General features: G+C 72.1%; 52 protein-coding genes and 1 pseudogene (1 of these 53 cut by a window edge). 15 read left to right on the forward strand and 38 right to left on the reverse strand.

Annotation, left to right across the window (positions count from 1 at the left end; translation table 11 throughout):
* Together AB0I22_RS00005 and purD are read right to left on the reverse strand one after the other, a co-directional pair.
* Positions 1-1713 (reverse strand): hypothetical protein (locus AB0I22_RS00005; RefSeq protein WP_363128278.1); only part of this gene is annotated, 1713 nt, incomplete at its 3' end.
* Positions 1714-2109: 396 nt separating this feature from the next.
* Entirely contained in the window at positions 2110-3378 is a 1269-nt protein-coding gene (gene purD, locus AB0I22_RS00010) for a phosphoribosylamine--glycine ligase (RefSeq protein WP_363128279.1), read from the reverse strand.
* Between the two features lie 201 nt (positions 3379-3579).
* On the opposite strand from purD, the gene AB0I22_RS00015 reads away from it, so the two are divergent.
* Positions 3580-4326 carry an SLATT domain-containing protein gene (locus AB0I22_RS00015; protein ID WP_363128280.1) on the forward strand — a complete coding sequence of 249 codons (747 nt, stop codon included), beginning with the start codon at positions 3580-3582 and terminating at the stop codon, positions 4324-4326.
* A gap of 44 nt (positions 4327-4370) precedes the next feature.
* On the opposite strand, the gene AB0I22_RS00020 is transcribed toward AB0I22_RS00015, so the two are convergent.
* From AB0I22_RS00020 to AB0I22_RS00035, 4 genes are all read right to left on the reverse strand, one after another.
* Positions 4371-5021, reverse strand: a complete 651-nt coding sequence (locus AB0I22_RS00020) for a hypothetical protein (RefSeq protein WP_363128281.1) — start codon at positions 5019-5021, stop codon at positions 4371-4373.
* 266 nt (positions 5022-5287) lie between these two features.
* Entirely contained in the window at positions 5288-6034 is a 747-nt protein-coding gene (locus tag AB0I22_RS00025; protein WP_363128282.1) for a GntR family transcriptional regulator, read from the reverse strand.
* Positions 6035-6246: 212 nt separating this feature from the next.
* Positions 6247-7626, reverse strand: a complete 1380-nt coding sequence (locus tag AB0I22_RS00030; RefSeq protein WP_363128283.1) for an aspartate aminotransferase family protein — start codon at positions 7624-7626, stop codon at positions 6247-6249.
* 298 nt (positions 7627-7924) lie between these two features.
* Positions 7925-8377 carry an SRPBCC family protein gene (locus AB0I22_RS00035; protein ID WP_363128284.1) on the reverse strand — a complete coding sequence of 151 codons (453 nt, stop codon included), beginning with the start codon at positions 8375-8377 and terminating at the stop codon, positions 7925-7927.
* A gap of 213 nt (positions 8378-8590) precedes the next feature.
* On the opposite strand from AB0I22_RS00035, the gene AB0I22_RS00040 reads away from it, so the two are divergent.
* Positions 8591-9442 carry a hypothetical protein gene (locus AB0I22_RS00040; protein ID WP_363128285.1) on the forward strand — a complete coding sequence of 284 codons (852 nt, stop codon included), beginning with the start codon at positions 8591-8593 and terminating at the stop codon, positions 9440-9442.
* A gap of 228 nt (positions 9443-9670) precedes the next feature.
* Here the strand turns inward: AB0I22_RS00040 and AB0I22_RS00045 are convergent, their stop codons facing one another.
* From AB0I22_RS00045 to AB0I22_RS00065, 5 genes are all read right to left on the reverse strand, one after another.
* Positions 9671-9907, reverse strand: a complete 237-nt coding sequence (locus tag AB0I22_RS00045) for a hypothetical protein (RefSeq protein ID WP_363128286.1) — start codon at positions 9905-9907, stop codon at positions 9671-9673.
* A 38-nt stretch (positions 9908-9945) separates the two neighbouring features.
* Complete coding sequence (locus AB0I22_RS00050) at positions 9946-10209, reverse strand: hypothetical protein (protein WP_363128287.1); 264 nt, start codon at positions 10207-10209, stop codon at positions 9946-9948.
* Between the two features lie 188 nt (positions 10210-10397).
* Positions 10398-10589 (reverse strand): DUF397 domain-containing protein, encoded by a 192-nt coding sequence (locus AB0I22_RS00055; protein WP_363128288.1) that lies wholly within the window; start codon positions 10587-10589, stop codon positions 10398-10400.
* A gap of 12 nt (positions 10590-10601) precedes the next feature.
* A complete protein-coding gene (locus AB0I22_RS00060) occupies positions 10602-11456 on the reverse strand; it encodes a Scr1 family TA system antitoxin-like transcriptional regulator (RefSeq protein WP_363128289.1) in 855 nt (284 codons plus the stop codon).
* Positions 11457-12563: 1107 nt separating this feature from the next.
* The gene (locus tag AB0I22_RS00065) at positions 12564-13133 is read right to left on the reverse strand and encodes a helix-turn-helix domain-containing protein (RefSeq protein ID WP_363128290.1); all 570 of its coding nucleotides are present in this window, start codon (positions 13131-13133) and stop codon (positions 12564-12566) included.
* A gap of 83 nt (positions 13134-13216) precedes the next feature.
* On the opposite strand from AB0I22_RS00065, the gene AB0I22_RS00070 reads away from it, so the two are divergent.
* The gene (locus tag AB0I22_RS00070) at positions 13217-14137 is read left to right on the forward strand and encodes an NADP-dependent oxidoreductase (RefSeq protein WP_363128291.1); all 921 of its coding nucleotides are present in this window, start codon (positions 13217-13219) and stop codon (positions 14135-14137) included.
* 49 nt (positions 14138-14186) lie between these two features.
* Here AB0I22_RS00070 and AB0I22_RS00075 read toward each other — a convergent pair whose 3' ends face one another.
* From AB0I22_RS00075 to AB0I22_RS00085, 3 genes are all read right to left on the reverse strand, one after another.
* The gene (locus tag AB0I22_RS00075; protein ID WP_363128292.1) at positions 14187-14921 is read right to left on the reverse strand and encodes an RloB family protein; all 735 of its coding nucleotides are present in this window, start codon (positions 14919-14921) and stop codon (positions 14187-14189) included.
* Positions 14921-16207 (reverse strand): ATP-binding protein, encoded by a 1287-nt coding sequence (locus AB0I22_RS00080; RefSeq protein ID WP_363128293.1) that lies wholly within the window; start codon positions 16205-16207, stop codon positions 14921-14923. The genes AB0I22_RS00075 and AB0I22_RS00080 overlap by 1 nt, the downstream gene beginning before the upstream one ends.
* Before the next feature lie 101 nt (positions 16208-16308).
* Positions 16309-17592: an adenylosuccinate synthase gene (locus tag AB0I22_RS00085; protein ID WP_363128294.1), complete on the reverse strand. Its 1284-nt coding sequence runs from the start codon at positions 17590-17592 to the stop codon at positions 16309-16311.
* A 200-nt stretch (positions 17593-17792) separates the two neighbouring features.
* On the opposite strand from AB0I22_RS00085, the gene AB0I22_RS00090 reads away from it, so the two are divergent.
* On the forward strand, positions 17793-18893 hold the full coding sequence (locus tag AB0I22_RS00090; protein WP_363128688.1) for a hypothetical protein: 1101 nt from the start codon (positions 17793-17795) through the stop codon (positions 18891-18893).
* 177 nt (positions 18894-19070) lie between these two features.
* On the opposite strand, the gene AB0I22_RS00095 is transcribed toward AB0I22_RS00090, so the two are convergent.
* Positions 19071-19655 (reverse strand): MarR family transcriptional regulator, encoded by a 585-nt coding sequence (locus AB0I22_RS00095; RefSeq protein WP_363128295.1) that lies wholly within the window; start codon positions 19653-19655, stop codon positions 19071-19073.
* A gap of 92 nt (positions 19656-19747) precedes the next feature.
* On the opposite strand from AB0I22_RS00095, the gene AB0I22_RS00100 reads away from it, so the two are divergent.
* Complete coding sequence (locus AB0I22_RS00100) at positions 19748-20668, forward strand: ABC transporter ATP-binding protein (RefSeq protein ID WP_363128296.1); 921 nt, start codon at positions 19748-19750, stop codon at positions 20666-20668.
* Positions 20665-22302, forward strand: a complete 1638-nt coding sequence (locus AB0I22_RS00105) for an ABC transporter permease (protein WP_363128297.1) — start codon at positions 20665-20667, stop codon at positions 22300-22302. The genes AB0I22_RS00100 and AB0I22_RS00105 overlap by 4 nt, the downstream gene beginning before the upstream one ends.
* A gap of 108 nt (positions 22303-22410) precedes the next feature.
* Here AB0I22_RS00105 and AB0I22_RS00110 read toward each other — a convergent pair whose 3' ends face one another.
* Positions 22411-23625: a cytochrome P450 gene (locus AB0I22_RS00110; protein WP_363128298.1), complete on the reverse strand. Its 1215-nt coding sequence runs from the start codon at positions 23623-23625 to the stop codon at positions 22411-22413.
* Between the two features lie 398 nt (positions 23626-24023).
* Here AB0I22_RS00110 and AB0I22_RS00115 point away from each other — a divergent pair, with 398 nt between their 5' ends.
* From AB0I22_RS00115 to AB0I22_RS00130, 4 genes are all read left to right on the forward strand, one after another.
* A complete protein-coding gene (locus tag AB0I22_RS00115; protein WP_363128299.1) occupies positions 24024-24770 on the forward strand; it encodes a DUF6082 family protein in 747 nt (248 codons plus the stop codon).
* A gap of 22 nt (positions 24771-24792) precedes the next feature.
* Positions 24793-25035 (forward strand): hypothetical protein, encoded by a 243-nt coding sequence (locus AB0I22_RS00120; protein ID WP_363128300.1) that lies wholly within the window; start codon positions 24793-24795, stop codon positions 25033-25035.
* A gap of 122 nt (positions 25036-25157) precedes the next feature.
* Positions 25158-26627, forward strand: a complete 1470-nt coding sequence (locus tag AB0I22_RS00125; RefSeq protein WP_363128301.1) for an MFS transporter — start codon at positions 25158-25160, stop codon at positions 26625-26627.
* A 131-nt stretch (positions 26628-26758) separates the two neighbouring features.
* Complete coding sequence (locus AB0I22_RS00130) at positions 26759-27118, forward strand: MarR family transcriptional regulator (protein WP_363128302.1); 360 nt, start codon at positions 26759-26761, stop codon at positions 27116-27118.
* 129 nt (positions 27119-27247) lie between these two features.
* Here AB0I22_RS00130 and AB0I22_RS00135 read toward each other — a convergent pair whose 3' ends face one another.
* The 13 genes from AB0I22_RS00135 to AB0I22_RS00195 form a co-directional block, all read right to left on the reverse strand.
* Entirely contained in the window at positions 27248-27952 is a 705-nt protein-coding gene (locus AB0I22_RS00135) for a response regulator transcription factor (RefSeq protein WP_363128689.1), read from the reverse strand.
* 86 nt (positions 27953-28038) lie between these two features.
* Positions 28039-29364 carry a histidine kinase gene (locus AB0I22_RS00140; RefSeq protein ID WP_363128303.1) on the reverse strand — a complete coding sequence of 442 codons (1326 nt, stop codon included), beginning with the start codon at positions 29362-29364 and terminating at the stop codon, positions 28039-28041.
* A gap of 82 nt (positions 29365-29446) precedes the next feature.
* Positions 29447-30412, reverse strand: coding sequence for an alpha/beta hydrolase (locus tag AB0I22_RS00145; protein WP_363128304.1), 966 nt, complete (start codon positions 30410-30412; stop codon positions 29447-29449).
* A 2-nt stretch (positions 30413-30414) separates the two neighbouring features.
* Positions 30415-31695 carry a kynureninase gene (gene kynU / locus AB0I22_RS00150; protein WP_363128305.1) on the reverse strand — a complete coding sequence of 427 codons (1281 nt, stop codon included), beginning with the start codon at positions 31693-31695 and terminating at the stop codon, positions 30415-30417.
* 7 nt (positions 31696-31702) lie between these two features.
* Positions 31703-32581, reverse strand: a complete 879-nt coding sequence (locus tag AB0I22_RS00155; RefSeq protein ID WP_363128306.1) for a tryptophan 2,3-dioxygenase family protein — start codon at positions 32579-32581, stop codon at positions 31703-31705.
* 205 nt (positions 32582-32786) lie between these two features.
* Positions 32787-33200 carry a DUF3151 domain-containing protein gene (locus tag AB0I22_RS00160; protein ID WP_363128307.1) on the reverse strand — a complete coding sequence of 138 codons (414 nt, stop codon included), beginning with the start codon at positions 33198-33200 and terminating at the stop codon, positions 32787-32789.
* 210 nt (positions 33201-33410) lie between these two features.
* Entirely contained in the window at positions 33411-35048 is a 1638-nt protein-coding gene (locus AB0I22_RS00165; RefSeq protein WP_363128308.1) for a DHA2 family efflux MFS transporter permease subunit, read from the reverse strand.
* Positions 35049-35242: 194 nt separating this feature from the next.
* Positions 35243-36265 (reverse strand): class II fructose-bisphosphate aldolase, encoded by a 1023-nt coding sequence (gene fbaA, locus AB0I22_RS00170; RefSeq protein ID WP_363128309.1) that lies wholly within the window; start codon positions 36263-36265, stop codon positions 35243-35245.
* A 211-nt stretch (positions 36266-36476) separates the two neighbouring features.
* On the reverse strand, positions 36477-37016 hold the full coding sequence (gene pyrE, locus AB0I22_RS00175; protein WP_363128310.1) for an orotate phosphoribosyltransferase: 540 nt from the start codon (positions 37014-37016) through the stop codon (positions 36477-36479).
* Positions 37017-37223: 207 nt separating this feature from the next.
* On the reverse strand, positions 37224-38045 hold the full coding sequence (locus AB0I22_RS00180; protein WP_363128311.1) for an aldose 1-epimerase: 822 nt from the start codon (positions 38043-38045) through the stop codon (positions 37224-37226).
* A gap of 590 nt (positions 38046-38635) precedes the next feature.
* Positions 38636-39520 carry an SRPBCC domain-containing protein gene (locus AB0I22_RS00185; protein ID WP_363128312.1) on the reverse strand — a complete coding sequence of 295 codons (885 nt, stop codon included), beginning with the start codon at positions 39518-39520 and terminating at the stop codon, positions 38636-38638.
* 219 nt (positions 39521-39739) lie between these two features.
* Positions 39740-40390 (reverse strand): NAD(P)H-binding protein, encoded by a 651-nt coding sequence (locus AB0I22_RS00190; RefSeq protein ID WP_363128313.1) that lies wholly within the window; start codon positions 40388-40390, stop codon positions 39740-39742.
* Between the two features lie 72 nt (positions 40391-40462).
* Positions 40463-41083, reverse strand: a complete 621-nt coding sequence (locus tag AB0I22_RS00195) for a DsbA family protein (RefSeq protein ID WP_363128314.1) — start codon at positions 41081-41083, stop codon at positions 40463-40465.
* A 99-nt stretch (positions 41084-41182) separates the two neighbouring features.
* On the opposite strand from AB0I22_RS00195, the gene AB0I22_RS00200 reads away from it, so the two are divergent.
* Positions 41183-42211: an AraC family transcriptional regulator gene (locus AB0I22_RS00200; RefSeq protein ID WP_363128315.1), complete on the forward strand. Its 1029-nt coding sequence runs from the start codon at positions 41183-41185 to the stop codon at positions 42209-42211.
* 140 nt (positions 42212-42351) lie between these two features.
* Here the strand turns inward: AB0I22_RS00200 and AB0I22_RS00205 are convergent, their stop codons facing one another.
* From AB0I22_RS00205 to AB0I22_RS00215, 3 genes are all read right to left on the reverse strand, one after another.
* Positions 42352-42609, reverse strand: a complete 258-nt coding sequence (locus tag AB0I22_RS00205) for a chaplin (RefSeq protein ID WP_363128316.1) — start codon at positions 42607-42609, stop codon at positions 42352-42354.
* Between the two features lie 258 nt (positions 42610-42867).
* Complete coding sequence (locus AB0I22_RS00210) at positions 42868-43386, reverse strand: DUF2617 family protein (protein WP_363128317.1); 519 nt, start codon at positions 43384-43386, stop codon at positions 42868-42870.
* Positions 43387-44231: 845 nt separating this feature from the next.
* Complete coding sequence (locus AB0I22_RS00215; protein WP_363128690.1) at positions 44232-45368, reverse strand: aminotransferase class I/II-fold pyridoxal phosphate-dependent enzyme; 1137 nt, start codon at positions 45366-45368, stop codon at positions 44232-44234.
* 594 nt (positions 45369-45962) lie between these two features.
* Between AB0I22_RS00215 and AB0I22_RS00220 the strand changes: the two genes are divergently transcribed.
* Positions 45963-47168 (forward strand): hypothetical protein, encoded by a 1206-nt coding sequence (locus AB0I22_RS00220; RefSeq protein WP_363128318.1) that lies wholly within the window; start codon positions 45963-45965, stop codon positions 47166-47168.
* A 34-nt stretch (positions 47169-47202) separates the two neighbouring features.
* On the opposite strand, the gene AB0I22_RS00225 is transcribed toward AB0I22_RS00220, so the two are convergent.
* Both AB0I22_RS00225 and clpB read right to left on the reverse strand, forming a co-directional pair.
* On the reverse strand, positions 47203-47745 hold the full coding sequence (locus tag AB0I22_RS00225; protein WP_363128319.1) for a YbjN domain-containing protein: 543 nt from the start codon (positions 47743-47745) through the stop codon (positions 47203-47205).
* A 95-nt stretch (positions 47746-47840) separates the two neighbouring features.
* Positions 47841-50486, reverse strand: a complete 2646-nt coding sequence (clpB, locus tag AB0I22_RS00230) for an ATP-dependent chaperone ClpB (protein WP_363128320.1) — start codon at positions 50484-50486, stop codon at positions 47841-47843.
* 203 nt (positions 50487-50689) lie between these two features.
* On the opposite strand from clpB, the pseudogene AB0I22_RS00235 reads away from it, so the two are divergent.
* Positions 50690-51267 (forward strand): annotated as a pseudogene (locus AB0I22_RS00235) (Uma2 family endonuclease).
* Positions 51268-51292: 25 nt separating this feature from the next.
* Complete coding sequence (locus AB0I22_RS00240) at positions 51293-51697, forward strand: TIGR03618 family F420-dependent PPOX class oxidoreductase (RefSeq protein WP_363128321.1); 405 nt, start codon at positions 51293-51295, stop codon at positions 51695-51697.
* 64 nt (positions 51698-51761) lie between these two features.
* On the opposite strand, the gene AB0I22_RS00245 is transcribed toward AB0I22_RS00240, so the two are convergent.
* From AB0I22_RS00245 to dnaK, 4 genes are read right to left on the reverse strand one after another with little or no spacing between them, the layout of a single operon-like run.
* Positions 51762-52229, reverse strand: coding sequence for a helix-turn-helix domain-containing protein (locus AB0I22_RS00245; protein WP_363128322.1), 468 nt, complete (start codon positions 52227-52229; stop codon positions 51762-51764).
* Between the two features lies 1 nt (position 52230).
* Positions 52231-53424: a molecular chaperone DnaJ gene (dnaJ, locus tag AB0I22_RS00250; RefSeq protein WP_363128323.1), complete on the reverse strand. Its 1194-nt coding sequence runs from the start codon at positions 53422-53424 to the stop codon at positions 52231-52233.
* 42 nt (positions 53425-53466) lie between these two features.
* Positions 53467-54129 carry a nucleotide exchange factor GrpE gene (grpE, locus tag AB0I22_RS00255; RefSeq protein ID WP_363128324.1) on the reverse strand — a complete coding sequence of 221 codons (663 nt, stop codon included), beginning with the start codon at positions 54127-54129 and terminating at the stop codon, positions 53467-53469.
* Positions 54126-55994 (reverse strand): molecular chaperone DnaK, encoded by a 1869-nt coding sequence (gene dnaK, locus AB0I22_RS00260; RefSeq protein WP_363128325.1) that lies wholly within the window; start codon positions 55992-55994, stop codon positions 54126-54128. The genes grpE and dnaK overlap by 4 nt, the downstream gene beginning before the upstream one ends.
* A 400-nt stretch (positions 55995-56394) precedes the next feature.
* Here dnaK and AB0I22_RS00265 point away from each other — a divergent pair, with 400 nt between their 5' ends.
* Positions 56395-56500 carry the beginning of a (Fe-S)-binding protein gene (locus tag AB0I22_RS00265; protein ID WP_363128326.1) on the forward strand. 2159 nt of this gene lie beyond the right edge of the window, so the window shows 106 of its 2265 coding nt (coding positions 1-106); its start codon is at positions 56395-56397; its stop codon lies beyond the right edge, outside the window.

A 56500-nucleotide genomic window follows, 5' to 3' on the forward strand; every position in this document is an offset into this window, starting at 1 on the left:
CGTGATTACAGAAGTGGCCTCACCCCAACCCCGCCCCGGACCCCCCCCCCCCCGGCCGCCGCCCCCGGCGGCCTCCTGCTGGGCCGCCTCCTCCCGCTCCTCGCGCGCGACCTCGGCGGTGAGCCAGGTCGCCAGCCCGTCGACGGCGTCCGCACCGCCGTCGGCGGAGGTGAGCCGCGCGATGACGCGGGCCAGCGTCGGCGCCGCCGGGGGCCCGGCGTCGGCCGGTGTCCCCGCGCGGTCCGCACCGCCGCCCGCTCCGTCCGTACGCTCCCCCCGGCCGCCGGCGGCAGCCGCGGGTAGTCCACCCGTACGAGCGCCGATACGAGCGTGTGTACGCGCTTCCGTACGGGCGGCCTCCGGGGCTTCAGCCGCCCTGCCCGCGGCGGCATCCGGAATCGCGGCGCCCGGGGGTGACGAGCCCGTCGGCGGGGTGACGTCGTCCAGCGCGCGGTGGAGGCGGGCGGCCTCCTGGCGCCATTTGCGGTCGACGACCTCCTCCGGATACTGCCCCCAGGCGACCGGGGACCAGTCCGGGCCCGGCTCCGGCGGGCCGCCGTGGAAGAGACGCGCGGCGAGCAGCGACGTGGCCTCGTCGATGAGGCCGGGCTCCTCCAGCAGGTCGCACGCGGGGCGCTCGCCGAGCCGGGTGGTGAACCCGTCGGCGAGGCGGTCGCGGCGCGACAGCTCGGTGAGCGCGGCGACGACGCCCGCGTCCAGCCGGGACGGCCAGCGGCCCATCCGCCACGCGGGCAGCGCCACCCGGGTCAGCAGCCGGTCCCAGCCCGCGTAGGCGAGCCCGACCTGTTCCTGGGCGACGATCCGCAGGCCGTAGTCCACGCCCTGGGCGCGCTCGGAGGCGGCCGCGGCGACGCCCCGCTCCATCTCGGCGGCGTGCACCCGGCACGAGCGCAGCAGCAGCCGGGCGACCCAGCCCACGAAGGCCAGCGCGGGCCGGCGCGCGACGGCGAGCACGGCGGCGGCCGGTCCGGCCGGGCCCGCCGCGGGGCCCCGCCCGTCCGCGGCACGGCCGCCCGAGCCGACCGCGACGGCCGCGTCCAGCCCGCGCACGAAGCGGCGGGCCGCCGCTATGTCCGGGTTGGCGGAGGGCCCGGTGCCCGCGACGACGGGCGCGAGCAGCGCCCGCAGCTCGGCGACGCGCATCCACCACAGGAACGGCGAGCCGACGACCAGCACGGGCGCCGCCGCGCTCCGGCCGCCCTGTCCGTCCTGTCCCGTCTGCCTGTCCTGCCCCGCCTGCCCGGAGCGGCGGCGGGAGCGCCGGCCGCGCGGGCCGTGCGCCGGGTGCGTGCGGTCCTCCAGCCAGCTGTCGCAGTCCGGCGTCAGGGCTATCGCCGAGGGGGCCGGTACGTCGAGCCGGTCGGCGAGGTCGCGCACGAGGCGGTAGAGGTCGGGGGCGGTCTCCTCCGGCACGGGCACCGTGGGACTGCACGCGGGCCGGGCCCGTACGACCACCGCGGCGACGCCCGCCGCCAGCACCAGGACGACGACGGCGACGCCGACCACCGTCCAGCGCACCGCGTCCCAGCTGTCGCCGATCCGGCCCATGGCGCTGCCCGCGAGCAGCACGACGGCGACGGCCGCGGGGAGCAGCGCGACGGCCAGCGCGGCGCTGCGGACGCGCAGTACGGCGAGTGCCCTGCCGCGTGCCGCCTGAGCTCCTGCTTCCGGACCTGCCACGAGACCGATCACCCCCTGCTGCCTGCACTGTCGGTGGGTGTGCGCGGGCGTACGCCGACGGCGACGGCGACGTCCACGTGCCCACTCTGGCACCGGCCACTGACAACGCAATGCCGGTGGGCCAGTTGCCGGATGGCAGCTGGCTTGCGCCGCACCCTAGTTGGGGGTTGGCCGTGCGTCAGCAGGACGGGAGTGCGGTCACTCGATGGAATGGCTTTGGGTAAAGACTCTGTACTTCCGAGTAGGAAAGGGTCAGCGGGGCGGAGCACCGCATTCCGCGGCCGCCCCACGCGGTACGGGCCGCTGCTCAGCCCGTACGCGCCGCTTTCCCACCCCTGCGAGCGCCGCCTCAGCCGACGCGGGCCGCCGAGACGGAAGCAGTCGGCTCAGCCCGCGGAAGCGGTCTTCTCAGCCCGCGGCGGCTTCCGTCTCGGCGGCCCGCGCCGCGATGTCCGTGCGGTGGTGCGAGCCGTCCAGGCGCAGCCGGGAGACCGCCTCGTACGCGCGGGTGCGGGCCTCGCCCAGGTCGGCGCCGGAGGCCGTGACGGACAGGACGCGCCCGCCCGCGCTCACGACCCGGCCGGAGTCGTCCCGCTTGGTGCCCGCGTGCAGCACGTACGCGTGCGGGGCGTCCTGCTCGGCGACGTCGGCCAGGCCCTCGATCGCGTCGCCGGTACGCGGGGTCCCCGGGTAGTTGTGCGAGGCGACGACCACCGTGACGGCCGCGCCCTCGCTCCAGCGCAGCGCGGGGAAGGCGGCCAGCTCGCCGGCGGCGGCGGCGTGCAGCAGCCCGGCCAGCGGCGTCTTGAGGCGGGCGAGGACGACCTGGGTCTCCGGGTCGCCGAAGCGGGCGTTGAACTCGATGACCCGCACGCCCCGCGAGGTGATCGCGAGCCCCGCGTAGAGCAGCCCCGAGAACGGCGTGCCCCGGCGGCGCAGTTCGTCCACGGTGGGCTGGAGGACCGTCTGGAGGACCTCGTCGACGAGCTTCGGGTCGGCCCACGGCAGCGGCGAGTACGCGCCCATGCCGCCCGTGTTGGGCCCCGCGTCCCCGTCGAGCGCGCGCTTGAAGTCCTGGGCGGGCTGGAGCGGCACGACCGTCTCGCCGTCCGTGACGGCGAAGAGCGAGACCTCCGGGCCGTCGAGGAACTCCTCGATGACGACCCGCCCGCAGGCCAGCGCGTGGGCGCGGGCCTCCTCGACGTCGTCGGTGACGACGACGCCCTTGCCGGCGGCCAGACCGTCGTCCTTGACGACGTACGGAGCGCCGAAGGCGTCGAGCGCCGCGTCGATCTCCGCCGGGCCGGTGCAGACGTACGAGCGCGCGGTGGGCACCTCCGCGGCGGCCATCACGTCCTTCGCGAACGCCTTGGAGCCCTCCAGCCGCGCGGCCTCGGCCGAGGGGCCGAAGGCGGGGATGCCGCGCTCGCGCACCGCGTCCGCGACGCCCGCCACCAGCGGCGCTTCGGGGCCCACCACCACGAGGCCGGCCCGGAGCGAGAGGGCGAGCTCCGCGACGGCGGCGCCGTCGAGGGCGTCCACGGGGTGCGTCGTCGCGACTTCGGCGATCCCGGCGTTGCCGGGGGCGCAGTGCAGGGCGGTGACGTCGGGGTCGAGGGAGAGAGAGCGGCACAGGGCGTGTTCGCGGGCGCCGCCGCCGATGACGAGGACCTTCACGGGGTGCAGCCTACGGGAACGCCGTTTCGGTGACCGCGCGCACTCTTTCGGGTGAGGGGAGTCCGCGGCCTATACCCGATGCCCCACCACTTCCGGTGGGAAATTCCTCGATCTTGGGCTCAAGGCCAACCGTTCGGCGGTAGGAATGGGGGCCTGCGCGTCAGTCGCCAGCCGTCACATCGTCACATAGGGAGCGCACGGGTGAGCCAGCCGGAGATGCAACCCGAGGGGCCACCACGGGAGGAGGGCGAACAGCAGGAAGAGCCGCGGCACGGCGACGATCTGCGCGGCCGGCCCTTCCCGCTCGGCGACTGGGGCGAGCCCGCGGACCGGTTGGACGAGCTGTACCGCTGGGTGGAGGACGGCGCGCTGCGCGTCATCTCCTGGTACCTCGCGGACCGGGTGAACAAGCGCCGCTGGGCGCGCGTACTGCGGGCGGGCGCCGCCCTCGGCGCGGTGGCGGGCGCGTCGCTGCCGCTGCTGGAACTGGCGGGCGTGCTGCACGGCGGCGCCGCCTGGGGCTTCGTGGCACTGCTCGCGGCGGTGGCGTGCCTGGGCTGCGACCGGTTCTTCGGACTGTCCTCGGGCTGGATGCGGCACGTGGCCACGGCGCAGGCCGTGCAACGCCGCCTCGGGGTGCTCCAGTTCGACTGGGCGTCGGAGAGCGTGCGCGAGGTGCTGGGCCCGACGGAGGGCACGGCGAGCGAGGCGGCCGAGCGCTGCCTGACCGTACTGCGGCGCTTCTCGGAGGACGTCACGGAGCTCGTACGGTCGGAGACGGCGGACTGGATGGTGGAGTTCGGGTCCGGCACGGGGCCGCTGCTGCTCCAGTCGCTGGTGGCGTGGGGTCCCCGGACCGAGGGCGGGAGCCCCGTCACCCGCTTCCCGCTGCCGCCGGGCACCCGCCCGAACATGCCGCGCCAGCGCCCCCCGGAGCCGCCGCGCTGACCCTTTTGGGCGTCCCACGCGACCGCTCCGGCGGACCGGACCGCCTAGCTGAAGACGATCATCGACCCCTGCCCCAGGCTGCGCGTCACCGCGGCGTGCAGCCCCAGCCACACGTGCCGTTCGCGCGCGAAGGGGCTGTTCTCGTACGGGCCCGGGGCCGCGGGTTCCTCCAGGCCGGTCGGCCGGGCGGGGGGCGCGGGAGGGGCGGGCGGGTTGGCGTGGTCGATGCCCAACACCGGTGCCACCGTCTCCAGTTCCCGGAGCAGCCCGTAGGAGGAGCCCAAGGGTCCGCCGCCTTCGAGGAGTTCGTCGTTGGCGAGCGGGTGGGCGAAGTCGACGGGGACGTACGCGCCCGCGTGGTCGTAGTGCCACACCAGGTGCGACTGCTGGGCCGTGGACTCGAACATCTCCAGCAATTGCTCGTAGTCGCCCCCCAGTTCGTCGACCGGCGTGACGGCGAGCCCGCAGATGTGCAGGAGGTAGGCGCGGCGCAGGAAGTGCAGCGCGTCGTAGTCGAAGCCCGCCACCGGGGCGACATCGCCCGACAGGCCGGGCATGTAGTTGTAGACCGGTATGGGCGGCAGCCCCGCTTCGCCGAGCGCCTTGTCGTAGGCGGCGATCTCCTCCGCGAAGGGGTTGTCAGGGCTGTGGCACAGCACGTCTACGAGGGGGACCAGCCAGAGGTCACAGGCCACGTGAACTCACTCTCGTTCGCGTTGATGCGATGGTCGGGCAAGCGTAGTGCGGGTGGGCGGTCCATCACACAGTGCGTGCGCCGGTGATTACGGCGGGGGACGAGCGGGGCGCGGAGGCCGGAGCGACGGCCCCTCGGGGGCCGGCGGTGCGGCTCGTACGGATGCGGCTCGGAGGCCGGCGGTGCGGCTCGTACGGACGCGGCTCGGCGCTCGGCCCGAGGGCTCGGCCCAGTCGGCTCGGGGTCCGGCCCGGCCCGGCTCGGGGCTCAGCTCTCGGGCACCGGCCCCGGGCCTAAATTCATGTCGGCCCGCCCCGCGCGCCGTCCCGGGAGCCGCGGCGGCGCGTCGACGAGGGCGAGCGAGTGCGCGTTGTACGCCGTGATGATCCGCCCCACCGCTCCGGAGTCCCGCCCCACCACGGCCTCGACCAGTTCGATGTGGCCGTGCCACAGCCGCCCGCGCAGCTCCGGCAGGCGCCGCAGCCGCGGCACGGTGAAGATCCAGCTCTGTATCCGCACCCGGTCCAGAAAGTCCATGATGTACGGGTTCCCGATGAGGCCCGCGAGTTCGCGCCAGAACCGCAGGTCGTACCCGATGAGGATGTCGAGGTCGCCCGTACGCGCCGCGCGGCTCGCCTCCTCGGCCCGGCGGCGGACAGAGGCCACCGCGGTCGGCGTGGAGGTCCGTACCGCGAACTCGGCGGAGCAGCGGAATATCCCCTCGACTATCAGGGTGCGCGCCTCGACCATGTCGCGGAAGTCCTCGCAGGAGAACTCGTGGACCCGGAAACCGCGGTGCTGCTCGACGTCGAGGAGCCCCTGCGCGGAGAGGTCCAGCAGCGCCTCGCGGACCGGGGTGGCGGAGACCCCGTACTGCTCGGCGATCTCCTTGACCGTGAAGTGGCGTCCGGGCGGCAGCCGTCCCGCGAGCACTTCGTCGCGGAGCGCGTCGGCGATCTGCGCGCGCAGCGTGGTGCGCAGTACCGCGTTGGCCTTTGCTGAGTTCCCAGACATCTGCGCCTCTCGTCGTCCGCACACGATATGCGAGGCGCGTTGCGGAGGCTGCTTCGCTGCCGCGCATGACGCAGGCCGCGCCGTCGGGGGCGGAGGCTGCTTCACTGCCGGGCATGACGCAGGCCGCGCCGTCGGGGGGAGACGGGCGCGGCCTGCGGGAGAGGGGGCGAGCGGGAGAGGGGGCGAGGGAGCGAGCGGGGCCGGAGCGATCCTCAGACGGTGAACCCGTCCGCCACCGTCAGAGCGGCGTCGAGCAGGGCGAGCCCCTCCTTCGCCTCGGACTCGGAGATGGTGCAGGGGGGGCAGACGTGGGTGCGGTTCATGTTCACGAAGGGCCACAGCCCGGACTTCTTGCAGGCGGCCGCGAAGGCGGCCATCGCCGCGTTCGCCTCGCCCGAAGCGTTGTACGGCACCAGCGGCTCGCGGGTCTCCCGGTCCCGTACGAGCTCCAGCGCCCAGAAGGCGCCGACGCCGCGCAGCTCGCCCACCGAGGGGTGCCGCTCGGCGATCTCGCGCAGCCCCGGCTCCAGGACCCGCGCGCCGAGGTCGGCCGCCCTGCCGACGATGCCCTCCTCCTCCATCACGTTGATCGTCGCGACGGCGGCGGCGCAGGCCAGGGGGTGGCCGGAGTAGGTGAGGCCGCCGGGGTAGGGGCGGGTCTCGAAGGTGGCGGCGATCTCCGCCGAGATGGCGACGCCGCCGAGCGGTACGTAGCCGGAGTTGACGCCCTTGGCGAAGGTCAGCAGGTCCGGGACGACGTCGAAGAGGTCGGCGGCGAACCACTCGCCGGTACGGCCGAACCCCGCCATCACCTCGTCGAGGATGAAGACGATGCCGTACCGGTCGCAGATCTCGCGGACCCCGGCGAGGTAACCGGGCGGCGGGATCATGATGCCCGCCGTGCCGGGGATCGTCTCCAGGATGATCGCGGCGATGGAGCCGGGCCCCTCGAAGGCGATGGTGTCCTCAAGGTGCTGGAGCGCGCGGTCGCGCTCCTCCGCCTCGTTCCGCGCGTGGAAGGGCGAGCGGTAGAGGAAGGGCGCCCAGAAGTGCACGACGCCCGCCGAGGCGGTGTCGGACGGCCAGCGGCGCGGGTCGCCGGTGAGGTTGATCGCGGCGGCGGTCGCACCGTGGTACGAGCGGTAGGCGGAGAGCACCTTCGCGCGGCCCGTGTGCAGCCGGGCCATCCGCACGGCGTTCTCGACGGCCTCCGCGCCGCCGTTGGTGAAGAAGATCTTGTCGAGGTCGCCGGGGGTGCGCTCGGCGATCAGGCGGGCGGCCTCGGAGCGCGACTCCACGGCGAAGGCGGGCGCGAAGGTGGCGAGCCTGCCCGCCTGCTCCTGGATCGCGGCGACGACCTTCGGGTGCTGGTAGCCGATGTTGGTGAAGACGAGGCCGCTGGAGAAGTCGAGGTAGCGGTTGCCGTCGTAGTCCCAGAAGTACGAGCCCTCGGCGCCCGCGACCGCCAGCGGGTCGATGAGCCCCTGCGCGGACCAGGAGTGGAAGACGTGCGCGCGGTCGGCGGCCTTCACGGCGGCGCCGGCGGCGGGGTCGGGCTGCGCGGTGGCCTGCTGCTGAGGCTGCGTGCTCACAGTCGGTACCTCGGATCGATTAGGGGCGCTCCGGCCCACCGGACGTCGGGCCCGCCGGGACGGGAGGCGGACACGGCCAGGGTAGAGACCGGGGGGTAGGGCCGGTACCGGCAGTGTGTATGGCAGTGGTCCCGGAGGTGGACATACTGCCGACCCGCACGGGGGGGGTGCGGGTGGGGGCCGTGGGGCCGGGCCGGGCCGTTTGGGGCCGAGCTGGGGACTCGGCCAGGGGCTCAGCCAGGGACTCGGACTCGGCCAGGGGCTCAGCCAGGAGGAGCGCGGGAGGGGCACGAGCGGGCTACGGCATCGTCCACGGCTCCTGCGGCAGCGGGCGCCCGGTCTCGATGAACGTCTTGAGGTTGGAGAGCACCGCCGCCCACCCCCCGCCGGTGGCGTCGCGCTCGGCCTCGTCGGCCAGGTCCACGTGGGTCACGGTGAGCCGGACGATCTCGCCGTACGGCTCGATGTCGAACGTCACGCGGGACGGCTCGGCCTCTCGCCCTCCGCCAGGCTCCGCCCAGGTCGTCACCAGCCGCGTGGGCTCCGCGTTCACCACGACCCTGCCGACGACGTCGGCGGTGCCCGTGCCGTCCGTACGCTGGTGCTCCCACGCGGAGCCGACCTGCCAGTCCGAGACATTGCTGTGGCCCCAGTAGACGGCGGTCTGCTCGGGGTCGGTGAGCGCCTTCCAGAGCTTTTCCGGAGTGCTCTGGATATAGGTGACGTAGACGAATTCCAGCTTGCCGGCCATGACTTTCTCCGTGTCCTCGCTTGTCATTTCCCACTGCCGGCGGCCCGCGCCGCGGCACAGCTCTCCCAGTGTCCGCCCGCCGCGCCCACGCAGCCTGCCGAGGCCCTATATCCACATATCCGCCGGCCTCGCGCCGCCCGACTCGCACGACCGGCCGGAGGCCGTCTACCCTCTCCCCGCACATGATCAACGGGGGAGAGGAAACGCGCCACCATGCGCGGAACAGGCGGAAAAACCACGTCAGCCAGGGGCGCAGCGCTGACCGTCCTGGCAGCCCTGGTCACCCTGACGCTGGCGACCACGACGGCCTGCGGCACGACCGGCTCCGCCAGACGGGCCAAGGGCCCGGTCCCCCACACCTTCCGGGGCGCCTGGGAAGGCAAGGTCGTGGAAAAGGGCCGCGAGACGGGCCGCATTCTGCGGATCGATATCGGGCGTACGAAGCACACCCGATCGGTAAAGGTCCGGACGACCGGCCCGCGAGCCTACTGCCAGGCCAGTGGCACCTTCACCAGGGTTTCCAAATACCGCCTGGCATACCGGGCCCGTTCCACCGACTCCCTTCCCCGCAAGGGCTCTTGCGAGGAAAAGCGGAAACAGTCGCTGCGCCGCGGCGACAACGGCACCGTGTCCTGGAAAGCCGACGGCGCGACCGCCGTCCTGCACCGCGCTCCCGACGGGAATTCAACCGTCGACTCCCAGTACCGCGGCACCTGGAAGTCCGCTGACGCGGGCCTGACGATCACGGTGAAGCAGGGCGCCATAGGCACCGAGGCCGCCAAGATCACCCGCGACTCCCCCGGCCACCACTGCACGGCCCCGGCCTACCTGGCCTCGGCGTCGCGGGGCTCCGGGGGCCTCGTCCTCAGCCCCATGAAGCTCTCCGACACCGAGCACCCCGCCTGCCCCGGCAGCGACACCTCTCTCACCCTCAACGCCAGCCCCTCGGCCCCGTACGACCGCAACAGCCTGGCGGCGGCGCGACTGGGCGGCGACGCGGCGCATGGGACGACGCTTACGCGCGTAAAGGCGGGTTCGGATATCGATACCCAGCGAGGGCGGTAGGCGACGTGATGCCGTATCCGCCATCACCGGAACCACGTGTGGGATTGCCGCATTACCGCTGACCAGGGAGCCGGACGTGCTGAAGCGTCCCCCGTGAGCGACCGCCGGCCCTACGACCAAACCGGAAGCCACCGCAGGACTCGCCCGGCCCCACAGGAGGAGGGCAGGGCCGGGCGGGCCGGCGGGGTGGAGTGGCGGAGTGGGGCGGGCCTTGGGATGGATCAGCCGCTACGGACGGCGACCGCCCTGCACCTTCTTGCGGCAGTCCGGCAACTTCTCGCCGACGGCCGCCGGTTCCACGATGGGCCAGTCATCGAGGGAGTAGCAGAGCTGCGCGTGCAGGAGTTCGGCGTCGGCGGGCGTGAGCCGGAGCGTGACGTCACCGCCGAACTCACCGTCGCACTGCAACCACAGGTGAATCGCGATTCGCCCGTCCTCCTCCCGCCGCACCGGCTTGCTCGGCACCCGGCTGATACGGAGCGGCGCAGCCGCACGCGCCCCCATCACCGGGCCACCCCAGCCTTCTCGATCCGCCCCGCGACGGGCGTGAGCCGCACCCGCATCCCGCTGGGCCCGATGTCGATCCCACTGAACGCGAACACGGGCGCGACGTACGGCAGCGGCAAGTCGTCCGCCGGTCCTGTCGCCTGGCGGCCGAGCGGCCTGGTGACCGGGGCGTCGGGAGAACTCCCCTCTGTGGTGGCGGTGAACAAGGATGTGACGCGAGCGAGTGTTCGCCGCAGGGCGGATTGGATACGGTGGGCCATGTTGACGCTCCTACTTGGCGTTGGCCGCGCCCCGGGGTGCTGCGAACACCGCCGGGGCACCTTGTCGCCTGCCGTAACTCCATGGCTACAGCGTGCAGTTGCGACGGTAGCCCCAACATGAAGCCGCACACAACATGTTGTGCAAAGCCGCACCCGTTTGGCGTATTTGGCGTACGCCGATACGACGGCTACGCCGCGCCGTCGAACTCTCCCGCCTTCGCACCGGCCAGGAACGCACGGAGCTTCGCGGATGTGGTCTTGACGACCACACTGGGGTCGTCGCTCTCACGCATCAGAATGTCCCCCTCGCAGGAGGCGAGTTCGAGGCAGTTCCCCTCGGGCTGGTCCGAGAACGATGACTTAAGCCACTGAACGTCCACTCGTGTACACCTTCACAGTTGCCGTGCTACCTCACGGATGAAGTCACGGGATCGCCCCTGGTCGAGGGAGCGCTCCTCCAACCGGTCTATCACAGCACGGTAGTTCGCAAGGTGGGTCTCCGCGTGCTGGAACAGCGAACCGGCCGGAGTATCCATCTGCACGGTATCGAGCTGCGCGACCGGCCCGCACGCCAAGAGGGTCGAGCTCACCGCGCCAGGGAAACCGCCGGCTTCAAGGGGCAGAATACGGACCTCCACTTGCTCCCGTTCGGACTGCTCCAGAAGGTGATTCAGTTGTGCCTTGAGCACTCGACTGCCACCGAACAGCAGGCGCAGCGCCATCTCATGGATGACGAACGTGCACGCCGGCGGCGACGGCGAGCGGTCGAGTACGCCACTGCGCCGGAGCCGGAAGGAAAGCTTGCGCTCGAAGTCATCGGACGCCATTGGCGGCACCGCCTCCGCGAACACGGCACGCACGTAGTCCTCGTGCTGGAGCAGTCCCGGCATGTGCGTGATCTGTACGGACCGCAGAGCCACCGCGTGGTGTTCCAGTTCCGCGAGGTCGAGCGCACTGGCACCGACGAAATCCCGATACTCGTCCCACCAGTACGCCCCACGCTCACGTGCCATCTCCGCGAGCGCGTCGATGTACTCAGCGTCGGGGCACGAGTAGTTGGCGGCCCACACACGCACCCGGTCGCTGCTGACACCGGACCGGGCCGACTCCGTATTGCTGACAGTGGTCCGGTCCGTACGGTGCATCGCGGCGGCCTCACCGATGTTCAGCCCCACGTGCTCGCGCATCTTGCGCAACTCGGCGCCCAACCTGCGCTGCCGTTCGGTCGAAGGCTTACGTACCGGCATCGGCTCCCCTTCCCCTGGAGCACATAGCGTAGCCAGGCCGTCACATGCGCACCCACTCCGCTCCCAGGCGCTCATCCCGGGCCGCTGAACCCGCCGGCCCGTCTTCGGACCCACTGACAACCCCGGAGCAGCGCCGGGGTGGACTGCGGGGAAGTGTGCAGTTCGGTACTGCCGCGTGGGGCGGCATTGCGTTCGGCCGGCTGCGGCTCTCGTCTCGGACCCTCCGGGTCCAGAGCGCCGGCAGCGGGAGGGGAGGGAGCGGGGCTGGTCCCGGCTCGCTGCCTGTCGACGGGTTCGCGGGCTGGGGTCAGAGAAGCTCGCTGCGCTTCGCGGCTGGCTGCTGCCGCGAAGTGGCCGTGGCGAGGGCGTCGGATGCAGGCGGGTGGCAGCTCGCGCCTGTGATCCAAAGCAATGGGCAGCGGAGGTAAGGCGCGCTGCGCTGCGCCTTGGGCACGGTTGGCGTGCGGGGGCGGTTTCCACACGCACGGCAGGGGGCTGAGGGTGCGGAAACCCACTTCTGACGACCAGCGCGCCCGATATGCCCGACCTGTCAGGTTGAATAGACAACAGGGTGGGGTTTCCATCCGATTTCGCGTCCGGTATGGCGCTTATGTCTGACGGTAACTCCGCCCTACTTGCGAGTAGGGCCCAGGAGCCTTCGACGACGCCCCGGCCCTCGCCTCATCGCGGCAACAGTCGGCGGCGGAGCGCAGCGGAGCCTTTCTGACCTCAACTCAGGCCGGGCGACGGGCAGCGAACCGGCCCCAGGTCACCCCTCCCCGACACTGTTGGATCCTCGGGCCGCAGCCCACAATGCACCCGCACCCGCAGACCCCCCATGACCACTTCGCGGCAGCAACCAGCCGTGAAGCGCAGCGAGCTTCTCTGACCTCGGCCCACGAACTCGTCGGCAGGCAGCGAGCCGGGACCAGCCCCGCCCCCTCCCCTCCCGCTGCTGGCGCTCTGGACCCGGAGGGTCCGAGACGAGAGCCGCACTCGACCGGACGCAATGCCGCCCCACGCGGCAGCACGCGGTCTGCGGCATGCGGTCACGGCACGTGCGCCGGCCACGGTGCACTCCTGTGACCAGCGCTTTCGCGCCGGACCCTAGTGCGCGACTCCGGCCGCGCGTACGTCGGTGAGTGCCTGCCGTGCCAGCGGGCCGAAGCCCTCGCTGTTGTCGGTGTCGATCCACTGGTCGTAGGCGATCTCCCAGGCGAGCGCGCCCAGTTGCGCGGCTACGCGCGCGGTCAGGCTCGGGACTTCGCGGCGGTTGAGGGCCTCGATCATCGAGGCGGTGAGGTCGATCCTTTTCAGGGCTTCGCGTTCGCGCAGTTCCGTATTGGCGTTCAGTACGGCCTGGCGTCGGCCGCTGAACTCGCGGCGGTCGGCGGTGAAGAACGTCCGGCCGAGCGCATCGAGGGCCTCCGCCACCGCGTCGAGCGGGCTGGCCGACGGCGGCGCCGAGGCGATCCCTTCGACGAGCAGACCGGTCACCGTGCCCCCGTCGAAGAGCACCTCGCGCTTGTCCGGGAAGTGCCGGAAGAACGTGCTCTTGGTGAGCCCCGCGCGCTCCGCGATCTCGATCACGGTCGTGTTCTCGTAGCCGTGCTCCTCGAAGAGGTCGAGGGCGGCGGCGGCGAGTCGTCCTGGTGCGTCGGGTTGCCAGCGAGCCATGGGAACAGTGTACGGGACTTGGTCCCATCACTGGTGTACGGTCGATAAGACCAAGTCCCATCACTGGCCAGGAGAGGTCCCCGATGAGTAGAGCTGTCCGTTACACGCGATTCGGCGGTCCCGAAGTGCTCGAAGTACAGGAGATACCCGAGCCGCACGCCGCACCGGACGAGGTGCGCGTCCGGGTCACCGCCGCCGGGCTGAATCCGATGGATTGGCAGATCACCACCCAGCCCGACATGGCGGCGCGGTTCGGCCTCACGCTGCCGGCCGGGTTCGGCAGCGACTTCGCCGGAGTGGTGGACGAGGTGGGCGCCGAAGCCACCGGATTCGCGACCGGCGACCGGGTGTTCGGGGCGGCGATCGGCCGGTCCGTCGCCGATTACGTGCTGGTCAAGACCCCTGCCGCGGGCCTGTGGCCCACCCCGGATGGCATCGGCGATGAGGTGGCGGGCACGCTTCCGGTGTCCGGTCTGACGGCCTCCGCCGCGCTCGCCGCGGTCGGGCTCCGCGCCGGGGACACCGTTTTGATCGGTGGGGCGGCGGGTGGCGTGGGCATCTTCGCCGTGCAGCTGGCGAAGCTCGCGGGCGCCCGGGTGATCGGCACCGCATCCGAGGGCACGTTCGGATTCCTGCGCGGCCTCGGCGCCGAACCCGTGGCGTACGGCCCTGGCCTGGCGGACCGGGTGCGGGCCCTGGCGCCCGAGGGGATCACCGCCGCAACCGACCTGTTCGGAAGGGAGGCGGCCGAGACCGCGCTCAAGCTCGGCGTGGCACCCGAGCGGATCTCCGTCGTGGCCGACGGCCCCGCTCCGCCGCCCGGTGTGCGCAAGGCGGGCGCCCTCGATGCAGGTCCGGGCGCCATGGAACGGATCGCCGAGTCGATCCATGCCGGCGAGATCACGGTTCCGATCGCGGCGACCTTCCCGGTCGAGCAGATCCGCGAAGCCGTGACGACGCAGGCCGAAAGGCACGTTCACGGTAAGATCGTGATCGCCCTGTGAACCGGCACGAGGTGGACTCGGCGACCAGGATCCACTTTCACAACAAGCCTTAGTAGCCGCTGAGCAGCAGGCCGTCCTCCACGAAGGTCCACACGTCGGTGTAGGGGTCCCAGTGGTTCGGATTCTCGCCGTCGCGCTTCTCGTTGATCTTCTTGGCGTGCTTCCTGGCGATTTCGTACTTGCCGTTGCCCAGGATCTGTTCCGGCTGCAGGTGCTTCGACTGCTGCTCGGAGACCGCTCGCACGTTCTTGCCGTACGTCTGCGCGAAGCCGGGCTGCCGGCGTAGTCGGGCATTGGTATCGCGGCACACCCCGCCGAACGTGCTGGTGTAGTCCTGGTAGTGCAGGAGGCGCCACAGTTCGAAGCAAGGGTGGGAGTAGGCGATCCGCACCCCGTGCTCACGGGCCAGCTTCATCGCCTCGGGGATGCCCTCGTGGGCGTCGCGGTCGAAGAGGACCCATACCTGGGGCCAGTTCCAGTCCTTCTCCTTGCCGAGTCCGGCGGCCTCGGCCTCGCGCTCGACCCTTTGCAGAACGCTGATGGCGTTCCGCACCATGGGAAGGGGCTTGCGGTGCTTGCCGGCGGCGGTGGCGTTCTCGATGTGGAAGTCGATGCCTCGCCGGGGGTCTGCCCGCCGGCCGTGCTTGGCGATGAGGCTGATGTACTCCCTCTCGGTCACCTCGCCCTCGATGAAGGCGTAGACCTGACGCGAGCGGTTCTGGCGGCCCTTCGCCCCGCTCTTGTTCCGCTGGAGCCGGTCGCCTCCCTTGTCGGCTCTCGCCATCAGCTCTCTTCCGCCTCCGGCTCCGGCTCCGCCGCCATCGTCTCGTACGCCGTCTCGTCCGTCCGCAGCAAGTGCAGTCCGACCTGGCCCTCGGGCACCTTCGGCACTCCCCCGAAGGAGCCCGCCAGGTAGGACGTCATCAGGTCCTCTTCCTCCGTCGGCTCCCAGTCGGAGATCGGGTACAGCTCTGTGGCGCCGGTCGCGTCCTTCTCCGTCAGCCAGAGCTGTCCCGGTTCCAGGAGGCGCGTACCGCCGGGAACCCTCAGCAAGGAGGGGTCGTGGGCGGTGAAGATCAGTTGGGCGCCTTTGGGGTTGACCCACGGCGCCTGGAAGAGGCGTACGACCTCGGCCGCGAAGCGGGAGTGAAGGCTGGCGTCCAATTCGTCGATCAGCAGCACCGACCCCGTGTCGAGGGCGAGGAGCAGGGGGCCGATGAGAGCGAACCAGGAGCGGGTGCCCAGGGATTCCGCGCTCCAGTCCAGGGTGGTTTCCTCGCCGCTGCCCGAGTGGATCAGCCGGACCCTCGGGCGACCGGCGGAGTCGCGCTCCACCTCGGCTCCCGCGATCCCCAGGTCGGCGACGCGCAGCAGTTCCTCGACCCGCCGCCGCGAGTCCGCGTTTTCGAGCAGTCGCTGGGCGGTGTACGCCTCGCGCCGCGGTCGGTCGGCTTCCGGAGTGACGTCGTACAGGTTCTGCTTGAACCAGTCGTAGACGGGGGTGAGGTCCGGGTGTCCGTCGTTGGCCGCGCGGCTCAGGAGGAGGGCGTCGCTCCGGGTCGTACGGGCCAGCCGGGCGCGGTCCTTCACCCGGTCGCCGGGGAAGTGGAATTCCTTCTGCCGCGAGGCGTCCCGGTCGAACCAGACCTGCCGCCGCCCCTTGGGGTAGGCGAACAGCCACTCCGACTCGACCCGGCGCTTCCCCAGCTCGAAGCCGTATGTCCAGCGGACGCCGTCCTCCAGGACGACATCCGCTTCGTAGAAGACGGGATCGTCCGCGGCCCCGGGATCGAGCGCGAACACGTCGCGCGGAATGCCGTCGTACGAGGTCCAGGCCGCGTACGAACTGAGAACGGCCTCCCGCATCTGCTTCAGGGCGGCGATGACGTTCGACTTGCCCGACGCGTTCGCGCCAAAGACGCCCAGCACCGGATAGACGGGGAGCCGCTTGCCGTCGGAGAGCGGGAGCGGACGTGCGGCCGCGCTGTCCTCGTCTTCGGGGGCGACGAGCGACAGCTCCTGCGCCGCGCGCAGGGACCGCACGTTGGCCACCCGAAACCTCAGCAGCATTCCATCTCCTCCATGGCGCACAGAGTAGCCACGGAGACCCGTGCCCGCCCGCCTTCGACCAGGCGGGCGGGCACGTAGGAGCGCGGTGTCCCGGCAGTGGGCTACAGGAAGGAGTTGATCTCGATCGTCTCCGTGCGGCCCGGGCCCACGCCGATGGCGGAGATCGGGGCGCCGGACATGTCCTCCAGCGCCTTGACGTACGCCTGCGCGTTCTTCGGCAGGTCGGAGAACGTCTTGGCCTTGGTGATGTCCTCGGACCAGCCCGGCAGGTTCTCGTAGATCGGCTTCGCGTGGTGGAAGTCGGTCTGGCTGTACGGGAGCTCCTCGACGCGCTTGCCGTCGATCTCGTACGCGACGCAGACGGGGATCTGCTCCCAGCCGGTGAGCACGTCCAGCTTCGTGAGGAAGAAGTCCGTGAGGCCGTTGACGCGCGTCGCGTAGCGGGCGATGACCGCGTCGAACCAGCCGCAGCGGCGGTCGCGGCCGGTGGTCACGCCGCGCTCGCCGCCGATGTCGCGCAGCGCCTCGCCGTCGGCGTCGAGCAGTTCGGTCGGGAACGGGCCCGAGCCGACGCGGGTGGTGTACGCCTTGAGGATGCCGATGACCCGGTTGATCTTCGTCGGGCCGACGCCCGAGCCCGTGCAGGCGCCGCCCGCGGTCGGGTTCGAGGAGGTGACGAAGGGGTACGTGCCGTGGTCGACGTCGAGCAGCGTGCCCTGGCCGCCCTCGAAGAGGACGACCTTGCCGGCGTCGATGGCGTCGTTGAGGACGAGCGTCGTGTCGGCGACGTAGTCCTTGAGCTGCGGGGCGTAGCCCAGCAGCTCCTCGACGACCTGTTCGGCGACGATCGCGCGCCGGTTGTAGAGCTTGGCGAGGATCTGGTTCTTGAAGTCGAGGGACGCCTCGACCTTCTGGAGCAGGATCGACTCGTCGAAGAGGTCCTGGACGCGGATGCCGACGCGGTTGATCTTGTCCGCGTAGGTCGGGCCGATGCCGCGGCCGGTGGTCCCGATCTTCCGCTTGCCGAGGAACCGTTCCGTCACCTTGTCGACGGTCGTGTGATACGGCGTGATCAGATGGGCGTTACCGCTGATCATGAGCTTGGACGTGTCGACGCCACGCTCGTTCAGTCCGCTCAGCTCGGAGAGCAGGACCGCCGGGTCGACGACGACTCCGTTACCGATCACCGGGGTGCACCCCGGCGAGAGGATGCCGGAGGGGAGAAGGTGCAGTGCGTACTTCTGGTCGCCTACGACAACCGTGTGGCCGGCGTTGTTGCCGCCCTGGTAACGCACCACGTAGTCCACTGAGCCGCCGAGCAGGTCGGTGGCCTTCCCCTTGCCCTCGTCACCCCACTGAGCACCGAGCAGCACAAGTGCGGGCACAGGCGTACACCCCTTCCGGGCGGGGCATGTCCAACGTGCGCGATGGTTTCTGCCATCGCTAGAGCCGTCGAACCGGTGCCCCGGAATAGACGAAGCCCCTGGCGCAATAGCGCAAGGGGCTCTTGCACCGAGATGCTACCTGAGGAAGGACCGAGGTGTCGGCTCCAGAGCCCCACACGAGTGGCGCGCACCCGTTGCTCGTGGTCATCGACCCCGTCGCCCGCCGCGTGGACGGCGAATCCGTGCGGATCGCGAAAGACGTGCTGTGCGCGGGCGCCACGACCAAGATCTGCCTGCCCGAAGGGCCGGAGGAGGTCGAGCGGGCGCTGGCCCGCCGGGGCCGTCGCCGGATCGTCGTGATCGGCGACGATCTCGCCCTGCTGCGGGTGGTGGGGCTGCTGCACCGGCAGCGCGACCTGCCGGGGGCGTCCCTGGCCGTGGTCCCCGTGGGCCCTTCCGCCGCCGTCTCGCTGGTCCGCGCGCTCGGCGTGCCCACGGGCGCGGTGGCGGCGGCCCGCGCGGTGCTCGACGGCTCCGAGCGGCGGCTCGACCTCCTGGTCGATGACAGCGGTGGCGTGGTCCTGGGCGGGCTGCGCATCCCGTCGGGCGGTGGCTGGGGCGGCGCGTTCGGCCCGTACGAGGCGGAGGACGCCTCCCCCGCAGACGACGGCCACCCGCACCACCTGCCGTACGTGCCCGAGGCCGCCCCCTCCGGCGACTCGCGCACAAGCGGGCCAGACGCGTCGGATACATCGGATATATCGGTTATGGGTGGCGGGGCGGGTACGGGCGGCGAGTCGGCTGCGGGCCGACCGGGTACGGACGGCTCGCGGGCGAATGGCGACAGGGGCGACAGGCACGACAGGCGTGACGGGCCGGGGGCCGCCCCCGCCCCCAGCGACGGGCGGCATCAGCCCTGGTGGACGCCGGCCGCCCGGACCGCCCGTACGGCCCTGACCACCCTGCTCACCGCCCCCACGGCCGCCCGCCGCCGCCCGGCCCCTCCCCCGCCCCAGCGGCTGCGGGTCGAGGCCGACGGCGTGCTGCTGGCCGATCTGGACCGGCCGGTGGAGCGGGTGACGGTGTCCGCCTCGGCGGCGGACGGGCTGGCCGACGTCGTGGTACACCACAGGCTCGCCGACGACGGGATACGGGCCCGCGCCCGCGCCGTCACGGTCTCCGGGCCGGACTTCCACTACCGCGCCGACGCGGTGGTCGGCGGGCCCGTGCGCACCCGCACCTGGACCGTCCTCCCGGACGCCTTCCGGCTGACGCTGCCCCGACAGCAGGAGCAGGACTGAGCGGGGCCGACAGGGGTTGGCAGGGGTGGCAGGGGCCGCCAAGGGGTTGAAGAGGGGCGGAGGGGGTGCGGAACGATCGCGCGACCCCGGCCCCGCGCCCGTACGCCCGTACGCCCGTACGCCCACCAGTGCGCCCGTACGCCCCGCCCGTCCCCACGTCCGTAAGCGAGGGCCGTTCTACACCTGCGGCCCGAACCTCGCGTCCCGATGCTCTCGCCAGCGGTCCAGCATGCCCAGCAGTTCGCCGTGCATGAACTGGAAGAACTCCACCGTCTCCGTCACCCGCTCCCCCGCCGGCGTGTCCGGCCCCAGCGCCTGCGCCCCCTCGCTGAGCAGCTTGCCCCAGCGGGTGATGAGCTGGTCGCGGCGGGCGAAGGTCTCGTACCAGAGCCCTTCGTGCAGCCGGTAGCGGTCGCGGCGGGAGCCCGGTTCGCGCTCGCGGCTGATCATTCCGGCGTTCGTGAGGTAGCGGACCGCGCCGGAGACCGCCGCCGGGCTGATCTTCAGCTGCTCGGCGAGTTCGGCGGAGGTGAGCGCGGCCGTGTCGGAGGCGAGGAGCGCGGCGAAGACGCGGGCGGCCATGCGCTGCGTACCGGCCTCGGCCAGCTCGCCCGCGAAGCGTTCGACGAACCGCGAGACGGCCTCCGGGTCCCGCCGCTGGCGGTCGGGGCCGTCCGGGCCGCCGGGGCCGTCCGAGCCGCCTTGGGCGGCGGCGGCGGCCTCCGCCGCCGGTTCCGTCCCCGTCATGTCGCGCTCGCTCACGTCCGCATCATCTCCCCTGGCCAGGCCGCTGCCCCAAGTTTATACGCTTCCTTAACTTCACAAATTTGTGAAACTACCTTAATTTCAGAAGCATGACGACGGCAATCACCGTGTCCGGCCTCCACAAGTCATTCGGCCGGACGCACGCGCTCGACGGCCTCGACCTCTCCGTCGCAACCGGCGAGGTACACGGCTTCCTCGGCCCCAACGGAGCCGGGAAGTCCACCACCATCCGCGTCCTGCTCGGCCTGCTCCGCGCCGACCGGGGCGCCGCCCAACTGCTCGGCCGGGACCCCTGGCACGACGCGGTCGAGCTGCACCGGCGCCTCGCCTACGTGCCCGGCGACGTCACGCTGTGGCGCAACCTCTCCGGCGGCGAGGTCATCGACCTGTACGGGCGGCTGCGCGGCGGGCTCGACGCGGCCCGGCGCGCGGAACTGCTGGAGCGCTTCGAACTCGACCCCACCAAGAAGGGCCGGGCCTACTCCAAGGGCAACCGCCAGAAAGTCGCCCTCGTCGCCGCCTTCGCCTCCGACGTCGATCTGCTGATCCTGGACGAGCCCACCTCCGGCCTCGACCCGCTCATGGAGGAGGTCTTCCAGGGCTGCGTCGCCGAGGCCCGCGAGCGCGGCCGGACCGTGCTGCTCTCCAGCCATGTGCTGAGCGAGGTCGAGGCGCTCTGCGACCGCGTCAGCATCATCCGCACCGGCCGCACCGTCGAGAGCGGCTCCCTCGCCGACCTGCGCCACCTGACCCGTACGAGCGTCAGCGCGGAACTGGCGGCGCCGCCGAACGGGCTGTCCCGCCTGCCCGGCGTCCATGACCTGTCCGTACAGGGCAAACGGGTCCGGCTGCACGTCGACACCGACAAGCTCGACGCGGTCCTGCGGCAGCTCACCGAGTCCGGCGTGCGGTCGCTGACCAGCACCCCGCCCACGCTTGAGGAACTGTTCCTGCGCCACTACCAGGCCGACTCCCCGGCCGCGTCACGGAACGAGGCGGCGGCCCGATGAGCACCCTCGCCGGCACCAGGCCGAAAAACTCGCATCTCACCGGCACCGGGCCCCTCACCCGTCTCGCGCTGCGCCGCGACAGGATCATGCTGCCCGTCTGGGTCTACGCGCTGTCCGTCGCCGTCGTCTCGACGGGGCTGTCTCTCAAAAAGCTCTACGGAACGGCCGCCGAACGCGCCGACTTCGCCCACTCCATGTCGGCGAACAGCTCCCTGCGCGCGCTGTACGGGCCGGTGCTGGGGGACTCCATCGGCGCGCTCACCGCGTGGCGGATGATGAGCTTCGGCGCGGCCCTGACCGGCGTCATGAGCCTGCTCATCGTGGTGCGCCACACCCGCGAGGAGGAGGAGAGCGGCCGCCAGGAGCTGCTGTCCTCGGCCGGGGTCGGCCGCCGCGCGCCGCTCACCGCGGCCCTCTCCACCGCGCTGGCCGCCAACACGCTCGTCGCCGCCCTGATCGCCGCCGGCCTCCCGGCCATCGGCCAGGGCGCGGCGGGCGCGCTCGCCCTCGGCCTCGCCGTCGGCGCCACCGGCATGGTCTTCGCGGGCGTCGCCGCCGTCGCCGCGCAGCTCACGGAGAGCGCGCGGCTCGCGAAGGGGATCACGGCGGCGGTGATCGGCGTGGCCTTCACGGTACGGGCGGCGGGCGACGCGTCCGCCGTGCGGGGGCGGTCGCCGCTGGTGTGGCTCTCGCCCCTCGGCTGGCCCGAGCAGGTCCGCCCGTACGCGGGCGACCGCTGGTGGGTGCTGCTGCTGCCGCTCGCCCTGACCGCCGCGACCGTGCTCGGCGCGTACGCCCTCACCGCCCGCCGCGACCTCGGCGCCGGGCTGCTGGCCACCCGGCCCGGACCGGCCGGCGCGGGAACCGCGCTCCGGGGCCCGTACGGCCTGGCCTGGCGGCTCCAGCGCGGCACGCTCCTCGGCTGGGCGACCGGTCTCGTCTTCGCCGGGGCCGTCTTCGGGGCCGTCGCGCACGGCGCGGCCGACATCGTCGGCGACAACAAGGGGACGCTGGAACTCTTCGAGCGGCTGGGCGGCGGCCACGGGAAAGCGGGCATCACGGACGCGTTCCTCGCCACCATCACCGGCATGCTCGGCCTGACCGCCGCCCTCTACGCGACGGGCTCGGTGCTGCGGCTGACCGGCGAGGAGACCGGCGGACGCGCCGAACCGCTGCTGGCGTGCGCCGTCGGCCGGCTGCGGTGGGCGGCCGGCCACCTGGTGATCGCGTTCGCGGGCGCGGTCGCCGTCCTCGCGGCGGGCGGCCTGGCCATGGGCCTCTCGTACGGGGCCACGGCCCACGACATCGGCGGGCAGCTCCCGCGCGTACTGGCCGCCGCCCTCGCCCAGACCCCGGCGGTATGGGCGCTGACGGGCGTAACGGTCCTGCTCGCGGGCGCGCTCCCGCGGCTCGCCGCCGCCGCGTGGGGCCTGGTCGGGGCGGCCCTCGCCATCGGCTGGCTCGGCCCGATGGTCGACGCCCCGCAGTGGGTCATGGACCTCTCGCCCTTCGGCCATCTGCCCAAGCTGCCGGGGCCGGTGGGCTCCGCGGGCCCGTTCCTCTGGCTCACCGCGCTGGCGGCGGTGCTCACGGCGGCGGGGCTGTACGGGCTGCGGCGGCGGGACGTCGGCTGACGTTCCCCTCTGCGGGTGTGGCGGCGGACGTCGGCTGAGGTCCCCCTCCGCACGTGCGGCGCCGGACCTGTAGCGGAGTCTGGCGCCGCACTCGCACGTCCTCGCTGGTCAACCCGCTTCCACCAGTAGCTCCTTCAGCCCCCGGATCACGAAGCCCGGTTTCCGCACCGGCTCCGATACGAGCCGCAGGCCCGGCGCGCGGCGCAGCAACGCGCCGAAGACCGCCGCCAGTTCGAGGCGGGCCAGCGGGGCGCCGAGGCAGTAGTGGATGCCCGCGCCGAGGCTGAGGTGCGGGATGTCGGGGCGGGTGAGGTCGAGGGCGTCCGGGCGGTCGAACCGCGCGGGGTCGCGGTTGGCGGAGCCGAGGAGGAGCGCCACCTCGCTGCCGCGCGGCAGGTGCACGCCGCCGACCTCGATGTCGTCGAGCACCCAGCGCTCGAACAGGTGCAGCGGCGTGTCGAAGCGCATCAGCTCCTCCACCGCGCCCGGCAGCAGTCCGTGGTCCGCGCGGAGCGCCGCGAGCTGCTCGGGGTGACGGAAGAGCGCGAGCCAGCCGTTGCCCGTCGTGTTGACCGTGGCCTCGTGCCCGGCGTTCAGGAGCAGGGCGCAGGTGGAGACCATCTCCTGCTCGCTGAGCCGGTCGCCCTCCTCGTACGCCGCGATCAGCGCGCTGATCAGGTCCTCGCCGGGGTCGGCGCGCCGGGCGGCGATGAGTTCGCGCAGATACGCCGAGAACTCGGCCGAGGCCCGTACCGCCGCGCGGGCGGTGTGCTCGCCCGGATTGAGTTCGTACATCCCGCAGATGGCGGCCGACCACGGCCGCAGCAGCCCGCGGTCGGCGGCGGGCACCCCCAGCATCTCGGCGATCACGGCGACGGGGAACGGTTCGGCGACCGCCGCGACCAGGTCGCCGCCGCCGTCGGCGAGCAGCCCCGAGACCAGCTCGTCGGCGATCCGGTGGACGTACGGGGCGAGCCGCTCGACCATGCGCGGCGTGAACGCCTTGGAGACGAGGCGGCGCAGCCGCGTGTGATCGGGCGCCTCCAGATCGAGCAGCCCGTTGTCGTTCAAGGTGTGAAAGGGCTCGTGCCAGTCGGGCGGCGCGCTGCGGCCGAACTCCTCGTGGCCGAAGCGGTGGAGGTACGTACGTCCGAGCCGCCGGTCCCGCAGCAGGGCGCGTACGTCGTCGTGGCGAGGCACCAGCCACTGCCGGGAGGGCGCGAACCAGTGGACACGCCCCCGCTCGCGCAGCTCGGCGTAGCCGGGATACGGGTCCGCCGCGAACTCAGGCGACCAGGGGGCGAACGCGAGGGCTTCGCTCATGCTCCGGAAGCGTAACCGGCGAACTCAGGCACCGGGAGTGGTGAATTCCCCTCGATCTCCCGCGGGCCGCCCTCGAATCTCCCGTGGATCTCCCACGGATCTCCCACGGATCTTCCGCGGACCTCGCCGGGTCCGCCCTTTGATCGGGACTGATTTCACGGCGAATACGCGGGATTGCGCGCCGCACGCACCGGGCAGAAGGCCACCAGCGATCCAGGGGACGGCCCACGCACCCGCCCCATCGCGGGGAGACACCTTTACCGATCGGCGAGCGGAACACCGTCTCGGACGGCCGGTATCCGGCACGGAGGTATCTCGTGGATCGACTGGATTCTCGCGGAGCGCGACGCGCTCTGAGGGTTCTGGGGTCGGTGCTGGCGGCCGGCGCGGTGTGCGCCTTGCTCAGCATCGCCATGACGCTCGTACCCGGGCTGCGCACCACCGGCAGCGGCAACGCGGGCCAGGCATACGGCGCCGCCGCGTCGTCCAGCGCGGTGCTCGTCCTTTTCTATATGGCGAAGACGCTCCGGCTCCAGCGGGACGAGACGACGCTCCAGCGCGAGGAGTTGGCGTTGCAGCGACAGGAAATGCAGCTCCAGCGGGCCGAATTGGAGTTGCAGCGTGAGGAGATGCGGCGTTCGGCCGGTGAATTGCACCGCAGCGCGGAGGCCGACCTGCGCCGACTGCATATGGATCTGCTCAAAATGAGCATCGAGAATCCGGATCTGGCGAAGGCGTGGCCGGCGTACGCACCCGGGCTGTCGGTGAAACGGAACCGGCAATACACCTACGCCAATCTCATGTACTGCCACTTCATGCTGGCGCACCAGCTGGGCATGGTGACGGACCGCGAAGTCCTGGGGCACCTCCGCTACATCACCGCTACCGATATCTTCCGGGGCTACTGGGAGGCGGCCCGCAGGATGCGGGCGGAGATGGACCCGGAGTCGCAGGAGGCCCGCTTCGCCGCGCTCGTGGACGAGGCGATCCTCCAGGCCGGCGCTCAATCGGGGGCGGGGTCGGGGTCGGGGGCGACTGCGGCAACACGGTCCGCGTCGGCGGTCACGGTGTCGCCGGATGTCTCCGCGCCGCCGACCGCGGCGCCGACCGCGACGCCGACCGCGGCACCGACCGTGACGCCCTAGAGCGGCGGTCGTTGAACGTGCGATGAATACCTGGATCGCACGGCGCCTGGGCGCGACCCCCGCCGAACGCGGCAGCCTCGGCAACGCCAGCTGCCCGGACCTCTTCGAGCTCAACGACGGCCGCTTCGCCGTCATCGGCACGGACATGACGGCGGAGCTCGACGACGCCCTGCCCTCCGACGCGAGCCGCGCCGATTACGAGCGGATCGTGGTCATCACGCGGGAGACGCTGCTGCGCGCCAAGGGCGACATCGCGGGCCTCTGAGCCCGCGCCCCAGTCGTACAGCGGTACGGCCGGACTCAGTGGAGTACCTCACTCACCACCCCCGCATCCATTTAGTTGTGTCACTATAATAATGTTACTGACACAACTAAATGGAGGCCGCCATGCCAGACGCCGCCCCGCGACGACCATGGCTCGTGCTCGCCATCTGCTGCATGAGCATGCTGATCGTCAGCCTCGACAACACCATCCTCAACGTCGCCCTGCCCACCATCCAGCGTGACCTGCACACCTCCGTGTCCGGGCTGCAATGGACGGTCGACGGCTACACGCTGGTACTGGCCAGCCTGCTGATGCTCTCCGGCTCGACCGCCGACCGCGTGGGCCGCCGCCGCGTCTTCCAGGCCGGGCTGGTGATCTTCTCCGCGGCGTCCCTGCTGTGCAGCCTCGCCCCCGGGCTCGGCTGGCTCGTCGCCGCGCGGATGCTCCAGGCGGTCGGCGGATCGATGCTGAACCCCGTCGCCATGTCGATCATCAGCAACACCTTCACCGAACCCCGGCAACGCGCCCGTGCCATCGGGGTGTGGGGCGGCGTCGTGGGCATCACCATGGCGGCCGGGCCGATCACGGGCGGCGCGCTGATCGAGTCGGCCGGCTGGCGGTCCATCTTCTGGATCAACGTGCCGATCGGCGTGGCCGCCCTGTTCCTGGCCCGCAAGTACATACCGGAGTCGCGGGCGCCGCGGGCCCGCCGGGCGGACCCGGTCGGCCAGGCGCTCATCGTCGTCCTGCTCGTCACCCTCACGTACGCGATCATCGAATCGCCGGAGCTCGGCTGGACCTCGCCCCTCGTCCTCGGCTCCGCCGCCGCGGCGCTCTGCGCGCTGCTGGGACTGCTCTGGTACGAGCCCAGGCGCACCGACCCCCTCATCGACCTGCGGTTCTTCCGTTCCGCGCCGTTCACGGGCGCCACCGTGAACGCGATCGCCGCGTTCGCCGCGCTGGGCGGCTTCCTGTTCGTCAGCTCCCTGTACCTGCAGAACGTACGGCGGCTCGACCCGCTGGACGCCGGGCTGTTCATGCTGCCCATGGCGGTCATGGCGCTGCTGATGGCACCGCTGTCCGGCCGCGTGGTGGCCTCGCGCGGCCCGCGCCTCCCCCTGCTGCTCGCCGGGGCGGCGCTGTGCGCGAGCGCCGTGCTCCAGGCGCTCACCTACTCCGACCGCCTGCCGACGGCCGTACTGGTCGTCGCGTACCTGCTCTTCGGTACCGGCTTCGGCCTGGTCAACGCGCCCATCACCAACACCGCCATCACGGGGATGCCCCGCGCGCAGGCCGGCGTCGCGGCGGCGGTGGCCTCCACCAGCCGGCAGGTCGGCCAGTCCCTCGGCGTGGCCGTCGTCGGCGCCCTCATGGCCGGCGAGGCGTACGCGGACCCGGCGGCCCTCACCGGCGCGGGCCGCACGGCGTGGTGGATCATCGCCGGCTGCGGCGCCGTCGTCGTGGTCATAGGTACGCTCGCTTCCGGCCGCTGGGCCCAGGCGACGGCACAGCGCACAGCGGAGCGGCTCGCTGCCGAGGAGACTCCGGAGGCCGCGGGGATCAAGGGGACCAAGGAGACGGTGAACACCTGATGGAGCTGGAGCGTCGTGATGCCGACGGACCCCAGGGGGGCGGCCCCGGGGAGGAGGGCAGTCCCCAGGAGGGGGGCGACGCCACTGCCCGGGCAGCAGTCCGGGCCTGGCAGGGGATGAACACGCTCCTGATGGAGCGCCACAACCGCCGCAAGACCGTCGCCGACGCCCTCGGCATGAGCTTCAGCCGCGTCAGGGCGCTGCGCCGGCTCGGCGCCGGGCCGATCCCCCTGCGGGAACTGGCCGAGCGGATGGGCAGCGACCCGCCCTACACCACCGTCATCGTCGACGACCTCGTGCGGCGCGGCCTCGCCGAACGCATCGCCAACCCCGCCGACCGCCGGTCCAAACTGGTCCGTCTCACCGAGGAGGGCCGGGCGGCGGCCGCCCGCGCCACCGACATCATGTCCGTCCCGCCCGACGCCCTGCTCGGCCTGCCCCCGGAGGACATCGAGGCGCTCGACCGCATCATGGCGAAGCTCTTGGAGTGAGTCGCGGCTCTTTGAGTGAGTCGCGCCGCCGGATTCGCGGGGATACGGGCGTACGGGGTACGGGCGTACGCGTTCACGGGCGGTACGGGCGCGGATTCGCGAGCCCCGCCGCCTCAGCCGCCCGCCGCCTCAGCCGCCCGGCGTCACCAGCCCCGCCTCGTACGCGAAGACCGCCGCCTGGGTGCGGTCGCGGAGCCCCAGCTTCACCAAGATGCGGCTGACGTGCGTCTTCACCGTCGATTCTGCGACGACGAGGCGCGCGGCGATCTCGGAGTTGGAGCGCCCCTGGGCGACCAGCACCAGGACCTCCGTCTCGCGCTCGGTGAGGTCGGCGACGCGGTCCTGGGTGGGGGTGCGCGGGGTGCCGAGGCGGGAGAACTCCTGGATGAGGCGCTTCGTGACGGTCGGCGCGAGCAGCGCCTCCCCGGCCGCCACCACCCGCACGCCGTCGGCGAGTTGGCGCGCGGAGGCGTCCTTCAGCAGGAAGCCGCTGGCCCCGGCCCGTAGCGCTTGGTAGACGTACTCGTCGAGGTCGAAGGTGGTCAGTACCAGCACCTTGGCGTCCGCGTCGGCGGCGACGATCTCGCGGGTGGCCTCCAGCCCGTTGAGCTCGGGCATCCGGATGTCCATCAGGACGATGTCCGGGTTGAGGGCCGCGACCTGCCGCACCGCCTCGCGGCCGTCCACCGCCTCGCCGATGACCTGGATGTCCGGCTGGGCGTTCAGCAGCACGGAGAACCCCTCACGGACCATCATCTGGTCGTCGACGATCAGCACCCGAATGATGCCACTGGTACCGCTGGTACTGCTGGTGCCGCTGTCTCCGCCGGCCATGCCGCCTCCCCCGTTCGCGCTGTTCGTGCCGTTCACACCGCTCGCACCGCTCGCACCGCTCATGCCGTTCAGCCCATTCAGCCCGTTCACGCCGATTCCTCCACGGCCTCAACGGGGATGAACGCCACGACCTCGAACCCGCCGTCCTTCGTCGCCCCCGCCGTCATCTCGCCGCTGAGCATCGTCACGCGCTCCCGCATCCCGAGCATCCCGTGGCCCGAGCCCGGCGACGGCTTGGCCAGCCGGTTCGCCGGGCCGTTGACGATGCGCAGCCCGAGCCCGCTCATCACGTACGAGACCTCGACTCGCGCCTCGGCGCCCGGCGCGTGCCGCAGCGTGTTGCTCAGCGCCTCCTGCACGATGCGGTACGCGGACAGCTCCACGCCCTGCGGCATGGTGCGCACCACGCCCGTCGTGACGTGCTCGACCGTCAGCCCCGCCGCCCGCACATTGTCGACCAGCACGCCGAGGGCGGCGAGCGTCGGCTGCGGCGCCTCGGGGTCGGCCTCGCCGAACGCGTCCGGGTTCTCCGACCGTACGACGCCGAGGACGCGGCGCAGCTCGGTGAGGGCCGAGACGGCGTTCTCGCGGATGGTGGCGAACGCGGCGGCCAGCTCGGGCGGGGTCTCCTCGACCCGGTAGGGCGCGGCCTCCGCCTGGATGGCGACCACCGACATGTGGTGCGCGACCACGTCGTGCAGCTCGCGGGCGATGGTGGTCCGCTCCTCCAGCACCGTGCGGCGCGACCGCTCCACCTCGGTGACGGCGGCCTGCACGGCGACCTGCTGCTTGGACTCGCGTACCCCGCGCAGGCCCAGCATGACCAGGAGCAGGACGCCGAAGACGATCAGGAGGGCCAGGGTGTCGCGGGTCCAGACGTGGCCGCGGAACGGTATCCCGAGCACGACGACGAGCCCGACGGTGATCGCCCACATCTCGGCGGACGCCCGCGGCCGGAGGCGGAACGCGGCGATCAGCATCACCGCCCCGTAGGAGACGACGCCGGTCGGGGTCCACGGCCAGAAGGACTGGAAGCCCGACAACAGCGCCATGGGCGCGGCCGCGGCGACCGCCAGCCACCACGCGCCGACCGGCCGGAGGAGCACGACGGCGAGCGGCACTCCGGTCGCGAACATGCCGAGCATCCCCGAGAGCCCGGCTTCGAAGGACATGAAGGGCATGAACGTCAGCAGGAAGGCCGCTGCCAGGAACAGGGCGTGCGGGAGCCAGCGCGCGTAGACGACAGCCTTTCGCGGCACGAACCGCAGCAACGGATGGTCATCGGCGAGCGGCGGTGCCGGGCGGAACGCGAACGCGTCCGTGATCAGGTCTTCGCGGATCGTCTGGAACACGCCCCGCGCCACCCGGATCTCACTGTTCGCGCCGTTCGGCCGCTGATAGGTGTCGTTCACATCAACCAAGGTAAGCAGCGGAGGCGGCCGTCGTCGTCCCCGCTGGTGAGGATCTGTACGGGTCCGCCTCAAGTACTACGTGCTACGCCCCGGCGTCCCGGAGAGCGGCCAGGAACAGCGCGAAGGCGTCCGTGCCGGGCGTGACGGGCGCGTAGTGACCGGTGCCGGGCAGCTCGTGGAGGACGATGTCGCCGCCCGCCGCCGCGGCCTCGGCCGCGTAGCGGCGGGAGACGTCCGCGGGCACGTCCGGGTCGGCCGTGCCGTGCAGGACGACGACGGGGGCGCGGGGCGGGAGCAGCCGCGCTGGATCGGCCTCGGCGCTGCGGGCCTCCGCCCCTTGCAGCAGTTCGGCCACCGCGTCGTCGCTGAGCCGCAGCTCGCGCGCGTACGCCAGGTCCGCTACGGGCGACAGTGCGACGACCCGGTCGATGCGCGGGGCGTGGGCGTCCGCCTCCCGCCAGCGGCTGCCGGCCGGGAGGCGGTGGCGGGAGGCGGCCCAGAGGGCGAGATGGCCGCCCGCCGAGTGCCCGGCCACCACGTGGCGCACTCCGCGGCTCCGGTCCGCGCTTCGGTCCGCGCAGTGGGCCGCTCCCGCCTCCACGGCCCGTACGACGTCGTCGAACGTCCCGGGCCAGCCGCCGCCCCCGCCCACCCTCCGGTACTCGGCCAGCGCCACGGTCACTCCGTGCCGCGCGAGCGCGGCGGCCAGCGGCGAGAGGTGCGCACGGTCGTACGCCTGCCGCCAGAAGCCGCCGTGCAGCAGCGTCACGAGCGTGTGGGCAGCGGTGGGCGTGCCGATATCCGTGCTGGTGCCCGTACCGGCGGCCGTACCGATGTCCGCTGCCGCCGCCACTGCCGGACCGTCGCCCGACGCTTCGTAGAAGTCGATGACCTGCGAAGCGTGCGCGCCGTAGCGGACCGTCCGGTCCGGCGGCACGGGATCGAGGGCGAGCAGCGCGGCCTCCTCCGCGACGGCCGCCGAACCGGCGTCGCCGGCGGCCCCGGCCCCCGGACCGGCCTCGTCCCCGGCCCCCGGACCGGCGGCCATGGTCAGCCCGCCTCCCCGCCGCCGGTCAGCACCTCCGCCAGCACGCGCGCGGCGCGCTCGGCGTCGGCGAAGCGCGTGTAGAGCGGGGTGAAACCGAAGCGCATGGTGTCGGGGCGGCGGTAGTCGCCGACGATGCCGCGCCGGATCAGCTCCGCCATGACCTCGCCCGCGTCCGGGCAGCGCAGCGCGACCTGGCTGCCGCGCTCGGCGTGCGCGGCCGGAGTGACCGTCTCGACCCGGCCGGCCGGCGCGTACGCGGCCACGCAGCGCAGGAAGAAGTCCGTCAGCGCCAGGCTCTTGGCCCGTACGGACTCGACGGAGACGCCGTCCCACGCGTCGAGCGCCGCCTCCAGGGCGAGCATCGAGAGGATGTCGGGGGAGCCGACCCGGCCCCGGGCCGCGCCCTCGGCCGGTGCGTAGCCGCTCGCCATCGCGAACGGGTCCGCGTGCGAGGTCCAGCCGGGCAGCGGCGAGTCGAAACGGGGCTGGAGGTCGCGGCGCACGTACAGGTACGCGGGCGAGCCGGGCCCGCCGTTGAGGAACTTGTACGTGCAGCCGACGGCCAGGTCCACGCCGTGCGCGTCGAGGTCCACGGGCAGCGCTCCGGCGCTGTGGCACAGGTCCCACACGATCGGGGCCCCGGCGGCGTGTGCGGCGGCCGTCGTGCCGGGGAGGTCGTGCAGCCGGCCGCTGCGGTAGTCGACGTGGTTGACGAGCACGGTGGCGGTCCGCGGCCCGACGGCGGCCGCGATGTCCGCGGCGGGCAGCGCGCGTACGGTGCAGCCGGTCATCCGGGCGGCGGACTCGGCGATGTAGCCGTCGGTGGGGAATGTCTCGGCGTCGACGAGGACTTCGTCGCGGTCGGAATCACTGGCGCCTGCCCCGGGCGCCGCGTCCGCGATCCCGCTCGCGTCCGCGAGCCCCCCGCCGCGGGCGATGCGCACAGCCGCGACGACCGCCTTGAACACATTGACGCTCGTCGAGTCGCCGACCACCACCTGCCCCGGGGCCGCGCCGATCAGCCGGCCGACGCGGTCGCCGAGGCGCTCGGGCGCGGTCCACCAGCCGCTCTCGTCCCAGGAGCGGATGCGCAGCCGCCCCCACTCCTGCCCGACGACCTCCGTCAGCCGCCCCGGCACGGCGCGGTGCAGCGCGCCGAGGGAGTTCCCGTCCAGGTAGACGACCTCGTCGAGGCCGTACTCCGAGAACTCCGCGCGTTTGCCGCGCAGTTCGTCGGTCTCGTCCAGCTTCGCGGCCTCGGTTCGCAGTTCCATCGCATCCATCCCGGTGTCAGACTTGGCTGCGCGCCGTCCACAGCTCGGGGAAGACATTCTTCGAGGCGCGCTTCTCCAGCCAGGCCACCCCGGCGGAGCCGCCCGTCCCCGTCTTCGCGCCCATCGCCCGCCGCGTGGCGAGGAGATGGTCGTTGCGCCAGCGCCAGACCAGTTCGGCGACCTCGGTCAGGGCCTCGCCGAGCCGGACCAGCTCTCCCGCCCCGGCGCCGCCGCCGGCCGCCGAGTAGATGTCCTGCCAGGTCCGCTCGACCGCTTCGTTCGGCTCGTACTTCGCCGTAGGGTCCCGGTCCAGCACCGCCGCCGGTATGCCGAAGCCGCGCCGCGCGAGATAGCGCAGCACCTCGTCGTACAGGCTCGGTTCGGCGATCGCCTTCTCCAGCTCCGCGAGTTCGCGCGGCGCGCCCCGGTGCGGTACGAGCATGGAGGCGGACTTCTCGCCGAGCAGGAATTCGAGCCGCCGGTACATCGCCGACTGGAAGCCGGAACCCTCGCCGAGCGCCGCCCGGTAGGAGTTGAACTCGCCGGGGGTCAGGTGCGCGAGCGGCTTCCAGGACGCGTTGAGCGATTCGAGCTCGTACGTGGAGCGCTTCAGCGCGGCCAGCGCGCCCGGCAGGTCGTCCTCGCGCAGCGACTGGGCCGCGGTCCGCCATTCATGGACGAGGACGGTGAACCACAACTCCATGACCTGGGTGGTGACGAGGAAGACCATCTCGCCGGGGTCGTCGGAGAGCGGCTGCTGGAGGTGGGTGAGGACGGACGCGTGCACGTAGTCCTCGTAAGGGGTGGTGCTCTCGGCGCCGATGCTGAGGTCGGGATCAAGACGCGCGGCTGGGTCCTCCGGCGCGTAAGGGGACACTTCGGTTTCGCGTGACATCGCTGTCCCTTCAGTACTGCTGCCGGGTAGCGGTCCGCCCCTTTCCCGTCGGCATCGGAGCCCCGGTCCCCTCGCGGCCCGGCTCAGCGGGCCTCAGCGCATCATGCGTCGCCTCGCGGGATACGGCAAGAGGGGGCCGCGGCGGTGCGCCGGGCGCCCGTGGTCACGGGCTGCCCGGCGCGTCGCCGTCACGCCGCGGTCCGCGTCAGCCCAGCGTGTCGGCGGCCGTCGGGGACGAGTCGCGCAGGAACGACGAGCAGCGCTCGTACTCCTCCTGCTCGCCGATCGACTGCGCGGCCCGCGCCAGGGCGTGCAGGGCGCGCAGGAAGCCGCGGTTGGGCTCGTGCTCGAACGGCACCGGGCCGTGGCCCTTCCAGCCGGCGCGGCGCAGTGCGTCGAGCCCGCGGTGGTAGCCGGTACGTGCGTACGCGTAGGACTCGACGACCCGGCCGCCCTCGAACGCCTCGTCGGCGAGCTGCGCCCACGCGAGCGAGGAGTACGGGTACTTCGCGGCGACCTCGGAGGAGGCCGCGCCGGAGGCGAGCAGCTCGCGCGGTTCGGGGTCGTCGGGCAGATGGGTCGGGGGCGGTCCCCCGAGCAGGTTCTCGTGAATGGACATGGGCTCCAGTCTGCCTGGTGCGGGCGGCCGAGGGGCCGTTGCGGGTGATGTCCGTACGAGAGAGCGGGCCGGCGCGCGCCCGTCATCGTTTTCCCGCTCCCGCACCCCGCCGTCAGCCGGATGCGGAGCCGGGGCCGGTCGCGTACGGAGGCGTACGAAACCGGGACCGCTCGCGTACGGAGCCGGGGTCAGTCGCGTGCCGATCCGTGGTCAGTCGCCTGCCGATCCGGGGTCGAGCGGCGGGGCGGTCACCCCGCAGTGGTAGGCGCACTCCGGGTGGCATATCCGGGGCTCGGCAGGCGCCGGCTCACCGGCCTCCGCCACTCCCACTCCCCCGCCCCCGCTCTCGCTATCGGCGCCGCCAGGCTCCTTGCGCACCGCGAACCAGCCGATCAGCGCCGCCACCACCAGCGCCCCCGCGCACATCGGCATCGCCCGCCGGAAGGTGGCCCCGAACTGCCCGGCATCCCGGTACGCGTCCGGGCCCATGCCCGCCAGCAGCGGCAGTGCCGCCACCGCGACGAGCCCCGCTGCCCGCGCCGCCGCGTTGTTGACCCCGCTGGCCAGCCCGGCCCGGCCGACGTCGACGGAGGCGAGCACGGTCGCGGTGAGCGGGGCGACGAGGACGACCATGCCCAGGCCCAGCACGATCAGCGCGGGCAGCACGTCCCGCCAGTACCCGGCTCCGGGCGTCACCCGCGTCATCAGCAGCATCCCGGCGGCGCACAGCAGCGGTCCGACGGTGAGCGGTACGCGCGGTCCGATGCGCTGGCCCAGCTCGCCGGAGCGGGCGGACAGCAGGAGCATCAGGACGGTCGTCGGCAGCAGGGCGGTCCCGGCTGCGAGCGCCGAGTAGCCCGCCACGACCTGGAGTTGGAGCACGGAGAGGAAGAAGAAGCCGCCGAACGCCGCGTAGACGCAGACGGTCACCGCGTTGACGGCCGTGAACTGGTGCGAGGAGAAGATGGTCAGCGGCAGCATCGGCTCGGCCCGCCGCCGCTCGACGTACCCGAAGGCCGTGCCCAGCAGCACCCCGGCGACCGCCGGGCCGATCACCCAGGGCGACGCGCCCTTGTCGGGCGCGGCGATCAGGGCGTACGTGACCGCGCCCAGCGCGAGCGCCCCCAGGACCGCGCCCAGCACGTCGAACCGGCCTCGCGCCCGCGGGTCCCGGGTCTCCGGTACGTGCCGAAGGGCGACCGGCACGCAGACGGCGGCCAGCGGCAGGTTGATCAGGAACACCCAGCGCCAGCCGGGCCCGTCGACCAGCCAGCCGCCCACGAACGGCCCGATCGCCGAGGCCACGCCGCCCAACCCCGACCAGGCGCCCACGCCCCTGGCCCGGTCGTCGGGGTGGAAGGTGGCCTGGATGAGGGCGAGCGAGCCGGGGGTGAGCAGGGCGCCGCCGATGCCTTGCAGCGCGCGGGCGGCGATCAGCACCCCGGCGTTGGGCGCGAGGCCGCACAGCAGCGAGGCCAGCGCGAACCACACCACCCCGACGACGAACACCCGGCGCCGCCCGAACCGGTCGCCCAGCGCCCCGCCCAGCAGGATCAGCCCGGCGAGCGTGAGCATGTAGGCGTTGACGGTCCACTGGAGCACCGCCAGATCGGCGTTGAGATCGGCTCCGATACGGGGCAGCGCCACATTGACGACGGTGCTGTCCAGCATCGCCATCCCGGACCCGAGCACCGCGGTGAGCAGCACCCAGCGCCCTGCGGGCGTGCCGACCCGTACCGCGCCGGGCCCTTCGGCGGCGGGGCCTTCGGCGGCTGGCCCTTCCGGCCCGGTGACGGCCGCCGGCCGCGGGGCGGACTCCTTCGGGGGCTCCCTCGGGGAATCGCTCATACCCGGATCATCCTCGCGCGGGCCGGACCGGGCCAGCGTAAGGACCGGGTCCGGGGGCCCGTACGACGAAAGGACCCATACGACGACAGAGCCCGGCCCGGAGCCCGTACGGCAAAAGGACCCGGCACCCCGCTCGGTGAGCCGGGGCCGGGCCCTTGGGCCGGACTGCGCGCGTACGGACGTACGCGAGCGCGCTACTTCAGCTTGGTGCCGGTCGAGCGCAGGTGGGAGCAGGCCTCGGTGACGCGCGCGGCCATGCCGGCCTCGGCCGCCTTGCCCCAGGTGCGCGGGTCGTAGGTCTTCTTGTTGCCCACCTCGCCGTCGACCTTCAGGACGCCGTCGTAGTTGCGGAACATGTGGTCCGCGACCGGGCGGGTGAAGGCGTACTGCGTGTCGGTGTCGAGGTTCATCTTGACGACGCCGTTCTCCAGCGCGGTACGGATCTCGTCCTCCGAGGAGCCGGAGCCGCCGTGGAAGACGAAGTCGAACGGGTCGGTCTTGCCGTACTTCGCGGCGATGCCGTCCTGGAGGTCGCGGAGCAGCTCGGGGCGGAGCACGACGTTGCCCGGCTTATAGACGCCGTGCACATTGCCGAAGGAGGCGGCCAGCAGGTAGCGGCCCTTCTCACCCAGGCCGAGGGCCTCGGCGGTCCGCTCGACGTCGGAGACGGTGGTGTAGAGCGAGTCGTTGATCTCGTGGGAGACGCCGTCCTCCTCGCCGCCGGTCGGGGTGATCTCGACCTCAAGGATGATCTTCGCCTTGACGGCGGCGGCGAGCAGCTCCTGGCCGATGGCGAGGTTGTCGTCGAGGTTCTCCGCGGAGCCATCCCACATGTGCGACTGGAACAGCGGGTTCTGACCGGCGGAGACGCGCTCCTGGGAGACGGCCAGCAGCGGACGGACGTACGCGTCGAGCTTGTCCTTCGGGCAGTGGTCGGTGTGCAGCGCGATGTTGACCGGGTACTTCTTGGCCACGACGTGCGCGAACTCGGCGAGCGCGACCGCGCCCGAGACCATGTCCTTGTTGTACTGGCCGCCGAGGAACTCCGCGCCACCCGTGGAGATCTGGATGATGCCGTCGCTCTCCGCCTCGGCGAAGCCGCGCAGCGCGGCGTGCAGAGTCTGCGTCGAGGTCACGTTGATGGCCGGGTAGGCGAACTTGCCTGCCTTCGCCCGGTCGAGCATCTCGTTGTAGACCTCGGGGGTTGCGATGGGCATCTGTCCGCTCCTTGTGATGTGCGGGTGTGGGTTTGTGGCCCTGACCGTGTGCTGGGAATCCAGGGGGGCGACATCCTCGTCTGGGCCCATCTTTCCAGACTCGGCCAATTGCTCCACACGGCGGACACTCCGGGCACGCGAAAGGGGCGGGGCGTTTCACGTGAAACGCCCCGCCCCTTCAAGAAGCCCCAGGTCAGCGCCTGGTACCCGGTCAGCCCAGGTCGAGATCGCCCAGAGAGTATCCCGTCAGGTACCGCAACCCGGCGTCCTCGATGGCCGACGCGGCGCCGCGGTCGACGATCGTCGCGACGGCGACGACCTCCGCGCCCGCCTCGCGAGCCGCTTCGACGGCCGTCAGCGGGGACCCGCCGGTGGTGGAGGTGTCCTCGACCACCAGCACCCGGCGGCCCTTGATGTCCGGTCCCTCAATGCGGCGCTGCATGCCGTGCGTCTTCTGCGCCTTGCGCACCACGAAGGCGTCCAGCTTGCGGCCGCGCGCGGCGGCCGCGTGCAGCATCGAGGCGGCCACCGGGTCGGCGCCGAGGGTGAGCCCGCCGACCGCGTCGAAGTCGAGGTCGGCCGTCAGGTCCAGCATGAGCCGGCCGACCAGCGGGGCGGCCTCGGCGTCCAGGGTGATCCGGCGCAGGTCGATGTAGTAGTCGGCCTCCAGCCCGGACGAGAGGGTCACCTTGCCGTGGACCACGGCCTTGTCCTTGATCTGCCGCAGCAGGTCGTCACGCACGTCGCTCATACCGATGAGCTTACGGTCATGCGGTTGGCGCTCGCGCGCGCCCGCCGGAAGCCGGGACGGTCCCCGTACGGACGCCGGACGCCGGACGGCGCGTGGGCCGCGCGCCCGCCGGACGCTCGTACTGGCCGTACCGGCCGTACTGTCCGTACCGGCTGCCGGATGGCGCACGGCGGGCCCGCGCCGCCTGCTGGACGCTCGTCGACTCCCTCAGGACAGCGTCCGCCAGCTCCACGTCGTGGAGATCTCCAGCGGGTCGATCGGAGTGACCAGGCGCGGCAGGCTGTTCAGGCCGTTCGGCGGCCCGGACTGCGGCTCGACGCAGATGGCCTCCTGCTGCTCGTCGTAGACGACGACCCACTCGGCGCGGCTGGTCACCTTCAGCTCCAGCTGCCCCGGCCAGGTGAGCGTGACATCGACGCCGTCGGCCATCCCGAAGCAGTCGTCCCAGGGGCCGGGCAGCGGGTCGATCCGGCGCCCGGTCGGCAGATGGTCGTCCCCGCGCTCCTCCTGCCAGTCGGCCGCGAAGTCGATCCGGGCGTCCTCGCCGCCCAGGTTCCGCAGGAACCAGGGGTGCCAGCCGGCCTGCGCCGGGAACGAGTCACCGGCCGCCTCGACGCTCATGGTCAGCGTCACCGCGTTCGCCGCCAGCTCGACCAGCTGGGTGACCCGGCCCGGATAGGGCCAGGGCTCGGCGAGCTCGTAGGTGAAGGCGGCGGTGGACTCGTCCGTACGGACCGTGCGCCAGGCGGTGTCCCGGCCCGTGCCGTGAATCGCGTGCGGCGGGGAGTTGACCGGCAGCTGATGGCGCTCATCGCCGTTGCGGAACCGGCCCAGCTCCGTCCGGCCGCACCACGGCACCATCGGGAACGAGCCGTACTTCGCGCCCTGCCGCAGCACCTCCGTCCCCTCGATGCGGAGGCTGCCGACGCGGCAGCCGTTCTCGGGCAGCACCGTCAATTCGGCACCGCCCGCCGCCAGTCGTACGCCATGCGCCTCCGGCGCGGTCTCCGTGGTGTTATGGGTGCTCACCCCTCGACCCTAGGCCCTGGGCCGGTGCCCCGGCGCGGCAGCCGTCGGCCACCGCGCCGTCGCCGGACGGACGCACCTGCGGCTGAGTGCCCCACCGGAAGTCCGGTACGCCGCCTGCGGGCGCATCGTGGCTGATCGCGCAGTTCCCCGCGCCCCTTGACCGAGCCTGCTCAGCACCCACGCGGGTGCCCGCACGGCCAGCCGCGAAGACACCCCCGGCCGATCCCCCACCGCAAGGCCAGCACGCCGCCTGCGGGCGCATCGTGGCTGATCGCGCAGTTCCCCGCGCCCCTAAACAGCACCGGCGAACGCCCCGGACTTCACCGAACCCGCCCAGTGACTACGCGGACATTCGCGGCCGAGCGCCCCACCACAAGGCCAGCACGCCACCCGCAGGCGCACCGTCGCTGATCGCGCAGTTCCCCGCGCCCCTAAACAGCTCCGGCGAACCGCCCCGGACTTCACCGAACCCGACTGCGGGCGCACCGTGGCTGGCCGCGCGGTACCTCGCGCCCCTCCACTGGGCCCGCCCAATGGCTACGCGGACATCCGCCCCGGCAGGGCTCGGCGGCGGCTGGTGTTCGTGTCGGTTACTTCCGGCGGCGGAGTACGCGGCCTACGACGACGGCGGAGGCGAGGACTACGGCTGCGGCGGGGGCGGCCCAGCGGAGGGTGGCTGTGGAGGCTAGGGCTTCGGGGGCGGGGACGGGGGCGTAGCGGCCGCGTGGCGGCGCGTGGTCGACCTCTTCCGCGCTGCGGCCGATCATCGTGCGGCGCGCGTGCGCGGCCTCGGCCGGCGGCTCGCCGGGCGCGGGAACGGCGACGGAGGCGACGATGCTCTCGTCCTCGTCGTCCCCGAGCGGGTCGTTCGGCTCCAGGACGTCATCGGCGTCATCGACATCGTCCGCGGCCTCCGCGTCGAGCGAAGGCGGCGGGATCTCCGTCTCGAAGACACTCGACTTCGGCTTCCGGGGCACAGCACCGGCATCGCCATCTGAGTCACCGGAACCGTCCCCGGCCGCCGCCCCGGCGGCCTCGGCGGCTTCAGTCAAGCCGGCGGAGAACGCGTCGCCCCACCGATCCAGCAGCCGCCTGGCCGCAGTCTCGGCCGTCTTGGGGTCGATGTCCGCGAGCCTTCCGCCGCTGCGCACCGTTCCCGCGCACCGCAGCAGCGTGCCGCCGGGCGCCGACACGGGGGTGAGCGTCAGCGTGAGCGAGACCTCGCCGGAGCCGCGCGCCTCCGTGCCCTCGCAGGTGATCTCGTACGAGCCGGAGTGCTCGGCGAGGCGCAGGGTGCCGCGGTAGGTGATGGTGGAGCCGCCGATCCGCAGGCGCAGCCGCCCGGCGAGCGGGCCGCCCGACGCCTCGTCGGCGTCCTGCTGGAAACCCGGCAGACAGCCCGCGACCCGCGCCGGGTCCGAGAGCGCCTGCCGGACGGCCTCGGTGGAAAACGGAACGAACACCTCATGCTCCATAGCCACCGAGCCTACCCACCATGACTCTTTCGAGTGCCCCGCCCGACGGAACTTTCCCGCCACGCGCAGCCGACGGCGTACACCGGGCCACCGGCGCGGAGCGGCTGCGACGCCGGTACGAGCCGGTACGAGTCGGCACGAGCCATGCCGGTAAGGGCCGACACCGGCCGGACGGGCGGTCGAGCCTCCGGCCGGACATTCGGTCAGCCGGTCAAACGGTCAGTCGGCGACCGTGAAGCGCTCGCCGGTGTGCTGCGGCTTCTCGGCCTCGTCGACGAGCGCGACCGCGTAGTCCTCGGCGGAGATCCGGCTGTTGCCGCCGGCGTCGACGACCAGGTCGTCGAGCGCGGTGCGGTACGTACCGGTGCGCTCGCCCGGCTCGATCGTCGCGGCGGGGCTGACATTCGTCCAGCGCACGTCGCCGACGGTCCGGTAGAAGTCCAGCGCGTCGCCGTGGGCGTGCATGATCTGGAGCAGGAACTCCGGCAGCCCCTCCGCGTCCCAGACCTGCTTGCCGTCCGGGGTGCGCAGGGAGCCCGCGCCGCCGACCGTGATCAGCCGCGGTGCGGCGTCGCCGAGCGTCCGCAGGCCGGCGACCAGCGCCTTCGCGGCGGGCTCGATGGTCGCGAGGTGGCCGGGGCCGTCGCCGCCGCCGACCGCGCTGATCACCACGTCCTGACCGGCGGACACGGCGGCGACCGACGCTGGGTCGAGGACGTCGCCCGTGGTGACGGTGAGCCGCTCGTGCGTCTCGGTGATCTTCGCGGGGTCGCGGACGACGGCGGTGACCTGGTGGCCCCGGTCCAGCGCCTCGCGCAGGACGCGGCTGCCGATGGTGCCGTTGGCTCCGAAGAGAGCGATCTTGGCCATGAGGGTTTCTCCTAAGCGGTTAAGCGGTGTTGAGAGTTCGGGGGTTTCGAGGTTGTGCCGTTGCGAGCGGTGTCAGTGCTGGTCGAGGGCGCGGGTGAGGTCCTGTGCGGAGGACATCGGCCCGCCGATCCGCCGCACTCCGCGGGGGGTGTGGAGCAGCAGCGTCGGGAAGCCCTCGACGCCGAGCCGGCGGACCTGCCGGAACTCCTCCTCCACGGACCGCCGCGTCGCCGGGTCCGCGTAGGCGGCGGCAGCCGCCCCGGCGTCCAGGCCGAGGGCGGTGGCCACGCCGGCCAGGGTGTCCGGTTCGGACAGCGCGAGCCCGTCGCGGTACCAGGCGGCCTGTAGAGCGCCCGCGATCTCCAGTGTCCGCTCGGGCGTCTGCTGCCGCAGCGCGGCGAGCGCGGTGGCGGCGTCGGCGGAGTCCAGCACGGCGGTGCCCCGGGCGAACGCCTCGGCGTAACCGTCACCGAAGACCGCGCCGGTCAGTTCGGCGATCCGCGCGTCCGCCTCGGGGATGTACGGATACGCGGACACCGGCTGCGCCCGGGGCCCGGTGAAGAGCCCGCCGCTGAGTACGCGCAGCTCGATCCGTTCGGCGTTGGCGGCGGCGAATTCGCGGATGACGGGGCCGAATCCGTAACACCAGCCGCAGTAGGCGTCGAAGGCGTACGTGAGCTTCGCGCGTTCCATGGCTTCCTCTCTTCGGGTCGTCTTCCCGGACATTCCTTGTCCGTTACGACCACGCTACGAGGGCCGCGCCCCGCCAACCAGGTACGGTTGCGACCAGCCATGGTAAAAAAGCGACACGAAGAGCCCGACCCAAAAAGCGCAGCCAACAGCGCCACCGAAGTCGGCACGCCCGAAGCCGCCGGACAAGGCGACATCGTCGACCTCGCCTACCAGGCCCCGCCCGGCACCCCCGCCGGCCTGGAGGTCATGACCTTCGCCGAGTTGCGCGCCCGCGCCCCCGAAGGGCTGCTGCGCAGGCCCCAGCGGCTCGACTTCCACCAGCTCCTCATCGTGCGGTCCGGCTCGGCCGCGCACACCGTGGACTTCACCGGCTACGCGCTCGCCCCCGGCTCCGTCCTGTGGGTGCGCCCCGGCCAGGTGCAGAGCTTCGACGAGACGAGCAGCGGCGAAATCAACCGCGGAATCACCCGCGAAACCAACAGCGAAGACGACACCGACACCGGCACCGTCACCGTCAACGGCTACGTAGTCCTCGCCCAGCCCGGCTTCCTGCCGTCCGGCACCGCCGCCGCGGCCAAGGCCGAGGACCCCTTCCGCCCCGTCCTGTGGCAGCCCGTGGGCCCGGACCTCGCGGCGGTGAACCGGGCCGTGGATCACCTGGCCGCCGAGTTCGGCTGCGGCCGGGGCCTGCCCGCCGAGGTGCACACCGAAGTGCTGCGGCACCTGTTCACCGTGCTCGTCCTGCGTCTCGCGCATCTGACGGCCCCGGTGGGCAGCAGCGTCCCCGCGCCGAGCGAGACGTTCGAGCGCTTCCGAGCCGCCGTGGAGCGGGAGTTCGCGACCAGCCACCGCGTCGCCGATTACGCGCGCGCCCTCGGCTACTCCCCGCGCACTCTCTCCCGTGCCTCCCTCGCGGCGGCCGGGGTGGGCGCCAAGGAGTTCATCGACTGCCGAGTGGTGCTGGAGGCCAAGCGGCTCCTCGCCCACAGCGAACTGCCGGCCGCCCGCATCGCCGACCGCCTCGGATTCGACGACGCGGCCAACTTCTCCAAGTTCTTCCTGCACCGCACGGGGCTGTCCCCCGGCGCGTTCCGCGCCTCTCTCAAACCGGCCCCGGCCGCCGGCTGACGCTCACACCGGCCCCCACACCCGCTGACGACTGACGACTGAAGACACGCGAACGGCGCCCACCACGAGAAGCGGTGAGCGCCGCGGGAATGCGATGCGACGTCAGAAGCCGACGCCCTCAGGCACGGCTCGGCCGTTCGTCAGGAGTTGACGCAGGTGTTGCCGTAGGCCGGGTTGAGCAGGCCGACGACGTCGATGCTGTTGCCGCAGACGTTGAGCGGCACGTGGACCGGGACCTGCACCAGGTTGCCGGACAGCACGCCGGGCGAACCGATGGCCGCGCCCTTGGCGTAGGCGCCGTCGTGGTGGTGGTCGTGGGCCGAGGCCCCGCCCGCGGCGCCCACCATGGTGGCGGCCGCGGCGATAGTCAGGACAGCGGCCTTGGCGATACGCGACATGACACTGATTCCTTACGTAGCCGTACGAGGAGAAGGCGAGCCGTTCTCCTGCCGGAGAACTGGCGAAACCCGATACGACCAACTTTCTGTACGGGCGCGGCGGATCGACGCGCACGCAAACGAGTGACCTCTGCACATCAGTTCAACTGACAATGCGCCAAACAGATAAGCCGACAGAGCGGCGAATCAGCGGATCAGCGGGCAGGGCGGCCACGAGACCGCCCGACAGCCCGGCCCGCGCCGCCCGTCAGTCCACGCTCACCTCGGAACGGCCAGCCGCACCGCCACCCTCGTACGCGTCGCGACGAGCCGCCCCTCCTGCGGATAGGCGTGCCACGTACGCCAGCTGACCTGGCCTTCGTGGCGCTGGGCGAGCATCGCGGTGAAGGCGTGCGGGCTGCCGGGGAACGTGCCGGCGAGCCCGTGCGGATGGTCGGCGACCAGCGCCAGCAGTTCCTGGGCGCGCCCCGCGAAGGAGCCGCGCGACAACGTCTCGACGCGCGCCGCGAATTCGTACTCCCAGTCGCCCACGCGCTTCGCCACCCCCAGCGGCAGGGGGGTGCTGCTGCCGGGCAGGCAGGCCACGGTCTCCGAGCAGCTTCCTTCCTCGCCGTCGAGAAGCACCTGGTGGGAGGCGCCGAGCAAACGCAACTGGACGGTAGCACCGCCCAGTTGGAGGTCGAGGTCGGCCAGGGATGGCAGGGGGTCCTTACCCAGACACCACGCGAGGTCGGCGGCACGGGTATCGGTATAGGGGGTACTGAGGGTGGTGAGCATGGGTCGGCTCCGCAAGCACGCAGTGGAAGGTGGGCCGGCCCGCCCCGGAGGAGGACCAGGGTGTTCGAGTACGCCGGCTCGTGCCCACGTGGGGTCCGTGGGGTCCGAGGACTGTGATTCCGAGGACTTGTACTCTCTTCAAGCAGGGAATCATGAAATGCACGGCGCCCACAGCGTTTTTACCCATCTTCGCCGGGTTTCCATCCCCCCGAGGGCTGCCCAGCTCAACTGTTCAACACCTGAGCGCCCGGCGGACTTTGGGTCCGCCGGGCGCTCTGACGGCCGGTCCGCCGTCTCCGCGGCCGAAAGCCGCTATCGAAAGCCGCAACCGAAGGCCGTAATCGAAGGCCACGGCCGAAGGCCACGGCCGAAGGCCGCGGTCGAAAGCCACGGTCTACGCGGTCGGAATCGGCTGCCCCGTGTCAGCTGCTTCCGCAACCGCCCCCTCCGCCACAAGAGGAATGACCGCCCCCGCCGCACGACGAGTGGCTTCCCCCGCCGCATGAGTGGTGACCGCCTCCCCCGTGGTGGTGGCCGCCGTCCGACCCGCCTCCGTCCCCGGCCCACCAGCTGCTGCCCCCGGACGCAGTCCCCCCGCTGTACGTACGGCGGCGCGCCGCGCTCTTGCCGGGTGACCGGGTACGCCCGGCCAGGACTCCGACCAGCGTCAGCCCCGCGATCGCGATCAGAGCCGCGATGAAGATCGCCATCAGTGCCTCACTCCCTCCCACTTCGAAGCGAGTCCCCCCCGCTCCGTGCCTGCCGGGTTTGTGCCCGTACCCGCCTTACGGCAAAGCAGAGTTGAGCAAGACCAGAGGTTCACGGCGCGAGGTCATGACGACCCGTCAGGGAGCTGCGGCCACCAGCTGCTTCACGGCCGTACGCAGGGAGTCCTCGCGCTTGCAGAAGGAGAAGCGCACCAGATGGGACGGCGCGCCCTCGGTCACGTAGAAGGCGGCGGTCGGAATCGCCACCACCCCCGCGCGCTGCGGGAGTTCGCGGCAGAAGCGCACCCCGTCCCCGTGGCCCCACGGCCGTACGTCCGCCTGCACGAAGTAGCCGGCGTCCGCGCGGAACGGGCGCAGCCCGGCCTGCGCCAGGCCCTCGCCGAGCAGGTCGCGGTGGCGGCGCAGGGTGGAGCGCAGCCCGGCGGCCCACTCCTCCACCGAGCCGAGCGCCCGCGCCAGCGCCTCCTGGTACGGCGTGCCCGTGGCGTACGTGAGGAACTGCTTGGCCGCGCCGACCGCGCCGACGAGGCGGGCCGGGCCGCAGACCCAGCCGATCTTCCAGCCGGTGACGTTGAAGGTCTTGCCCGCCGAGGAGATCGCGAGGGTCCGCTCCCGCATGCCGGGCAGCGACGCGAGCGGCTGGTGGCGGGCGCCGTCGTCGTACACGAGGTGCTCGTACACCTCGTCCGTGACGGCGATCAGCTCGTGCTCGCGGCACACGTCGGCGACAGCCGCCAGCTCGGCCGCGGTGAACACCTTGCCCGTCGGGTTGTGCGGGCTGTTCAGCAGCAGCACCCGGGTACGGGGCGTCACGGCGGCCCGCAGGGCGTCGACGTCGAGGACGAAGGCGTCCCCGTCGAGGGCCAGCGGAACGCCGACGAGCCGGGCGCCGGCCAGCCGGGCGTCCGCCGCGTACGCGTCGTAGCAGGGGTCGAAGGCGATGACCTCGTCCCCGGGGTCGCAGAGCGCGAGCAGGGCGGCGGCGAGCGCCTCGGTGGCGCCGGTGGTGACGAGCACCTCGCCCTGCGGCCGGTAGTCGAGCCCGTACCGCCGCAGCTGGTGCGCCGCGACGGCCTCGCGCAGCGCCGGCGCGCCGACGGCCGGCGGGTACTGGTTGCGGCCGTCGAGCACCGCCCTCGCCACGTCCTCCAGCAGCGCGCCGGGGCTGTCCAGCTCGGGCACGCCCTGCCCGAGGTTGACCGCGCCCGTGCTGCGGGCCAGTTCCGTCATCTCCGTGAAGACCGACGTGCCCATGGCCCGCACCCGCTCCGCGGGACTCCACTCCGCCGAGCCCACCGCGCCGCGCGCGCCGGCCTGCCCCCCCATGTCCATACGGTCCCGCTTTCCCGAGTCGTTCCCCAGTCCTGTCCCGCCCGGCATCCGGAGCCCGGCCCGCCGAGCGCTGCTGCCCTCACGATAGGCGGGCACGATCGGGGGCCGGGGCCACGTACGGCCCCGGGGCCGCGTACGGACCCGGGGCCGCGTACAGACCGGGGCCGCGTACAGACCGGGGCCGCGTACAGACCGGGGCCCAGTACGGACCGGGGCCGCGTACGGACCGGGGCCGCGTACGGACCGGGGACCGGGATCTCGTCCGTACGGACCGGGGCCGCGTACGAACCGGGGGCGTGGGCCCGGCCTGCCACGGCCCCGGCCGCGGACCACACACCGCCCCCGTTGTCACGCCGCCACGCGGCCCCCGCCGCCGAGCGGGTGCACGGGCCCTACGGACGGCCGTCAGCGGTCGCGTGCCCGGTGGCGGGCCCGCAGAGTCGGGGTGCCGGGCCCGGCCGCCAGGTGGAGGGGGCCGGCCCGTACTCGCAACCGCCCCCGCACCGGAGGTGAGCCGTGTCCGCCGACACCGCCATGCCCGTACGAGCCCCGGAACCGCAGCCGGCCGACGGCGCGGGAGCGTCCCGCAGGGGTGAGCGCGTCCGGGGCGCGCTGCGCCGGGCGGCCCCCGCGCTCGGCCTGTACGCCGCCGTGCGGCTGGCCGGGATGCTGACGATGGCGGCATGGGCCTGGTGGATCGGCAGACACCCGCGGACCACGCTCGGGCTGGCCTGGGACGGCACCTGGTACACCGGCATCGCCCGGAACGGATACGACTCGGTCCATCCGACCGCGGGCTGGGCGGGGCAGCACTTCAGCGACATGGCGTTCTTCCCGCTCTTCCCCGGCCTCATGCGCGGCGTGGCGACCGTGCTGCCGATCGGGCTGGTCAACGCCGGGCTGCTGGTCGCCTGGGGCTCGTCGGCGGCCGCGGCCTGGGGGCTGTACGCGGTCGGCGAGCGGCTGCACGGGCGCCGGGCGGGGACGCTGCTCGTCCTGCTGTGGGGGCTGCTGCCGCACGCGGTCATCGAGACGATGGCGTACACCGAGCCGCTGATGACGGCGCTCGCCGCCTGGTCGCTGTACGCGGTGCTGACCGGGCGCTGGGTGTGGGCCGGCGGCCTCTCCCTGCTCGCGGGCGTCTGCCGGCCCAACGGCATCGCGGTGGCGGCGGCCGTCTGCTGCGCGGCGGCGGTCCTGCTGTGGCGGGACGGCGGGGCCCGGCGCGACTGGCGGGTGTGGGCGGGGGCCGCGCTCTCGCCGGCGGGCTGGCTGGGGTACGTGGCCTGGGTCGGCGCCCGGCAGGGCAGTCCGCTCGGCTACTTCGAGGTGCAGCGCGGCTGGGGCTCGCGCTTCGACTTCGGCTATGACGCGCTGATGTTCATCCGCCATCTGGTGATCGGGCTGAGCCGGCTCGGGTACTACGTCACCTTCGCGGTGATCGTCGTGGCGCTGCTGGCGCTCGTCTTCCTCGCCCTCGACCGGCCGCCGCTGCCGGTGTTCGTCTACACGCTGGTGCTGGTCGTGATCGCGCTGGGCGGCTCCAAGTACTTCGCGTCCAAGCCGCGGTTCCTGCTGCCCGCGTTTCCGCTGCTGCTCCCGGCGGCGCTGGCGATGGCGAGAGCCCGGCCGCGCACCGTCGTCGTGACGGCGGGTGCGCTGGCCGGGCTCTCGTTCGGCTACGGGGCGTATCTGCTGCTGATCGCCCCCATGCCGATGTAGCCGGTCGGCTCGTACGGCCCGGAGCGAAGGTCGCTCAGGACTCCTCGTCGCCGGGCTTCGCCTCGCCGTCGCCGTCGCCGTCGATCTCGGCCTCCAGGCCGAGCTGCTCGACGAGCCACTTGTCGAACTCGATCGAGGCGCGCACCCAGCTGACCGTGGAGGACACGAAGTGCTCCAGGGAGACGCCCACGCCGATCAGCATCTGCGCCTCGCCGATGAGGCGGACGCTGCCGTCGTCGTTGGTGTGCGTGTAGACCTTCGGCCACAGGGTGCGGCGGTTCCAGTCGTCGATCGCTTCGAGGAGCTTGGGCTTCTCCTCGATGGCGTGCGCCCGGTCGTAGAAGGTGCGCACGGAGAAGACCTGCTGCTCCTCCTCGCCGCGGAACATGAAGTACGTGCGGAACTGCTCCCACGGCGCGGCGAGGTCGCCCTCGTCGTCGACGACGTACTTCAGCTCCATCTGCTCTAGGAGCTGCTTGACCAGGTCCTGGTCGGGGATTACGGGGCCTGCCGGACCCTCCTCCTGGGGTTCGGGCTGGCCCCCGAAATTCGGAATCGAGGACGGGTCGATGCTCACCGTGGTTTTCCCTTCGTACGGTTGCGGCCATCCTCCCCCACACCCGCCCCGTCCTGGCAAGCCCGGACGGGGCGGGTGGTTCGGGAAGGGACCGTTCAGGCCGCCGCGGTCGGGGCCGAGGTGACGGTGAGCCCGTCGGCGCCGGGCTCCCGGTCCACGCGGACCGTGTCGCCGTCGCGGATGTCCCCCGCCAGGATGGCGCGGGCCAGCTGGTCGCCGATGGCGGTCTGCACGAGGCGGCGCAGCGGGCGGGCGCCGTAGTTGAGGTCGACGGCGGTGTCGGCCTCGTCGGGGTCGTGGCCGAGGGTCGCCAGCCAGGTCAGGGCGGCGTCCGTGACCTCCAGGGTGAGCCGGCGGTCGGCGAGGCGGCGCTGGAGGTGGTCGATCTGGATGCGGGCGATGCGCTGGAGCTGGTCCGCGCCGAGCGCGTGGAAGACCACAAGGTCGTCCAGGCGGTTCAGGAACTCGGGCCGGAAGGAGGCCCGTACGGTCTCCAGCACCTTCTCCTTCTTCTGGTCCTCCTTGAGCAGCGGGTCGACCAGGAACATCGAGCCGAGGTTGGAGGTCAGGATGAGGATGGTGTTGCGGAAGTCGACGGTCCGTCCCTGGCCGTCCGTGAGCCGCCCGTCGTCGAGGACCTGGAGCAGGATGTCGAAGACCTCGTGGTGCGCCTTCTCCACCTCGTCCAGGAGCACGACGCTGTACGGGCGCCGCCGCACGGCCTCGGTGAGCTGGCCGCCCTCCTCGTATCCGACATAGCCGGGCGGGGCCCCGACCAGCCGGGCCACGCTGTGCTTCTCGCCGTACTCGCTCATGTCGATGCGGACCATGGCCCGCTCGTCGTCGAAGAGGAAGTCGGCGAGCGCCTTGGCCAGCTCGGTCTTGCCGACGCCGGTGGGGCCGAGGAAGAGGAACGAGCCGGTGGGCCGGTCGGGGTCGGCGATGCCGGCCCGGGTGCGGCGCACGGCGTCGGACACGGCCCGTACGGCCTCGGTCTGGCCGATCAGGCGCTTGCCGAGCTCGTCCTCCATGCGCAGCAGTTTCTGCGTCTCGCCCTCCAGCAGCCGGCCGGCCGGGATGCCGGTCCAGGAGGCGACGACGTCGGCGATGTCGTCGGGGCCGACCTCGTCCTTGACCATCGAGTCCTTGCCGGAGGCGGCGGCCTCCTGCTCGGCCTCGGCGGCCGCGGCCTCCTCCAGCTCGCGCTCCAGGCCGGGGATCTCGCCGTAGAGCAGCTTCGAGGCGGCGTCGAAGTCGCCGTCGCGCTGGGCGCGCTCGGCCTGGCCGCGCAGCTCGTCCAGCTTCTCCTTCAGCTCACCGACCCGGTTGAGGGACTGCTTCTCCTTCTCCCAGCGGGCGGTGAGGCCGCGCAGCTCCTCCTCCTTGTCGGCGAGGTCGCGGCGCAGCTTCTCCAGGCGCTGCTTGGAGGCGGCGTCGGACTCGGACTTGAGGGCCAGCTCCTCCATCTTGAGCCGGTCCACGGAGCGCTGGAGCTCGTCGATCTCCACGGGCGAGGAGTCGATCTCCATACGGAGCCGGGACGCGGCCTCGTCGACGAGGTCGATGGCCTTGTCGGGGAGGAAGCGGGAGGTGATGTAGCGGTCGGAGAGGGTCGCGGCGGCGACCAGGGCGGAGTCGGCGATCTGCACCTTGTGGTGCGCCTCGTAGCGTCCCTTGAGGCCGCGCAGGATGGCGATGGAGTCCTCGACGCTGGGCTCCGCGACCAGCACCTGCTGGAAGCGGCGCTCCAGGGCGGGGTCCTTCTCGATGCGCTCGCGGTACTCGTCCAGGGTGGTCGCGCCGACCATCCGCAGCTCGCCGCGGGCCAGCATGGGCTTGAGCATGTTGCCCGCGTCCATGGCGGAGTCGCCGCCGGCGCCCGCGCCGACGACGGTGTGCAGCTCGTCGATGAAGGTGATGATCTGGCCGTCGCTGGACTTGATCTCCGCGAGTACGGTCTTGAGCCGCTCCTCGAACTCGCCGCGGTACTTGGCGCCCGCGACCATCGCGCCGAGGTCCAGCGAGACCAGCCGCTTGTTCTTCAGCGACTCGGGAACGTCGCCCTTCACTATCCGCTGCGCCAGCCCCTCGACGACGGCGGTCTTGCCGACGCCGGGCTCGCCGATGAGGACGGGGTTGTTCTTGGTGCGCCGGGAGAGCACCTGCACGACGCGGCGGATCTCCTGGTCCCGGCCGATGACCGGGTCCAGCTTCCCCTCGCGCGCGGCGGCGGTGAAATCCGTGCCGAACTTCTCCAGCGCCTTGTACGTGCCCTCCGGGTCCGGATTGGTCACCCGCTGCCCGCCCCTCGCGGTCTCGAACGCGTCCAGCAGCTTCTTGGCGGACGCCCCCTGCTGGTCCAGCAGCTCCCCGGTCTGCCCGCCCTTCGCGGCGAGCCCGATGAGCAGGTGCTCGGTGGAGATGTACGCGTCGCCCAGCTCCTTCGCCCGCTGCGAGGCGTCGGCGATGGCGGCCAGCAGATCCCGGTTGGGCTGCGGCGGCGCGACGGTGGAGCCCTGCGCGCTGGGCAGCGCGGCCAGCTGCCGGTCGGCCCCGGTCCGCAGCACCACGGCATCGGCCTCGACGGCGGCCAGCAGGTCCAGGATGTTCTCGTTCTCCTGGCCGCTCAGGAGCGCGATGAGCAGATGCGCCGGCGTCATGTCCGCGTGCCCCGCGGACACGGCCCGGTCATTGGCGGCGCTCAGCGCCTCCCGGCTCTTGTTCGTCAGCTCGGCTTCCACGTCGGCGTACTCCTCCTCGTGCTCGGCTCACGCATACCGTCCTGCCTACTACAGCATGCAGTAAGTTGAGTCTATTCCACTCAACCTCAGGATTGGGCACCGCCCCGAACAGATCTACGTCTCTTACGAGTGAACCGGCCCGATGATCCCCCCGCCACCGCTGGCCGCGGGCGACGCTATCCGTCACCGACAAGGGGAGCAGCATGGCGACGACGACTCACGCGCCGATGACGGGCGGGCCTGCCCTCCTGGACTACTTCCTGGCCCTGGACATCTCCGAAGGATTCCGGGCCCAGTTCATCGGGGGCGAGATCGTCGTGTCACCCGTGCCCGACGGAGACCATGAGGACTGCCTCAGCACCCTCGACCAGCAGGTGCGGTGCCAGTCCACGACCGACATGGCCGGGTCCGGAACAAGGGGCTGAAGGTGCCCGGCGAAGGCTCGCACCCCAGCGACCACGTCATCCCCGACGCCACCTTCGCCCCACGTGACCGGCGTCTGTTCAGGGGCGCACCCTCCTGGATGCCCAGCGACGGCGTCGCCATGGTCGCCGAGGTGACCGCCGGCCAGCCCGACCGCGACCGTGTCGCCAAGCGCCGCTCCTACGCCCGCGCCGGCATCCCGCTCTACCTGCTCGTAGACCGCGAGAAGGCCACGACCGTCCTCTTCAGCGAGCCCGAGGACGGCGACTACGCCGAGACCCACCTGGTCCCGTTCGGCAAGCCCGTCCCCCTCCCCGCGCCGTTCTCCTTCGAACTGGACACGTCCGACTTCCTCTGACGTGCATCCGCATACCCTTCCCTCCATGGCCCACGACCTCCGCGACCCCGCCCCCGAGTACCTCGATTTCTGGCGGGAACGCCATGTCTGCACCCTCACCACGCCCCGCCCGCACGGCGGGCCGCACGTGGTGCCCGTGTGCGTGACGTACGACCACGAGGCGGGGATGGCCCGGATCATCACGCGCGGGGGCAGCGCCAAGGCCGCCAATGTGCGGGCGGCGGGCCCGGACGGGGCCATGGTCGCGGTGTGTCAGTTCGAGGGGAAGCGGTGGGCGACGCTGGAGGGGGTGGCGGTGGTGCGTACGGAGGCCGAGCGGGTCGCGGACGCCGTCGCCCGGCACAGCGAGCGGTACGGCCGTACGCCCGCGCCCAACCCCGAGCGGGTCGTCATCGAGATCACCGTGACCAGGGCGCTGGGGCGGGTCTGAGCCCACCCGCGCGTACGACGAAGGGGCCGGGGAGATTCTCCTCGGCCCCTTCGTCATCGGCACGTCACTCCGGGCGCTTCGGCCGCCAGACCACGAGCGCGCTGGTCTGCTGCACGTCCTGGTACGGGACCAGGTCGCGCCGGTACGAGGCGTGCACCTGCGCCTCGCGCTGCCGCATCGCCGCCGCCGCGCCGTCCACCGCCTGCGAGAGCTCGGCGACGCGCGCCTGGAGCGCGGCCACCTGGTTCTCCAGCTCGATGATCCGCTTGATCCCGGCGAGATTGATGCCCTCGTCCTGGCTGAGCTGCTGCACCGTGCGCAGCAGCTCGATGTCGCGCGCCGAGTAGCGCCGCCCTCGGCCGGGCGTACGGTCCGGGGAGACCAGGCCGAGCCGGTCGTACTGGCGGAGCGTCTGCGGATGGAGACCGGACAGCTGCGCCGCCACCGAGATCACGTACACCGGCGACTCTTCGGTCAACTGATAAGGATTCGACATAGGAGTGCGCCGGCTGCGCCCGCCTCGGCCGTCCATCTCAAGCTCCCTTCGCGGCCTGGAACAGCTCTGCCCGCGGGTCCTCGCCCGCGGTCGCCTCGCGATAGGACTCCAGCGTGTCCCGCGCCTTGTCGTCAAGGTGCCGGGGCACGGTGACCTCCACGGTGACCAGCAGGTCGCCGCGGGAGCCGTCCTTGCGCACCGCGCCCTTGCCGCGGGCGCGCATCGTACGGCCGTTGGGCGTGCCCGCCGGGATCTTCAGGGTGACCGCCGGGCCCCCCAGGGTGGGGACCTTCACCTCGCCGCCGAGCGCCGCCTCCGGGAAGGTGACGGGCACGGTGACGGTGAGGTTGTCGCCCTTGCGTCCGAAGACGGGGTGCGTGTCGACGTGCACGACCACGTACAGATCGCCGTTGGGACCGCCGCGCTCGCCCGGCGCGCCCTTGCCGCGCAGCCGGATGCGCTGCCCGTCCGAGACGCCCGCGGGGATGCGGACCTGCATGGTGCGCGACGACGTGGCGCGGCCGCTGCCCTTGCAGACGTCGCAGGGGTTCTCGGGGATCAGCCCGCGGCCCTTGCAGTCCGGGCACGGGTCGGTGAGCGAGAAGCCGCCGCCGGTGCCGCGGGAGACCTGGCCGGTGCCCACGCACGTCGGGCAGACGCGCGGGGTGCCGTTCTTGTCGCCCGTACCGGCGCACGCCTTGCACGCCGCCGACGACGACATCCGCAGCGGGACCGTGGCCCCGTCGACCGCCTCGGTGAAACTGAGCGTCACCTCGGACTCGATGTCCTGGCCGCGGCGCGGCTGGGTGCGGGTGCCCGTACCGGCGCCGCGGTTGAAGAGGCCGCCGAACACGTCTCCGAGGCCGCCGCCGAAGCCGCCGGCTCCGCCGCCGCTCTGCGGCCCGCCCTGGGCGCCTCCGAAGAGGTCGCCCAGGTCGAAGTTGAACGTTCCGCCACCGCCCTGGCCGCCGGGGCCGGGCCGGAAGCCGCCGTTGCCGAAGAGGGTGCGCGCCTCGTCGTACTCCTTGCGGCGCTTGGGGTCCGCCAGGACGTCGTTCGCCTCGGAGATCTCCTTGAAGCGGTCCTCCGCCTTGGCGTCGCCCTTGTTGGCGTCCGGGTGGAACTCGCGGGCGAGCTTCCGGTACGCCTTCTTGATCTCCGCTTCGGTGGCGTCCTTCGGGACGCCGAGGACCTTGTAGTAGTCCTTCTCGACGAAGTCCTTCGTGCTCATCCCCGACGTCCCTCCTCCCGGCCGCTGCCTTCTTGCCGCACGTCAGCCCTCTTTCGGGCCACCGCTCTCCTCATCAGCACCGTCCGCGTCGGCCGCACCCTCATCGGACTTGGCCTGCGCGCCGGGCTGCGGCTCGGCGACCGCGACCCGGGCCGGACGGATCGTACGCTCTCCGATCCGGTACCCGGGCTGGAGGATCGACACGCACGTGGTCTCGGTGACATCGGGCGCGTAACTGTGCATCAGGGCCTCGTGCACCAGCGGGTCGAAGGGCTCGCCCTCCTTGCCGAACTGCTGGAGACCCATCTTGGCCGCCACCGTCTCCAGCGACTCCGCGACGGACTTGAAGCCGCCGACGAGCTCGCCGTGTTCACGGGCCCGGCCGATGTCGTCGAGCACGGGAAGGAGCTCGCCCAGGAGGTTCGCCGTGGCGATCTCCTTGACGGCGGCCCGGTCCCGCTCCACGCGGCGACGGTAGTTCTGGTACTCCGCCTGCAGCCGCTGGAGGTCCGAGGTGCGCTCGTTGAGCGCCGTACGGGCCTGGTCCAGCTGTGCGGTCAGAGCGATGTCCTGCTGTGCGTCCCCGGCCGGGGCCGCCGGGTCCGCCTTCTCGGCGGACCCGGCGCCCTGCGCCGCATCGTCAGGGGCTGCGGCGTCGGAGGGGACGTCGGGCTTCTCCTCGAAGCCCGGGGTCTCCTCCGTCACGCCGCACCGTCCTTCTTGGGCTTCTCGTCGTCGACGATCTCGGCGTCGACGACGTCCTCGTCGGCGGACTTGGCCTGCTCGCCGCCGGGGGCAGCGCCCTCGGCGCCCGCACCGGCCGCGCCGGCGCCGTCCTGGGCGCCCGCGTACATGGCCTGGCCCAGCTTCTGGCTGACCGCGGCGACCTTCTCGGTCGACTCGCGGATCGCGGCCGAGTCCTCGCCCTTGAGCTTCTCCTTCAGGTCGGCCACGGCGGTCTCGACCTCGGTCTTGACGTCGCCCGGGACCTTGTCCTCGTTGTCCTTGAGGAACTTCTCCGTCTGGTAGACGAGCTGCTCGCCCTGGTTGCGGGACTCGGCGGCCTCGCGGCGCTTGTGGTCCTCCTCCGCGTACTGCTCGGCCTCCTGGCGCATGCGGTCGACCTCGTCCTTCGGCAGCGAGGAGCCACCGGTGACGGTCATCCGCTGCTCCTTGCCCGTGCCGAGGTCCTTCGCGGCCACGTGCATGATGCCGTTGGCGTCGATGTCGAAGGTGACCTCGACCTGCGGGACGCCGCGGGGGGCCGGCGGCAGACCGGTCAGCTCGAACATCCCGAGCTTCTTGTTGTACGCCGCGATCTCGCGCTCGCCCTGGTAGACCTGGATCTGCACGGACGGCTGGTTGTCCTCGGCCGTCGTGAAGATCTCGGACCGCTTGGTCGGGATCGTGGTGTTGCGCTCGATGAGCTTGGTCATGATGCCGCCCTTGGTCTCGATGCCCAGCGACAGCGGGGTGACATCGAGCAGCAGGACGTCCTTGACCTCGCCCTTGAGGACACCGGCCTGGAGGGCCGCGCCGATGGCGACGACCTCGTCCGGGTTGACGCCCTTGTTGGCGTCCTGGCCGCCGGTCAGCTCCTTGACGAGCTCCGCGACGGCGGGCATCCGGGTCGAGCCGCCGACGAGGACGACGTGGTCGATCTCGGACAGCGAGATGCCGGCGTCCTTGATGACGTTGTGGAACGGCGTCTTGCAGCGCTCCAGCAGGTCCGCGGTCAGCTGCTGGAACTGCGAGCGCGTGAGCTTCTCGTCCAGGTGCAGCGGGCCCTCGGCGGACGCCGTGATGTACGGGAGGTTGATCGTCGTCTCGGTGGACGAGGACAGCTCGATCTTCGCCTTCTCAGCGGCCTCGCGGAGGCGCTGGAGGGCCATCTTGTCCTTGGCCAGGTCGACGCCGTGACCGTTCTGGAACTGCTTGACCAGGTAGTCCACGACGCGCTGGTCCCAGTCGTCGCCACCGAGGTGGTTGTCGCCGTTGGTGGCCTTGACCTCCACCACACCGTCGCCGATCTCAAGGAGCGAGACGTCGAAGGTGCCGCCGCCGAGGTCGAAGACCAGAATGGTCTGGTCGTCCTTCTCCAGCCCGTAGGCGAGGGCGGCCGCGGTCGGCTCGTTGACAATACGCAGGACGTTGAGACCCGCGATCTCGCCGGCCTCCTTGGTGGCCTGGCGCTCGGAGTCGTTGAAGTACGCCGGGACGGTGATGACCGCGTCGACGACCTTCTCGCCGAGGTACGCCTCGGCGTCGCGCTTCAACTTCTGCAGGATGAAGGCGCTCATCTGCTGCGGGTTGAAGTCCTTGCCGTCGATGTTGATCTTCCAGTCGGTGCCCATGTGGCGCTTGACCGACCGGATGGTCCTGTCGACGTTGGTGACAGCCTGGCGCTTGGCGACCTCGCCGACGAGCACCTCGCCGTTCTTGGCGAAGGCGACGACGGACGGCGTGGTCCTGGCGCCCTCGGCGTTGGTGATGACGGTGGGCTCACCGCCTTCGAGAACACTGACGACGGAGTTCGTCGTACCCAGGTCGATGCCGACCGCACGTGCCATTTCGATCCTCCAGCTGACTTGAGTGGAACAGGCTCAAGAGTGCAACACCGATTCAAACCTGTCAACAGACCTGAGTCTGACGCACTCAACTTTTATACGGGCCTTATAGTCAGCGAGGGTGCCAGCGGGCCCCAAGTGCCCTTCGGGCGCCGGATGGAGGGTCACACGGAGGGCCGGGTGGAGGACCGGGAAGACGCAGGAGCAGCCACAGGAAGGGTCCACTGGGCGACACAGATCACCGGCCGGGCGGCTTCATGGTGCCGCTGATACTGGGTAACCTCAGCGCAGACCCAAAAAGTTACTGCTTAGTAATCCCGGTGGTCACCGGCAGTCCCCGGTGCTCCCCAGTAGTCCCCGCTATCCAGTAGTCCCCGCTCTCGCAGGCCCGAGGAGCCATCCCATGCAACTCGCCGCGATCATCGTGTCGCTGGTCCTCATCGTGGTGGGCGTCGCGCTGTTCGGCCGTGCCATCGCGCAGATCTACCGCTTCGTGAGGCTCGGCCAAC

Origin of the sequence: Streptomyces sp. NPDC050610 (genome assembly GCF_040654875.1) — a bacterium.
Taxonomy (GTDB): Bacteria; Actinomycetota; Actinomycetes; order Streptomycetales; family Streptomycetaceae; genus Streptomyces.

What these genes read in the sequence shown, in the direction of transcription:
- pyrE (WP_363128310.1), bottom strand. Translation starts at nt 37,016, where the DNA reads ATGAGCGACGTGCGTGACGACCTGCTGCGGCAGATCAAGGACAAGGCC.
- AB0I22_RS00065 (WP_363128290.1), bottom strand. Translation starts at nt 13,133, where the DNA reads ATGGCTCGCTGGCAACCCGACGCACCAGGACGACTCGCCGCCGCCGCC.
- AB0I22_RS00100 (WP_363128296.1), top strand. Translation starts at nt 19,748, where the DNA reads ATGACGACGGCAATCACCGTGTCCGGCCTCCACAAGTCATTCGGCCGG.
- AB0I22_RS00075 (WP_363128292.1), bottom strand. Translation starts at nt 14,921, where the DNA reads ATGGCGAGAGCCGACAAGGGAGGCGACCGGCTCCAGCGGAACAAGAGC.
- AB0I22_RS00035 (WP_363128284.1), bottom strand. Translation starts at nt 8,377, where the DNA reads ATGGCCGGCAAGCTGGAATTCGTCTACGTCACCTATATCCAGAGCACT.
- AB0I22_RS00025 (WP_363128282.1), bottom strand. Translation starts at nt 6,034, where the DNA reads ATGTCTGGGAACTCAGCAAAGGCCAACGCGGTACTGCGCACCACGCTG.
- AB0I22_RS00125 (WP_363128301.1), top strand. Translation starts at nt 25,158, where the DNA reads ATGCCAGACGCCGCCCCGCGACGACCATGGCTCGTGCTCGCCATCTGC.
- AB0I22_RS00185 (WP_363128312.1), bottom strand. Translation starts at nt 39,520, where the DNA reads ATGGAGCATGAGGTGTTCGTTCCGTTTTCCACCGAGGCCGTCCGGCAG.
- AB0I22_RS00070 (WP_363128291.1), top strand. Translation starts at nt 13,217, where the DNA reads ATGAGTAGAGCTGTCCGTTACACGCGATTCGGCGGTCCCGAAGTGCTC.
- AB0I22_RS00245 (WP_363128322.1), bottom strand. Translation starts at nt 52,229, where the DNA reads ATGGACGGCCGAGGCGGGCGCAGCCGGCGCACTCCTATGTCGAATCCT.
- AB0I22_RS00040 (WP_363128285.1), top strand. Translation starts at nt 8,591, where the DNA reads ATGCGCGGAACAGGCGGAAAAACCACGTCAGCCAGGGGCGCAGCGCTG.
- fbaA (WP_363128309.1), bottom strand. Translation starts at nt 36,265, where the DNA reads ATGCCCATCGCAACCCCCGAGGTCTACAACGAGATGCTCGACCGGGCG.
- AB0I22_RS00145 (WP_363128304.1), bottom strand. Translation starts at nt 30,412, where the DNA reads ATGGCCGCCGGTCCGGGGGCCGGGGACGAGGCCGGTCCGGGGGCCGGG.
- AB0I22_RS00215 (WP_363128690.1), bottom strand. Translation starts at nt 45,368, where the DNA reads ATGGGCACGTCGGTCTTCACGGAGATGACGGAACTGGCCCGCAGCACG.
- AB0I22_RS00130 (WP_363128302.1), top strand. Translation starts at nt 26,759, where the DNA reads ATGGAGCGCCACAACCGCCGCAAGACCGTCGCCGACGCCCTCGGCATG.
- AB0I22_RS00190 (WP_363128313.1), bottom strand. Translation starts at nt 40,390, where the DNA reads ATGGCCAAGATCGCTCTCTTCGGAGCCAACGGCACCATCGGCAGCCGC.
- AB0I22_RS00200 (WP_363128315.1), top strand. Translation starts at nt 41,183, where the DNA reads ATGGTAAAAAAGCGACACGAAGAGCCCGACCCAAAAAGCGCAGCCAAC.
- AB0I22_RS00155 (WP_363128306.1), bottom strand. Translation starts at nt 32,581, where the DNA reads ATGTCACGCGAAACCGAAGTGTCCCCTTACGCGCCGGAGGACCCAGCC.
- dnaK (WP_363128325.1), bottom strand. Translation starts at nt 55,994, where the DNA reads ATGGCACGTGCGGTCGGCATCGACCTGGGTACGACGAACTCCGTCGTC.
- AB0I22_RS00240 (WP_363128321.1), top strand. Translation starts at nt 51,293, where the DNA reads ATGGCCCACGACCTCCGCGACCCCGCCCCCGAGTACCTCGATTTCTGG.
- AB0I22_RS00205 (WP_363128316.1), bottom strand. Translation starts at nt 42,609, where the DNA reads ATGTCGCGTATCGCCAAGGCCGCTGTCCTGACTATCGCCGCGGCCGCC.
- AB0I22_RS00080 (WP_363128293.1), bottom strand. Translation starts at nt 16,207, where the DNA reads ATGCTGCTGAGGTTTCGGGTGGCCAACGTGCGGTCCCTGCGCGCGGCG.
- dnaJ (WP_363128323.1), bottom strand. Translation starts at nt 53,424, where the DNA reads ATGAGCACGAAGGACTTCGTCGAGAAGGACTACTACAAGGTCCTCGGC.
- AB0I22_RS00195 (WP_363128314.1), bottom strand. Translation starts at nt 41,083, where the DNA reads ATGGAACGCGCGAAGCTCACGTACGCCTTCGACGCCTACTGCGGCTGG.
- AB0I22_RS00050 (WP_363128287.1), bottom strand. Translation starts at nt 10,209, where the DNA reads ATGGCCCACCGTATCCAATCCGCCCTGCGGCGAACACTCGCTCGCGTC.
- AB0I22_RS00160 (WP_363128307.1), bottom strand. Translation starts at nt 33,200, where the DNA reads ATGTCCATTCACGAGAACCTGCTCGGGGGACCGCCCCCGACCCATCTG.
- kynU (WP_363128305.1), bottom strand. Translation starts at nt 31,695, where the DNA reads ATGGATGCGATGGAACTGCGAACCGAGGCCGCGAAGCTGGACGAGACC.
- AB0I22_RS00165 (WP_363128308.1), bottom strand. Translation starts at nt 35,048, where the DNA reads ATGAGCGATTCCCCGAGGGAGCCCCCGAAGGAGTCCGCCCCGCGGCCG.
- AB0I22_RS00110 (WP_363128298.1), bottom strand. Translation starts at nt 23,625, where the DNA reads ATGAGCGAAGCCCTCGCGTTCGCCCCCTGGTCGCCTGAGTTCGCGGCG.
- AB0I22_RS00120 (WP_363128300.1), top strand. Translation starts at nt 24,793, where the DNA reads ATGAATACCTGGATCGCACGGCGCCTGGGCGCGACCCCCGCCGAACGC.
- AB0I22_RS00135 (WP_363128689.1), bottom strand. Translation starts at nt 27,952, where the DNA reads ATGGCCGGCGGAGACAGCGGCACCAGCAGTACCAGCGGTACCAGTGGC.
- AB0I22_RS00060 (WP_363128289.1), bottom strand. Translation starts at nt 11,456, where the DNA reads ATGCCGGTACGTAAGCCTTCGACCGAACGGCAGCGCAGGTTGGGCGCC.
- AB0I22_RS00210 (WP_363128317.1), bottom strand. Translation starts at nt 43,386, where the DNA reads ATGCTCACCACCCTCAGTACCCCCTATACCGATACCCGTGCCGCCGAC.
- AB0I22_RS00105 (WP_363128297.1), top strand. Translation starts at nt 20,665, where the DNA reads ATGAGCACCCTCGCCGGCACCAGGCCGAAAAACTCGCATCTCACCGGC.